Origin of the sequence: Novosphingobium taihuense (genome assembly GCF_007830315.1) — a bacterium.
GTDB classification, from domain to species: domain Bacteria; phylum Pseudomonadota; class Alphaproteobacteria; order Sphingomonadales; family Sphingomonadaceae; genus Novosphingobium; species Novosphingobium taihuense.
In genome coordinates this window covers 736,059-790,262 of record NZ_VLKJ01000001.1, presented here as the reverse complement: position 1 = coordinate 790,262, position 54,204 = coordinate 736,059, and the positions used below count along the sequence as shown (strand labels likewise).

The 54,204-nt window shown below is 63.2% G+C and carries 66 protein-coding genes (2 of these 66 running past the window's edge); 47 read left to right on the top strand and 19 right to left on the bottom strand.

The annotated features are described in order from the left end of the window. From IQ25_RS03800 to IQ25_RS03770, 7 genes are all read left to right on the top strand, one after another. Positions 1-901, top strand: the 3' portion of a protein-coding gene (locus IQ25_RS03800; RefSeq protein ID WP_144903175.1) for a sensor histidine kinase. 632 nt of this gene lie to the left of the window's left edge; 901 of the gene's 1,533 nt are visible here — the last part of the coding sequence; its start codon lies off the left edge, out of view; its stop codon occupies positions 899-901. After that, the gene (locus IQ25_RS03795; protein WP_144902402.1) at positions 898-1,323 is read left to right on the top strand and encodes an HPr kinase/phosphorylase; all 426 of its coding nucleotides are present in this window, start codon (positions 898-900) and stop codon (positions 1,321-1,323) included. The genes IQ25_RS03800 and IQ25_RS03795 overlap by 4 nt, the downstream gene beginning before the upstream one ends. Before the next feature lie 63 nt (positions 1,324-1,386). After that, the gene (gene rapZ / locus IQ25_RS03790; protein WP_144902399.1) at positions 1,387-2,334 is read left to right on the top strand and encodes an RNase adapter RapZ; all 948 of its coding nucleotides are present in this window, start codon (positions 1,387-1,389) and stop codon (positions 2,332-2,334) included. A 151-nt stretch (positions 2,335-2,485) separates the two neighbouring features. Then, positions 2,486-2,890: a PTS sugar transporter subunit IIA gene (locus IQ25_RS03785; protein ID WP_084279901.1), complete on the top strand. Its 405-nt coding sequence runs from the start codon at positions 2,486-2,488 to the stop codon at positions 2,888-2,890. 1 nt (position 2,891) lies between these two features. Further along, positions 2,892-3,188, top strand: coding sequence for an HPr family phosphocarrier protein (locus tag IQ25_RS03780; RefSeq protein WP_144902396.1), 297 nt, complete (start codon positions 2,892-2,894; stop codon positions 3,186-3,188). A 40-nt stretch (positions 3,189-3,228) separates the two neighbouring features. Further along, a complete protein-coding gene (locus tag IQ25_RS03775) occupies positions 3,229-4,035 on the top strand; it encodes a TrmH family RNA methyltransferase (protein WP_144902393.1) in 807 nt (268 codons plus the stop codon). Between the two features lie 78 nt (positions 4,036-4,113). Next, positions 4,114-4,491 (top strand): META domain-containing protein, encoded by a 378-nt coding sequence (locus tag IQ25_RS03770; RefSeq protein WP_158637659.1) that lies wholly within the window; start codon positions 4,114-4,116, stop codon positions 4,489-4,491. On the opposite strand, the gene IQ25_RS03765 is transcribed toward IQ25_RS03770, so the two are convergent. The 5 genes from IQ25_RS03765 to recR all read right to left on the bottom strand — a co-directional run bounded on the left by IQ25_RS03765 (position 4,492) and on the right by recR (position 8,450). After that, complete coding sequence (locus tag IQ25_RS03765; RefSeq protein ID WP_144902387.1) at positions 4,492-5,259, bottom strand: hypothetical protein; 768 nt, start codon at positions 5,257-5,259, stop codon at positions 4,492-4,494. It abuts the gene before it with no gap. Next, a complete protein-coding gene (gene rmuC, locus IQ25_RS03760; protein WP_144902384.1) occupies positions 5,256-6,773 on the bottom strand; it encodes a DNA recombination protein RmuC in 1,518 nt (505 codons plus the stop codon). Before rmuC ends, IQ25_RS03765 begins: the two co-directional genes overlap by 4 nt. 90 nt (positions 6,774-6,863) lie before the next feature. After that, positions 6,864-7,430: a peptide deformylase gene (def, locus tag IQ25_RS03755; protein ID WP_144902381.1), complete on the bottom strand. Its 567-nt coding sequence runs from the start codon at positions 7,428-7,430 to the stop codon at positions 6,864-6,866. 67 nt (positions 7,431-7,497) lie between these two features. Then, entirely contained in the window at positions 7,498-7,830 is a 333-nt protein-coding gene (locus IQ25_RS03750) for a VOC family protein (RefSeq protein WP_144902378.1), read from the bottom strand. A gap of 23 nt (positions 7,831-7,853) precedes the next feature. After that, positions 7,854-8,450, bottom strand: coding sequence for a recombination mediator RecR (recR, locus tag IQ25_RS03745; RefSeq protein ID WP_144902376.1), 597 nt, complete (start codon positions 8,448-8,450; stop codon positions 7,854-7,856). Between the two features lie 51 nt (positions 8,451-8,501). Here recR and fmt point away from each other — a divergent pair, with 51 nt between their 5' ends. The 4 genes from fmt (at position 8,502) to IQ25_RS03725 (ending at position 13,771) form a co-directional block, all read left to right on the top strand. Further along, the gene (gene fmt, locus IQ25_RS03740; RefSeq protein WP_144902373.1) at positions 8,502-9,407 is read left to right on the top strand and encodes a methionyl-tRNA formyltransferase; all 906 of its coding nucleotides are present in this window, start codon (positions 8,502-8,504) and stop codon (positions 9,405-9,407) included. Continuing rightward, complete coding sequence (truA, locus tag IQ25_RS03735; RefSeq protein ID WP_407070580.1) at positions 9,407-10,156, top strand: tRNA pseudouridine(38-40) synthase TruA; 750 nt, start codon at positions 9,407-9,409, stop codon at positions 10,154-10,156. The genes fmt and truA overlap by 1 nt, the downstream gene beginning before the upstream one ends. 3 nt (positions 10,157-10,159) lie before the next feature. Beyond that, positions 10,160-11,269 carry a zinc-binding dehydrogenase gene (locus IQ25_RS03730; protein ID WP_144902367.1) on the top strand — a complete coding sequence of 370 codons (1,110 nt, stop codon included), beginning with the start codon at positions 10,160-10,162 and terminating at the stop codon, positions 11,267-11,269. Positions 11,270-11,350: 81 nt separating this feature from the next. Beyond that, on the top strand, positions 11,351-13,771 hold the full coding sequence (locus tag IQ25_RS03725; protein ID WP_144902364.1) for a putative bifunctional diguanylate cyclase/phosphodiesterase: 2,421 nt from the start codon (positions 11,351-11,353) through the stop codon (positions 13,769-13,771). Between the two features lie 28 nt (positions 13,772-13,799). Here IQ25_RS03725 and cobS read toward each other — a convergent pair whose 3' ends face one another. Next, the gene (cobS, locus tag IQ25_RS03720; protein WP_144902361.1) at positions 13,800-14,780 is read right to left on the bottom strand and encodes a cobaltochelatase subunit CobS; all 981 of its coding nucleotides are present in this window, start codon (positions 14,778-14,780) and stop codon (positions 13,800-13,802) included. 79 nt (positions 14,781-14,859) lie between these two features. On the opposite strand from cobS, the gene IQ25_RS03715 reads away from it, so the two are divergent. From IQ25_RS03715 to IQ25_RS03660, 12 genes are all read left to right on the top strand, one after another. Then, a complete protein-coding gene (locus tag IQ25_RS03715; protein ID WP_144902358.1) occupies positions 14,860-15,507 on the top strand; it encodes a glutathione S-transferase family protein in 648 nt (215 codons plus the stop codon). A 91-nt stretch (positions 15,508-15,598) separates the two neighbouring features. Next, positions 15,599-16,237, top strand: a complete 639-nt coding sequence (locus IQ25_RS03710; protein WP_220094511.1) for a TetR/AcrR family transcriptional regulator — start codon at positions 15,599-15,601, stop codon at positions 16,235-16,237. 5 nt (positions 16,238-16,242) lie between these two features. Continuing rightward, a complete protein-coding gene (locus tag IQ25_RS03705) occupies positions 16,243-16,608 on the top strand; it encodes a DUF1428 domain-containing protein (RefSeq protein WP_144902355.1) in 366 nt (121 codons plus the stop codon). After that, entirely contained in the window at positions 16,605-17,396 is a 792-nt protein-coding gene (locus IQ25_RS03700; RefSeq protein ID WP_258536937.1) for a VOC family protein, read from the top strand. The genes IQ25_RS03705 and IQ25_RS03700 overlap by 4 nt, the downstream gene beginning before the upstream one ends. A gap of 2 nt (positions 17,397-17,398) precedes the next feature. After that, positions 17,399-18,028 (top strand): glutathione S-transferase family protein, encoded by a 630-nt coding sequence (locus IQ25_RS03695; RefSeq protein ID WP_144902352.1) that lies wholly within the window; start codon positions 17,399-17,401, stop codon positions 18,026-18,028. Further along, positions 18,025-18,513: a VOC family protein gene (locus tag IQ25_RS03690; RefSeq protein WP_144902349.1), complete on the top strand. Its 489-nt coding sequence runs from the start codon at positions 18,025-18,027 to the stop codon at positions 18,511-18,513. The genes IQ25_RS03695 and IQ25_RS03690 overlap by 4 nt, the downstream gene beginning before the upstream one ends. Further along, on the top strand, positions 18,513-19,169 hold the full coding sequence (locus IQ25_RS03685; protein ID WP_338112175.1) for a glutathione S-transferase family protein: 657 nt from the start codon (positions 18,513-18,515) through the stop codon (positions 19,167-19,169). The genes IQ25_RS03690 and IQ25_RS03685 overlap by 1 nt, the downstream gene beginning before the upstream one ends. Before the next feature lie 18 nt (positions 19,170-19,187). Continuing rightward, complete coding sequence (locus tag IQ25_RS03680) at positions 19,188-19,628, top strand: SRPBCC family protein (RefSeq protein ID WP_144902346.1); 441 nt, start codon at positions 19,188-19,190, stop codon at positions 19,626-19,628. A gap of 31 nt (positions 19,629-19,659) precedes the next feature. After that, positions 19,660-20,622: a Crp/Fnr family transcriptional regulator gene (locus IQ25_RS03675; RefSeq protein ID WP_144902343.1), complete on the top strand. Its 963-nt coding sequence runs from the start codon at positions 19,660-19,662 to the stop codon at positions 20,620-20,622. After that, positions 20,622-21,536, top strand: a complete 915-nt coding sequence (locus IQ25_RS03670) for a class II glutamine amidotransferase (RefSeq protein ID WP_144902342.1) — start codon at positions 20,622-20,624, stop codon at positions 21,534-21,536. Before IQ25_RS03675 ends, IQ25_RS03670 begins: the two co-directional genes overlap by 1 nt. A gap of 43 nt (positions 21,537-21,579) precedes the next feature. Then, positions 21,580-21,939: a hypothetical protein gene (locus IQ25_RS03665; protein ID WP_144902339.1), complete on the top strand. Its 360-nt coding sequence runs from the start codon at positions 21,580-21,582 to the stop codon at positions 21,937-21,939. Between the two features lie 9 nt (positions 21,940-21,948). Further along, positions 21,949-22,158 (top strand): hypothetical protein, encoded by a 210-nt coding sequence (locus tag IQ25_RS03660; RefSeq protein ID WP_144902337.1) that lies wholly within the window; start codon positions 21,949-21,951, stop codon positions 22,156-22,158. Positions 22,159-22,170: 12 nt separating this feature from the next. Here IQ25_RS03660 and IQ25_RS03655 read toward each other — a convergent pair whose 3' ends face one another. The 3 genes from IQ25_RS03655 to IQ25_RS03645 are packed head-to-tail and all read right to left on the bottom strand — an operon-like array spanning position 22,171 to position 23,771. After that, positions 22,171-22,914 carry an SDR family NAD(P)-dependent oxidoreductase gene (locus tag IQ25_RS03655; protein ID WP_144902334.1) on the bottom strand — a complete coding sequence of 248 codons (744 nt, stop codon included), beginning with the start codon at positions 22,912-22,914 and terminating at the stop codon, positions 22,171-22,173. A 1-nt stretch (position 22,915) separates the two neighbouring features. Further along, a complete protein-coding gene (locus tag IQ25_RS03650) occupies positions 22,916-23,368 on the bottom strand; it encodes a nuclear transport factor 2 family protein (protein WP_220094510.1) in 453 nt (150 codons plus the stop codon). 13 nt (positions 23,369-23,381) lie between these two features. Then, positions 23,382-23,771 carry a nuclear transport factor 2 family protein gene (locus IQ25_RS03645; RefSeq protein WP_144902331.1) on the bottom strand — a complete coding sequence of 130 codons (390 nt, stop codon included), beginning with the start codon at positions 23,769-23,771 and terminating at the stop codon, positions 23,382-23,384. A gap of 89 nt (positions 23,772-23,860) precedes the next feature. Here IQ25_RS03645 and IQ25_RS03640 point away from each other — a divergent pair, with 89 nt between their 5' ends. The 16 genes from IQ25_RS03640 (at position 23,861) to IQ25_RS03565 (ending at position 40,556) form a co-directional block, all read left to right on the top strand. Continuing rightward, positions 23,861-24,718 carry a hypothetical protein gene (locus IQ25_RS03640; protein ID WP_144902329.1) on the top strand — a complete coding sequence of 286 codons (858 nt, stop codon included), beginning with the start codon at positions 23,861-23,863 and terminating at the stop codon, positions 24,716-24,718. After that, positions 24,718-26,898 (top strand): PQQ-dependent dehydrogenase, methanol/ethanol family, encoded by a 2,181-nt coding sequence (locus tag IQ25_RS03635; RefSeq protein WP_144903160.1) that lies wholly within the window; start codon positions 24,718-24,720, stop codon positions 26,896-26,898. The genes IQ25_RS03640 and IQ25_RS03635 overlap by 1 nt, the downstream gene beginning before the upstream one ends. Positions 26,899-26,908: 10 nt before the next feature. Next, complete coding sequence (locus IQ25_RS03630) at positions 26,909-27,406, top strand: DUF3237 domain-containing protein (RefSeq protein ID WP_144902326.1); 498 nt, start codon at positions 26,909-26,911, stop codon at positions 27,404-27,406. Positions 27,407-27,479: 73 nt separating this feature from the next. Beyond that, entirely contained in the window at positions 27,480-29,060 is a 1,581-nt protein-coding gene (locus IQ25_RS03625) for an FAD-binding oxidoreductase (protein ID WP_144902324.1), read from the top strand. Further along, complete coding sequence (locus IQ25_RS03620; protein ID WP_144902321.1) at positions 29,057-29,467, top strand: c-type cytochrome; 411 nt, start codon at positions 29,057-29,059, stop codon at positions 29,465-29,467. Before IQ25_RS03625 ends, IQ25_RS03620 begins: the two co-directional genes overlap by 4 nt. Next, positions 29,467-29,835, top strand: a complete 369-nt coding sequence (locus IQ25_RS03615) for a twin-arginine translocation signal domain-containing protein (protein WP_144902318.1) — start codon at positions 29,467-29,469, stop codon at positions 29,833-29,835. Before IQ25_RS03620 ends, IQ25_RS03615 begins: the two co-directional genes overlap by 1 nt. Positions 29,836-30,099: 264 nt before the next feature. Then, positions 30,100-30,870, top strand: coding sequence for a glutathione S-transferase family protein (locus IQ25_RS03610; RefSeq protein WP_144902316.1), 771 nt, complete (start codon positions 30,100-30,102; stop codon positions 30,868-30,870). Further along, positions 30,867-31,652 (top strand): glutathione S-transferase family protein, encoded by a 786-nt coding sequence (locus IQ25_RS03605; protein WP_144902313.1) that lies wholly within the window; start codon positions 30,867-30,869, stop codon positions 31,650-31,652. The genes IQ25_RS03610 and IQ25_RS03605 overlap by 4 nt, the downstream gene beginning before the upstream one ends. A 3-nt stretch (positions 31,653-31,655) precedes the next feature. After that, positions 31,656-33,221 carry an AMP-binding protein gene (locus IQ25_RS03600; protein WP_144902311.1) on the top strand — a complete coding sequence of 522 codons (1,566 nt, stop codon included), beginning with the start codon at positions 31,656-31,658 and terminating at the stop codon, positions 33,219-33,221. A gap of 32 nt (positions 33,222-33,253) precedes the next feature. After that, positions 33,254-35,371: a PQQ-dependent dehydrogenase, methanol/ethanol family gene (locus IQ25_RS03595; RefSeq protein ID WP_144902308.1), complete on the top strand. Its 2,118-nt coding sequence runs from the start codon at positions 33,254-33,256 to the stop codon at positions 35,369-35,371. 46 nt (positions 35,372-35,417) lie between these two features. Beyond that, entirely contained in the window at positions 35,418-36,842 is a 1,425-nt protein-coding gene (locus IQ25_RS03590) for an aldehyde dehydrogenase family protein (protein ID WP_258536936.1), read from the top strand. An 80-nt stretch (positions 36,843-36,922) separates the two neighbouring features. Further along, a complete protein-coding gene (locus IQ25_RS03585; protein WP_276528572.1) occupies positions 36,923-37,795 on the top strand; it encodes an amidohydrolase family protein in 873 nt (290 codons plus the stop codon). A gap of 35 nt (positions 37,796-37,830) precedes the next feature. After that, positions 37,831-38,292, top strand: coding sequence for a beta-lactamase hydrolase domain-containing protein (locus IQ25_RS03580; RefSeq protein WP_144902303.1), 462 nt, complete (start codon positions 37,831-37,833; stop codon positions 38,290-38,292). Next, a complete protein-coding gene (locus IQ25_RS03575) occupies positions 38,289-39,038 on the top strand; it encodes an SDR family NAD(P)-dependent oxidoreductase (RefSeq protein WP_144902301.1) in 750 nt (249 codons plus the stop codon). Before IQ25_RS03580 ends, IQ25_RS03575 begins: the two co-directional genes overlap by 4 nt. Positions 39,039-39,042: 4 nt before the next feature. Next, entirely contained in the window at positions 39,043-39,819 is a 777-nt protein-coding gene (locus IQ25_RS03570) for a glutathione S-transferase family protein (protein ID WP_144902298.1), read from the top strand. After that, positions 39,819-40,556 (top strand): alpha/beta fold hydrolase, encoded by a 738-nt coding sequence (locus tag IQ25_RS03565; protein WP_144902296.1) that lies wholly within the window; start codon positions 39,819-39,821, stop codon positions 40,554-40,556. Before IQ25_RS03570 ends, IQ25_RS03565 begins: the two co-directional genes overlap by 1 nt. Here IQ25_RS03565 and IQ25_RS03560 read toward each other — a convergent pair. After that, the gene (locus tag IQ25_RS03560) at positions 40,553-40,954 is read right to left on the bottom strand and encodes a VOC family protein (protein WP_144902293.1); all 402 of its coding nucleotides are present in this window, start codon (positions 40,952-40,954) and stop codon (positions 40,553-40,555) included. The two genes, IQ25_RS03565 and IQ25_RS03560, sit on opposite strands and share 4 nt — an antisense overlap. Positions 40,955-41,029: 75 nt before the next feature. After that, positions 41,030-41,884: a formyltetrahydrofolate deformylase gene (purU, locus tag IQ25_RS03555; protein WP_144902291.1), complete on the bottom strand. Its 855-nt coding sequence runs from the start codon at positions 41,882-41,884 to the stop codon at positions 41,030-41,032. Between the two features lie 124 nt (positions 41,885-42,008). Between purU and ligM the strand changes: the two genes are divergently transcribed. The 3 genes from ligM (at position 42,009) to IQ25_RS03540 (ending at position 45,063) form a co-directional block, all read left to right on the top strand. Then, on the top strand, positions 42,009-43,409 hold the full coding sequence (gene ligM, locus IQ25_RS03550) for a vanillate/3-O-methylgallate O-demethylase (RefSeq protein ID WP_144902288.1): 1,401 nt from the start codon (positions 42,009-42,011) through the stop codon (positions 43,407-43,409). 94 nt (positions 43,410-43,503) lie between these two features. Next, positions 43,504-44,391: a methylenetetrahydrofolate reductase gene (locus IQ25_RS03545; RefSeq protein WP_144902285.1), complete on the top strand. Its 888-nt coding sequence runs from the start codon at positions 43,504-43,506 to the stop codon at positions 44,389-44,391. A gap of 3 nt (positions 44,392-44,394) precedes the next feature. Continuing rightward, positions 44,395-45,063 carry an alpha/beta fold hydrolase gene (locus IQ25_RS03540; RefSeq protein WP_144902283.1) on the top strand — a complete coding sequence of 223 codons (669 nt, stop codon included), beginning with the start codon at positions 44,395-44,397 and terminating at the stop codon, positions 45,061-45,063. A 6-nt stretch (positions 45,064-45,069) separates the two neighbouring features. On the opposite strand, the gene IQ25_RS03535 is transcribed toward IQ25_RS03540, so the two are convergent. From IQ25_RS03535 to IQ25_RS03510, 6 genes are read right to left on the bottom strand one after another with little or no spacing between them, the layout of a single operon-like run. Continuing rightward, a complete protein-coding gene (locus IQ25_RS03535) occupies positions 45,070-45,693 on the bottom strand; it encodes a riboflavin synthase (RefSeq protein ID WP_144902280.1) in 624 nt (207 codons plus the stop codon). A 12-nt stretch (positions 45,694-45,705) separates the two neighbouring features. Beyond that, a complete protein-coding gene (gene ribD / locus IQ25_RS03530; RefSeq protein ID WP_144902277.1) occupies positions 45,706-46,677 on the bottom strand; it encodes a bifunctional diaminohydroxyphosphoribosylaminopyrimidine deaminase/5-amino-6-(5-phosphoribosylamino)uracil reductase RibD in 972 nt (323 codons plus the stop codon). Then, positions 46,674-47,165: a hypothetical protein gene (locus IQ25_RS03525; RefSeq protein WP_144902275.1), complete on the bottom strand. Its 492-nt coding sequence runs from the start codon at positions 47,163-47,165 to the stop codon at positions 46,674-46,676. The genes ribD and IQ25_RS03525 overlap by 4 nt, the downstream gene beginning before the upstream one ends. Before the next feature lie 40 nt (positions 47,166-47,205). Then, positions 47,206-47,964, bottom strand: coding sequence for a M48 family metallopeptidase (locus tag IQ25_RS03520; protein ID WP_144902272.1), 759 nt, complete (start codon positions 47,962-47,964; stop codon positions 47,206-47,208). A gap of 4 nt (positions 47,965-47,968) precedes the next feature. Continuing rightward, positions 47,969-48,412 carry a YcgN family cysteine cluster protein gene (locus tag IQ25_RS03515; protein ID WP_144903154.1) on the bottom strand — a complete coding sequence of 148 codons (444 nt, stop codon included), beginning with the start codon at positions 48,410-48,412 and terminating at the stop codon, positions 47,969-47,971. Further along, positions 48,409-49,020, bottom strand: coding sequence for an SCO family protein (locus IQ25_RS03510; RefSeq protein ID WP_144902269.1), 612 nt, complete (start codon positions 49,018-49,020; stop codon positions 48,409-48,411). The genes IQ25_RS03515 and IQ25_RS03510 overlap by 4 nt, the downstream gene beginning before the upstream one ends. A 77-nt stretch (positions 49,021-49,097) precedes the next feature. Between IQ25_RS03510 and IQ25_RS03505 the strand changes: the two genes are divergently transcribed. The 5 genes from IQ25_RS03505 to ssb all read left to right on the top strand — a co-directional run bounded on the left by IQ25_RS03505 (position 49,098) and on the right by ssb (position 53,222). Next, positions 49,098-49,712: an ankyrin repeat domain-containing protein gene (locus tag IQ25_RS03505; RefSeq protein ID WP_144902266.1), complete on the top strand. Its 615-nt coding sequence runs from the start codon at positions 49,098-49,100 to the stop codon at positions 49,710-49,712. 16 nt (positions 49,713-49,728) lie between these two features. Then, positions 49,729-50,382 carry a COQ9 family protein gene (locus tag IQ25_RS03500; RefSeq protein ID WP_144902263.1) on the top strand — a complete coding sequence of 218 codons (654 nt, stop codon included), beginning with the start codon at positions 49,729-49,731 and terminating at the stop codon, positions 50,380-50,382. 68 nt (positions 50,383-50,450) lie between these two features. Beyond that, a complete protein-coding gene (locus IQ25_RS03495) occupies positions 50,451-50,705 on the top strand; it encodes a FeoA family protein (RefSeq protein ID WP_144902260.1) in 255 nt (84 codons plus the stop codon). Next, positions 50,702-52,561 carry a ferrous iron transporter B gene (gene feoB / locus IQ25_RS03490; RefSeq protein WP_144902257.1) on the top strand — a complete coding sequence of 620 codons (1,860 nt, stop codon included), beginning with the start codon at positions 50,702-50,704 and terminating at the stop codon, positions 52,559-52,561. Before IQ25_RS03495 ends, feoB begins: the two co-directional genes overlap by 4 nt. 97 nt (positions 52,562-52,658) lie before the next feature. Then, complete coding sequence (ssb, locus tag IQ25_RS03485) at positions 52,659-53,222, top strand: single-stranded DNA-binding protein (protein ID WP_144902254.1); 564 nt, start codon at positions 52,659-52,661, stop codon at positions 53,220-53,222. Positions 53,223-53,340: 118 nt separating this feature from the next. Here ssb and IQ25_RS03480 read toward each other — a convergent pair whose 3' ends face one another. Next, positions 53,341-54,084: a 7-carboxy-7-deazaguanine synthase QueE gene (locus IQ25_RS03480; RefSeq protein ID WP_246415387.1), complete on the bottom strand. Its 744-nt coding sequence runs from the start codon at positions 54,082-54,084 to the stop codon at positions 53,341-53,343. Position 54,085: 1 nt separating this feature from the next. Next, positions 54,086-54,204, bottom strand: partial view of a valine--tRNA ligase gene (locus tag IQ25_RS03475; RefSeq protein ID WP_144902248.1) — the 3' portion only. 2,584 nt of this gene lie beyond the right edge of the window; the window shows 119 of its 2,703 coding nt (coding positions 2,585-2,703); its start codon lies off the right edge, out of view; it ends in the stop codon at positions 54,086-54,088.

Here is a 54,204-nt window from a genome sequence, read left to right as displayed (position 1 = left end):
CGCGCTGCTGCTCTCGGTGCAGCTTTCGCTGTTTCTGGCCCGAACCATTGTCCAGCCGCTGCGGGCGCTGGTCCGGGCTGCAGTGCGGGTGCGGCTCGGGCGTGAGCGCGAGGTCGTGGTGCCGCGCCTGCCTGACCGAGGCGACGAGATCGGGCTGCTTGCCCGCGCGGTTTCGGACATGACCACCGCGCTGCGCCAGCGCATCGACGCGGTGGAGACTTTTGCAGCAGACGTTGCGCACGAGCTCAAGAATCCGCTGGCATCATTGTCGAGTGCGCTCGAGACGATGGAGAGGGTGGAGGACCCGGCGCTGCGGCGGCAGTTGGCGGATATCGCTGCCCATGATGTGCAACGGATCGACCGGCTGATTACCGAGATCGCCGATGCCAGCCGTATCGACGCGGAACTGAGTCGTGCGACGTTTGTGGATGTCGATCTTGCCGGTCTGGCCTCGCAAGTCGTGGGTGCGCGCGATGTGCGTGCCAGCCCGACGACGCCTATCCACCTGCATCGCCAGGGCGGGCTGACAGTGGTACCTGGAGATGCCGCGCGCCTTGAGCGCGTGCTCGAGAACCTGCTCGACAACGCGGTTTCGTTTTCGCCGCCAGGCGGGGTGGTGGACCTCACCGTGTGGGGCGATGGTGAAAGCGCACATATCGCCGTAGTCGATGAGGGGCCCGGCGTTCCCGTGGTCGAACGCGAGAAAGTGTTCGAGCGGTTCCATTCGGTCCGTCCGGCAGAGGAGGCGTTCGGAGCGCACAGCGGTCTTGGTCTGGCAATTGCCCGCACCATTGCCGAAGCGCATGACGGCACGCTGACCATCCATGATAGGCCTGATGGTAAGCCCGGCGCCTATGTCGTGCTCAGCCTGCCACTGGCGATCGAGGAGGACGAGGAGTGAGTCGCGCCTTGCAGGCTGGCTGCGTGTCGATTGGCGGTCGTGGCGTGCTGATCTTCGGCCCCTCCGGGGTCGGCAAGTCGAGTCTTGCCCTTGCCATGATCGACCGTGGTGCAATGCTGGTCGGCGATGACGGAGTAATGATCGAGGTGCGGGCAGGGCAGGTGTTCGCCGCGCCCCATCCCAACATCATCGGCAAGCTGGAAGTGCGCAATCTGGGGCTGCTCGAATTTCCGGTGTCGGCGTCCGTGCCGGTAGCGCTGGCTGTGCAACTCGACCGTGAGGCACCGCGCTTCATCGAAGCCGCCGAAGCTCTTGAAATCGATGGCGTTGTGCTGCCGCAGGTCCGGCTCTGGCCCGACAGCCCGGTGCTCGCGCTACGGGCGGAATTGGCGCTTTCCCGCTATGGGTTGACGATTTCCTGATTGGGGACAGGGCCTTCGTGCGGACTTCCCAACCGCGCAGCAAAGGCGCAAAGCAACCGGGCAATGGCGCAAGACTCAAGCTCCTCGGATTCTGGCCTCCGGGATTCTGGCCCGCAGCGCATCCTTCTCGTCACCGGCTTGCTGGGGGCGGGCAAGACGACTGCATTGCGGACGCTTGAGGACCTTGGCTGGGAGGCGGTCGACAACTTTCCCATTCGCCTGCTCGACCGTCTGCTCGAGACGGAACCGGGTTCGGCGCGGATGGAGAGTGGCACGCCCATGGCGATCGGCTTCGACACGCGCACGCGCGGCTTCGATCCGGCGCGGACAATCCAGCTCGTCAAGAAGCTCTCGCAGCGCAAAGATCTACAAGTTACGACCCTGTTTCTCGACTGCGCCGGCACAGAGCTCGAGCGGCGATACAATGAGACGCGTCGCCGCCACCCGATGAGCGAAGACAAGCCTGCGGCGACCGGCATTGCCGCCGAGCGCGAACTGCTCGAGCCGCTGCGTCGCTGGGCAGACCTAGTCATCTCCACCACAAGCTTCACCGCGAACGACCTCCAGCAGGCGATTCGCGCGCAGTTCGGCGAGGAAACGCCCGCGCCGACGACGCTGACGATCAGCAGTTTCGGTTTCTCGCGGGGCACGCCGCCGCTGGCAGACCTCGTGTTCGACATGCGCTTCCTTGCCAATCCGCACTGGGTGGACGAGCTGCGTCCACAGACCGGGCAAGACGCTCCGGTGGGGGATTATATCCGCCAGGATCCGGCATTTGCCGAGGCTTTCGGACGGATTCGCGACCTTCTTCTGCTCCTGCTTCCGCGCTATCAGGCGCAGGGCAAGGCCTATGTCCATGTCGCTTTCGGTTGCACCGGAGGGCGGCACCGATCGGTGTTCATGGCCGAGCAGATCGCTTCCGCCTTGCGCGAGGCGGGATTTTCACCCACATTGCTGCATCGCAACCTCGCATCACGCGCGGCTGACCTTCTTGAGGGCCAGAAGCATTGATCAAGCGGGGAAGAACATTATTGGGCGGGGCAGCACTGGAAGCCATGCGTTTTGATTCCCAGTCGTCTTGCGCGCCCTGCAATCCTGCCAATCTCGCGTTCATCGCGGATGGTGCAGATTGCCCGGCCGCACTTCGGAGCCTGCCCCTTTCATGATTGGTCTCATTCTGGTTACCCACGGCGCTCTTGCCGACGAGTTCATCCATGCGATGGAGCATGTCGTCGGCAGACAGAGCGACGTGATCGGTGTTTGCATCGGCCCCAACGATGACATGGAGAAGCGCCGCAAGGAAATTGCCGACGCGATAAAGCGCGTCGACAGCGGGGAAGGCGTGATCATCCTGACCGACCTGTTTGGCGGGACTCCCTCCAACCTCGCAATCTCGTTGATGCAGGCGGGGCGCGTCGAAGTGATTGCCGGGATCAACCTGCCCATGCTGATCCGTCTGGCCAAGGCTCGCAATTGCATGGGTGTAAAGGAAGCGACAGCCGCCGCGCGCGATGCGGGGCGGAACTACATCACGATCGCATCCGAATTCTTAGGGCAGGACGCGTGAGATGGCAGAACAGGGTTACGTCACCCGCGAAACGGTGACGATCGTCAACCAGCGCGGCCTTCATGCGCGGGCAAGTGCGAAGTTCGTGAATGCGGTGGCCAAGCTGCCCGACGGCTTTGACGTGACGGTGGCAAAGGACGGAACTGATGCAGCCGGGGGCTCCATCCTCGGCCTGATGATGCTCGGCGCGGCCAAGGGCGATACGGTGGACGTTGTCGTCGCGGGCCCTGAGGGCGAGGCTGACGCGATCCTGATGAAGTTGACCGGGCTGATCAAGGACGGCTTCGGGGAGGATTGATCCCCTTGCCGCGCGCATCGCTCTGCCCCATGGCGGCGGCATGACGCGCAAGATCATCACTGGTTACTCCAACCCGACGGTAAAGTTCGTCCGCAGTCTGCGCGAGAAGAAGCACAGGCGGCGCGAACGCAAGTTCCTGGCTGAAGGTCTGCGCCTGCTGACCGACGCGCGAGAAGGCGGACGACTGCCGGAAATTCTGCTGATGGCGCAGGGGCGCGAGGGACATCCGCTGCTTGATGAGCTTGAGGCCGATGTGGCGCGCAGCGGTGGCGAGGTCATCGAACTGCCGCTCGACATTCTTGCAAAGGTGACCGGCAAGGAGAACCCGCAGGCCGTGGCCGGAGTCTTTGCCGAATGGGACACCTCGATCCGGTTGATTGACCGCAACACTGCGCCGATCTGGCTGGTCGCCCATGCCATGCGCGATCCCGGCAATCTCGGCACGATGCTGCGCACTGCCGATGCGGTTGGCGCAGGCGGGTTGATCCTGATCGACGATTGCGTCGATCCCTTCTCGGTCGAGGCGGTGCGCGCGAGCATGGGCGCGATCTTTACCGAGAGGCTGGCGCAGGCGCGCTGGGAGGACTTCCTCGGTTGGCTGCGTGAGGGCGAGGGCCAACTTGTAGCAGCCTCCTTGCGCGAAGCAGTGCCTTATCGCGGGGCGCCTTATTCGGCCCCTTGCTTCGTCATGGTCGGCAATGAATCACGCGGACTGCCCGAACATTACGAGATGGCCTGCGACTTGCGCGTGACCATGCCCATGAAGGGGCGCGCGGATAGCCTGAACGCCGCGGTGGCAGGCGCGGTGCTGGCTTACGAAGTGCTTGCAACGCTTGATGAACGATAACGGATCGCCCGGTTAATCCCACGCTCAGTCGCGCGCGCGTATCATCATCGAATGCGCAACTCTCTGGCCTTGATCGCGATGTCCACGGCACTTCTTGCCGGTTGCGCGACTGCGCCGACGGAGAGTGCTGGCCTTGCTGGAACGAGGTGGATCATCACCCGTGTCGACGGTGCAGCGCCTGCGGCACCCAGTCGCGCCAGCCTCAAGTTCGAGGACGAACGGCTGAGCGCCAATGTGGGCTGCAATGGCATTGGCGGCGATTATCGCGTCGAAGGCAACCGGTTGATTGCCGGGCCGCTGATGGCCACGCGGATGTTTTGCGAAGGTCCAGTTTGGCAGCAGGAAGAGGCGGTCAACGCTCTGCTTTCCGCAGCGCCGGAAATGCGCCGCAGCGGATCCACCCTGCGCCTGGTTTCGGGCGGGCACGCGCTTGATCTGGAGCTTTCCGAGGGCTGATCAATCACCTGCGATGAAGGCGGTAATCTGCCATTGTCCATCCTTTGGCTCTGCGATCAGGCGATAGTCGAGAAGGCTGCGCAGCTTGCGTGTTTCGATCCAGCCTTTGCGCCCGTCATGCGTGGTCACGCGCGTGGTCTTGGCACCGGTGTCGAAGTCCATCGGATCGATGCCGACGATGGTCCAGCCCGCATTGGTTACGGGCTTGCCGCCCGCCTTGTCGAGCAACGGCGCAGCATCGCCCAGCACGAGCATGGCACTGTAGCTGTCGATGTCCTCGGGCGCGTTCCAGAACACCCAAGGCATGGCCGCAAGCCCGCCCTGAACTGCGCAGCCGAGCGGGAGGATGGCGTCTAGCTCCTGCCAGAGCTTTGATTGGGGATCGTTGAGGCGCTTGACCAATTCGGCAGTGCCATTGCCGCCGCCGTAGTCGAGTGAAATGTCAGGTGCTGCAAGCTTGGCCATCGCTTGGGCATCGCGGCTCTTGATGGCTCCGGCCAAGGCTTTGCGGAATGTCGGCCATTCCGGTTCCCTGGCACAATCATCCTGCGGGGCGTAACTGCCAGATTCCGAGGTGGCGGATGCGACGGGGGCAGGATCGCTTGGGGCCGGAACCGGTTCGCTGGTTGGCAGAGGTGTATGGAATGGCTTCGCTGCGGCCTTGTCTGGCGCAGGCGAACTGGCAGAGGCATTGGGCTCGCTACCGCAACCCGCAAGCACCGTCATTGCGGCGATTGCGAGCAAGTGCGGGGCGAAGCTGACCGTCATTCCGCTGCGACGTCTCCTTCATCGTTGGCAATTGCTGCCAATGATGGGGTTTCTGCCTCGGCATAACGCGGAGCAGCTTCGACGAGAGGAACTTCTTCCAGCTCGCGCTTGCCGATCTCGATGTGCTTGTCCTTCAGGCGGCGGCCTGCGGAAAGCACATTGCGTTCGAAGCTGCCGACGAATTTATTGTAATTGGAAACGGCACTGTCGAGCCCGTTGCCGACGCGCTTGAGGTGTTCAGCGGCGACGGCAAGGCGGTCGTATAGCTCACCACCCATCTTGCCGATCTCCCGCGCTTCGCGCGCGAGGCCATCCTGCCGCCAGACCTGCGCCACGGTGCGGGCGATGGCGACGAGGTTGGTAGGGCTGGCCAGCAGCACACGACGTTCGAAGGCGAAGTCCCACAGCGTCGGGTCGCGCTCGAGCGCGGCCGCGATGAAGTGTTCGCCGGGGACAAACATCAGCACGTAGTCCGGTGCTTCCTCGAACTGCGACTGGTAGGACTTGGCGCCCAGCGTCTGGATATGGTTGCGCATCGACTGGACGTGGGCGTTGAGCGCGATCTTGCGCGTATCGTCGTCCTCGGCCTCGAACGCATCCTGATAGGCGTTGAGCGAGACCTTTGCGTCGATCACCAGCAGCTTGTTGCCGGGTACACGGACGATCGCATCGGGACGGAGGCGGCCTTCGTCGGTATTGACCGAATGCTCGGTGATGAAATCGGTGTGTTCGGCAAGGCCGCACTGTTCGAGCACGTTGCGCAGTTGCAGTTCGCCCCAGCGGCCGCGTGTCTTGGGGCCGTTGCGCAAGCTGTTGCCAAGCTGAGCAGCGGCGGCGCGGACGGCCTCCTGCCCATCGCGCATCGACTGGATCAGACCTGTCAGCTGGCCGAAGGAATCAACGCGCTGCTTTTCGAGGCTCTGAACCTGTTCTTCATAGCTCTTGAGTCGCTGATCGACCGGAGCAAGCAGCGACTTCAGCCGCTCGGCACTGGTCTTCTCGCTTTCCTCAAACCGTGACTGGGCGCGCGCAAGGAATGTTTCCTGCGCCTTTTCCAGCACCTTGTTGCCCGCATTCTCGAATTCCTTGCGCAGTGCTTCCTGCGCGGCGATCAGCAGGCGCTTCTGTTCGGCAAAGTTTTCGGCATCGGCCTTGAGGCGCTCGAGTTCGCCGCGCAGCGCATCGCGATCATCGCGCACGCGGGAGAGTTCGGCGCGGATGACTTCGGCATCGGCGGCGCTCTGACGGGCGGCAGCGAGCGCAGGCGCCAGCTCGTCGCGCTGGCGGCGGACGTCCTGCAACTCGGCAAGGCTCGCTTCTAGGCCCTTTGCCCGCTCGGCCGTTGCGGCAAGGTCCACCGTCATCGCCTTGACCGTGCCTTCGTGCGCCTTCGCTTCGGCATCGCGCTGGTCATGCCGCGCGCGCCATTCGGCGACGGGCCGCGACCCGAAGAACCAGCCGAGCACGACGCCCACGATAAGGGCCACGAAAACGAGAATCAGCGACAGGTCCACGGTTGCTCCGCACAAGAACGAAGCAAGAACCTAGCTTCACTATGCCAATCTGGCAATTGCCCTTCGCGGTTTATCCGCAAAGGGCGACCATCACGCCACCTTGCGCAGCTTTTCCAGCTTCTTGAGCGCCATGTTGCGCTTCAGCCGTGAGAGGTGGTCGATGAAGAGAATGCCTTCGAGGTGGTCCATCTCGTGCTGGAGGCAGGTGGCCATCAGGCCGCCCATGTTTTCCTCGTGGACCTTGCCGTCGAGGTCCTGCCAGCGCGCGCGGATGCGGGCGGGGCGTTCGACTTCGGCGTAGATCTCGGGCACCGAGAGGCAGCCTTCCTGATAGAGGCTGTGCTCTTCCGATGGATCAAGAATCTCGGGATTGATGAAGACCCGCGGTTCCTTCTTGGTCGGCTGGTGGTGATGGTGGTGGCCATCGTGATCGCAGGCGACGGGTTCAGCGTCCGGATCATCGGGCTGCAGGTCAATCACCAGAACGCGCAGGGGCACACCTACCTGGATCGCGGCGAGGCCGATGCCGGGGGCATCGTACATCGTCTCGAACATGTCCTCGACAAGCGTCTTGAGCTCGTCGTCGAACTTTTCGACGGGGACGGAGACCTGCTTCAGACGCGGGTCGGGGACTTCGATGATTTCGCGGATGGCCATGGGGGGCAGATAAGGAATGTAGGTGGGAGTCGCAAGGTATGCCGAACATTCGTTTCTGGCCGTGCGATCAGGGCTCCCACAACTCGATAGGATTGCCTTCGGGATCGTGGATCCGCGCAAAACGGCCGTATTCGCCGTCCCATTCCGCTTTGCGGATCACGTCGATTCCGGACTGTTCCAGTTCGGCCACCATGGCGTCGAGGCCTTCTACCCGCAAGTTGAGCATGGCCTGTCGATCTGCCGAAAAGTAATCGCTGTCGGCGGGGAAGGGCTGGAACACTGTCGGTCCGGCCTTCTGTTCCCACCATGCACCGATGCCGAGATGCTCTTCGTACCACTTGCCCAGAGCCTCCGGATTCTTTGCCCGGAAGAAGAAACCGCCAATTCCCTGAATAGCCATGTCAGGACCTCCTCGGTGCCGGATCAGCCGACCGGACGCCGAGCCCTGAGTGCTTGAGCCAAGGTGCCCTCGTCAAGATAGTCCAGCTCGCCGCCGACCGGCAGGCCGTGCGCAAGCTGAGTCACGCGGACCGGCGCGTCTTCGAGGCGTTCGGCGATATAGTGTGCGGTGGTCTGGCCTTCGAGCGTGGCGTTCATGGCAAGGACAACCTCGTCGATGCCGCCCTGGTTTACGCGGTCGAGCAACTGGCCGATGGTCAGGTCCTCGGGCCGCACGCCTTCGAGCGCTGAAAGCCTGCCGCCGAGCACATGGTACTTGCCGGTGAACAGTCGGGCGCGGTCAAGCGCCCACAGGTCGGCCACTTCCTCGACAACGCAGATCGAGCGCTGATCGCGGCGGGAATCGGTGCAGATGCCGCAGGGGTTGGTGGTATCGACGTTGCCGCAGGTGTCGCATTCGACCAGCAGTTCCTGCACCTGGGTCAGGGCGTTGAGCAACTGGGGCAGCGCCGTCTCGCGCCGCTTGATCAGCCACAGCACGGCGCGGCGGGCGGAGCGGGGGCCGAGCCCGGGAAGACGCGCCAATGCGCCGGAAAGTGCCTCGATCTCTTGCGATGCCATGGCAGCACAGATAGGGCCGGGGACGACAAACGGAAGGCCCTGTTACAGCTTATGCGCATCATCTTCATGGGGACGCCCGATTTCGCGGTGCCGACACTGGAAGCGCTGGTCGCTGCGGGGCACGAGGTGGTTGCCGCCTATAGCCAGCCGCCGCGCCCGGCGGGGCGGGGCAAGAAGCTGCAACCTTCGCCGGTGCATCTGGCGGCCGAGGCGCACGGGATCGAAGTGCGCACGCCGGTTTCATTGAAGGGGGCAGATGACCAGGCTGCGCTCGCCGCGCTGGGGGCCGATGTGGCGGTGGTGGCAGCTTATGGCCTGATCCTGCCGCAGGCGGTGCTAGATGCACCGAAGTTGGGTTGCCTCAACGTCCACGGCTCGATCCTGCCGCGATGGCGCGGTGCGGCGCCGGTGCAGCGGGCAATCCTTGCAGGTGACGAGAGCACCGGCGTGACGATCATGCAGATGGAGCGCGGGCTGGATACAGGGCCGATGCTGGCGAAGGTGGAGACGCCGGTCGATGGCAAGACGGCGGGGGAACTCACAGCGGAACTGGCAGGCAAGGGCGCTGCGCTAATGGTGCAGGTGCTGTCGGACCTTTCGGCTTTTCCAGTTGAGGTGCAGCCAGAAGAGGGTGTGACTTATGCCCACAAGATCGACAAGGCCGAGAGCCGGCTGGATTTCTCGCGCGATGCCCTGAACGTGGAGCGGCAGGTGCGAGCTTTCGCGCCTGCGCCCGGGGCGTTCTTTGAGCTGGAGGGGGAGCGCTATCGGGTGCTGGCGGCTGACGTGGTGGACGCGGCAGGCGAGGCCGGCGTCACGCAGGACGATGCGCTGACCATCGCCTGTGGTTCCGGCGCGATCCGTCCCACGCTCATCCAGCGAGCGGGGCGTCCGGCCATGGACACGGCATCCCTGCTGCGCGGGCGATCAATCCCGGCGGGTACGCGGCTCGGCTGATGCGCCTTGCAATCAAACTCGAATGGAACGGTGGGCCCTATATGGGCTATCAGCGCCAGGGGCATGGGCCGAGCGTGCAGCAGGCGGTGGAAGAGGCGATCGAGTCCGTCATCGGGGAGGCGGTCGTCGTCAATGCTGCGGGCAGGACGGATACCGGCGTTCATGCGCTGGGGATGCGGGCGCATTTCGATTTGTCGCGCTCGTTCGATCCATTCCGCATGATGGAGGCGGTCAACGCGAGGCTGCGGCTGGCGGAGCATCCAATTGCAGTGCTGGACTGCATCGAGGCGCCAGAGGATTGGCACGCCCGATTTTCGTGCACCGGCAGGGCCTATGAATATCGGATCATAAATCGCCGGGCACCGCTGACGGTCGAGCTGGGCAAGGCCTGGCGGATCGCAAAGCCGCTCGACGAGGTGGCGATGCACGAAGCGGCGCAACTCCTCGTCGGGCATCACGACTTCACAACCTTTCGTTCGGTGCATTGCCAGTCGGCCAGCCCAATCAAGACGCTGGACCGTCTGGATGTGCGCCGAGAAGGCGACCGAGTCTTTATCGAGGCAGCCGCGCGCAGCTTCTTGCACCATCAGGTTCGCTCGATGGTTGGCTGCCTTGCGCTTGTGGGCCAAGGGATGTGGAGCGTGGCGCAGGTGGGGGAAGCCCTTGCCGCAAAAGACCGTGGCAAATTAGGACTTAACGCGCCGTCGGAAGGTCTATACTTCGTCCGGGCAACATATCCCGGAGAGTAGAAAATGACCGACCTTCAAGGCCAGCGCATCGTCTCGCAGCTCGATCCGGACGGGACCTTGACCGTCGCCCTTGAAGACTACACCCTGCCCAAGCCTGAAGGTCGTCAGGTGGTGATCCGGGTCGAAGCGACACCGATCAACCCGTCCGACCTCGGCCTGCTGTTTGGCCCCGCCGACGTTGCCAACGCGGAGTTCTCGCCCGGCAAGATCGTGGCGCGGATGCCCGAGCCTGCCGTGCGCGCGATGGTGGCACGTCATGGGGCAGCGATGCCGGTGGGCAACGAAGGCGCAGGCAAGGTGGTAGCGGCAGGAGACGCCCCCGAGGCTCAGGTCCTGCTCGGCAAGCGCGTCACCTGCTTTCCTGGCGGCATGTATGCGACGCTAGCCGTGGCAGACGCAGCCATGTGCCTGGAGCTGCCCGAAGGCGTGACGGCAGAGCAGGGCGCTTCGGCTTTCGTAAATCCGCTAACGGCGCTGAGCTTTACCGAAACAATGCGCCATCTTGGGCACAGTGCACTGGTGCACACGGCGGCGGCATCGAACCTTGGGCAGATGCTGGTGAAAATCTGCCAGGCCGATGGCATTCCGCTGGTCAACATCGTGCGCAACGAGGCGCAGGTGGCGATTCTCAAGGGGATCGGCGCGGAGCATGTCGTCGACAGTTCGAAGGACTCGTTCCTCGAAGACCTCGCCACGGCTATCGGCGCGACGAAGGCGACCATGGCTTTCGACGCCATCGGCGGCGGGAAGCTCGTCAGCCAGATCATGACGGTGATGGAACAGGTTGCCAATTCGGGCGCGGCCTACAGCCGGTATGGCTCGAACAGCCCCAAGCACGCCTTCATCTATGGCGCACTCGATCTCTCGCCGACGGTTCTGACGCGCAACTTCGGCTTCAGCTGGGACGTTTCGGGCTGGCTGCTCACGCCTTGGATGGGCAAGCTTGGTGCCGAAGCCGTCGAAAAGATGCGCCGCCGGGTGATGGCGGAACTGACCACCACCTTTGCCAGCAACTACAAGGCGCGCGTCACGCTGGACCAGGCGCTGACCCGCGAGGCGGCGCTGGACTACAACGCGCGACGTACGGGTGAGAAGTACCTGATCACACCCTGAGAGCAGCGGGGACTTACACTCGTAAGTTTACATAGTCCGCGCTGGGACAATCTTGAACGACTCGAGCCCTATCCGGCATTCATGGATGGGATTCGCGCGAGGCTGGCACCTGAAGGGCTGAGGCAGTGGCTGCTGAGGCAGCCCGGCTCGTTGCTGCATCTGCTGCGCTATGACCTGGAGCCGGGCGAGGAGGACTGGTTTGCCCGGCGCAAGCTTGAATACATCAATTCGCTAAGCGGCAACCTTTTCGAAGCCCTGCGCATGGGCCTGATGCTGGCTATCTGTGCGCCGGGGCTGACCTGGCATTTCTATGTCTGCGCGGTGCTGCTGCTTGCACAGATGCGCGTTGGACTGACCGAGCTCCGGCGCAAGGAATCCTGCGGCCGCTATTCACCCCCGGAGATGGTGGACATCTGGGCAAAAGGCATCTGGCTGCGTGCCATATTCCTGTCTGCCTTTACCGCTGCCTGCATCTTTGTCGTGCCGCCAGAGCGCATCGCGGCGATGATCATCTACGTCCTCGTGTTGGCACAGCTGGAACTGCTGCTGCAATTCACCATGCCCGTTGCCGGGATCATCTCGCAAAGCATCTCGTTGGGACTTGCGGCTTTGGCGCTGCTGCTTCGGTCAGACATGCAAGCGGAACTTGTGCTTCCGGTCATCGCGCTACAGTTGCTCGCGCTTCACGTCATGCTGTTCAACCTGCATTACATGTTTGCCACTCGCATACTCCGAACGCGCAGGTTGAAACACGCGAACCAGACCATCCAGACCCTGCTCAGCGAGTATGAAACCCATGCCAGCGACTGGATGCTGGAAACTGACCCGCATGGCCGGGTGGTTTCGCCCTCTGAACGATTCTGTACCGCATTGGGCCGACCGGCGAACGAAATCGAAGGTCTCAAGTTCGTCACCATCTTTATCGAAGGCTCCGAGACGGAAGCCGTGCGCAAGGCCGCTCGAAGCCTGAAGCCATTCCGTGACATGGTAGTGCCGCTGGTCATCGACGGCGAGCTGCAGTGGTGGTCGTTGACCGGAAATGCGGTGTTTGAGGGTCTGGAGCACACCGGATTCAGGATATTCGTTCGCGACGTAACGGACCGCCACGCGGCCGAGAGTCAGGTCCGCTTCCTTGCGGACCATGACAGTCTCACCGTGCTCCCCAATCGCCACAATTTCCAGAGTCGGCTTGAGGCGACGCTTGACCGGTCGAGCGCTGCCGCGCCGTTTGCAGTCCTTTACGTCGATCTAGATCACTTCAAGGCGGTCAATGACACGCTTGGCCATCAATTCGGCGACAGCGTGCTGGTGGAAGCGGCGTGGCGGATACGTTCCTCGCTGGGCGAAGGTGGCTTTGTCGCTCGCCTTGGCGGAGACGAGTTTGCCTGCGTAGTCGAAGACTTCGCTACGCCTGCCGATCTGCGGCAGATTGGGGCGCAGATTGTCGAGGTGATAAGCCAGCCGATGGAGATCGAGCGTCGGACCGTTCGCATCGGCGCAAGTGTGGGGATTGCGATCGCGCCCGATCATGGCGAGACTTCCGAGATCCTCCTGCGCAGTGCAGACCTTGCGCTATACGAGGCGAAATCGCGCGGTCGCGGTTCGGCAATTATCTACGACCCTGCCATGGAAGAGCTAAAGCAGGAGCGCGGCAGGATCGAACTCGACTTGCGCAGCGCTCTCGCCAATGGCGAATTCGAACTGCACTACCAACCACTGCATGAGTTGGCGACAGACCGGATTGCAGGGTTCGAGGCTTTGTTGCGTTGGCGGCATCCCGAGCGCGGATTGATTCCGCCGGATGTGTTCATTCCGATTGCCGAACAGACCGGGCTCATTGTGACCTTGGGGGAATGGGTTCTACGCGAGGCATTGTCGGAAGCTGCGACATGGCCGGAGGACATGACTGTTGCAGTGAACGTCTCGCCTGCGCAGATGACAGACTTCACACTGCTCAAACAGGTCATCTCCGCGCTTTCAGCCAGCGGGTTCGACGCACATCGTCTGGAACTGGAAATCACCGAAACCATGCTGATGCAGGAGTGCGACGAGCATCTCAGGCAGCTTGAACGGCTCCATGCACTGGGCGTCCGCATTGCGCTCGACGATTTCGGAACGGGCTATTCCTCGCTCAATTACCTGCGCAGCTTCCCGTTCGACAAGATCAAGATCGACCGCTGCTTCATCACAGAAATCAGTGCCGGCAGCGAGAGCAGTGCGATCATCGAGGCCGTGCTGGATCTTGCCAACAAGCTGAACATGCAGACCATCGCAGAGGGCGTGGAATCCGAAGAGCAACTCGCAAGCCTGCGCACATTGGGATGTGAGCAGGTGCAAGGTTACCTGATCAGCAAGGCGGTCCCGGCGGACATGCTGCCAATTGAGCGCTCCGGCGCTCGCAAGATCGAAGCAACCTCGCAGTTCAGGCCGGTACTGGCTGAACCGCGGAAGAAAGAGCCGGAAGACCGCCCTTCCGGGCGACAGGAAGCGCGGCGAGCCTGAGACCCGCCGATGCTCCAGCCAGAAACGGTCAGCCCCGGTGGGCGACGCTTTCAGGAAGATCCTTGCCGAACACCCGCTGATAGTATTCCGCCACCAGCACGCGTTCGGTCTCGTCGCACTTGTTGAGGAACGAGAGGCGGAACGAGAAGCCGACATCGTTGAAGATCTGGCTGTTCTGCGCCCAGCTGATCACCGTACGCGGACTCATCACGGTCGAGATGTCGCCGTTGATGAAGCCCTGACGGGTCAGGTTGGCCACGCGGACCATGTCGGTCACGATCTTAGGGGCAAGCGTCGGCACCTTCTTGGTGACGATCTCGACTTCGGTCGCTTCGCCCAGATAGTTCAGCGCGACGACGAGGTTCCAGCGATCCATCTGGCCCTGGTTGATCGCCTGCGTACCGTGATAGAGACCTGAAGTATCGCCAAGGCCCACCGTGTTCGCCGTAGCAAACAGGCGGAAATAGGGGTTCGGCCGGATCACGCGGTTCTGGTCGAGCAGCGTCAGCTTGCCTTCGGTTTCCAGCACGCGCTGGATCACGAACATCACGTCAGGGCGGCCGGCATCGTATTCGTCGAAGACCAGTGCAGTCGGAGTCTGCAGCGCCCAGGGCAGCAGGCCCTCGCGGAACTCGGTGACCTGCAGGCCATCGCGCAGTACGATCGCATCACGGCCAACCAGATCGATACGGCTGATGTGGGCATCGAGGTTGATGCGGATGCACGGCCAGTTGAGGCGCGCGGCAACCTGTTCGATGTGGGTCGACTTGCCGGTGCCGTGATAGCCCTGGACCATCACGCGGCGGTTGTAGGCAAAGCCCGCAAGGATCGCCAGCGTGGTGTCCGGATCGAACACGTAGGTGTCGTCGCGATCAGGCACGCGCTCATCAGCGCGGCTGAACGCAGGAACCTTCATGTCGATGTCGATGCCGAAGGTCTCACGGACATCGATTTCGGTATCGGGCGCGGCGAGCAGCGTCGTCGCGTGGCTGTTCGGAAGTTCGCTCATCGCTGCTTCGCCTATACGCGCGGGCGCGGTGCTGCAATATGGTTTCACGGAACCTGTCCGATAGAATGGGAGAATTTCGATGAAGCTCTATGGCGCGATGCTTTCGCCTTTCGTGCGCAAGGTGGCGGTTGTCCTTACGGAAAAGGGCATTTCATTCGATCTGGCACGCGGAGGCCCCGGCAGCAGCGATCCGGACTTTCTCGCCTGCAGCCCGCTGGGCAAGATTCCGGCCATCGATGACGATGGCTTCCAGCTTGCTGATTCGACGGCCATCGCAACCTATATCGACGCGCAGTATCCTGATCCTCGCCTGATCCCGGATGACCCGAGGCTGAAGGGCAAGGCGGTGTTCTGGGACGAGTTTGCCGATACCGTGCTGGGAGCCTCGGGCCTCAAGATCCTGTTCAACAGGTTGGTTGGCCCCAAGCTGTTGAAGGTCGGCGGTGACGAGGTTGTGGCGCTGCAGGGAGAAGCGGAACTGCCGCGCTGGGTGGATTGGCTTGAAACAGCAGTACCTGACGAGGGCTGGCTGCTGGGCGAGACCTTCAGTCTGGGCGACATCGCCGTAGCCTCGACCTTCCGGACGCTCGCCTACGTCGGTCATGGCGTTGACGCTGCGGTCCGGCCGAAGACGGCAGCCTGGTACGCACGCGTTGCCGCGCGTCCGGCATGGGCGGCGGTTGCGGCGCAGGAGGAACCCATCGCGCAGCGGATCATGTCCATGTAATTGGCAGGCCGGGAGGGCGGCGGCGCCCTTCCGGAAACGCTTTATCGCTTTACCCATTGCGACATACCAACCAGTCGGTATGTTCGCTTGAGTGATACCGAATCGACCCTTCCGTCCTCCGGCACTGACCGCGAAGGACAAGCTGCTCGAAGCTGCGGTAAAGCTTATCCGCGCTAACGGGTTTGCGGCCACTTCCGTTGATCAGCTTTGCGCGGAAGCAGGTGTCACCAAAGGCGCGTTCTTCCACCATTTTGCTTCGAAGGAAGCGCTTGGCGTCGCCGCAGCCGACTACTGGTCTGCAAGCACCGGCGGCTTCTTTGCCGAAGCCCCGTTTCACGCTCTTGCCGATCCGGTCGATCGCGTGCTCGGCTATATTGATCTGCGCATCGCCTTGATCGGTGGGCCGCCGGAAGCCTTTTCCTGCGTCGCCGGAACGCTGGTGCAGGAAGCCTTCCGGTCAAGCGCCGCCATTCGCGTCGCTGCGCAGTCCAGCATCATGGGCAACGCCCGGGCGCTGGAGGCCGATCTTGACGCGGCAGTGGCACAGTGCGGCGTTACTGGCACGACAGGCGCCAGTCTTTCGCGCCATGTCCAGGCAGTGATTCAGGGTGCCTTCGTGCTGGCGAAGACCCAGCCAGAGGAAACCGCCGCCGATCTGGCGCGAGATCAGCTTGCGCACCTGAGACGGTATTTCGCGATGTTGTTCGGGAGAGAAACCGAAGAGGAGTAAAGGCCATGACCTATATCGACGGATTTGTGCTGGCGGTGCCTGCTGCCAACCGGGAAAGATACGAGGAAGTTGCCCGCAAGTTCGACGCGGTCATGGTCGAACATGGCGCCCTGCGCGTGGTCGAAGCATGGGGTGACGACGTCAAGCACGGCAAGCGCACCGATTTCTATCGTGCCACCGAGGCAACCGCCGAGGAGATCATCGTCTTCTCCTGGGCTGAATGGCCAGACAAGGAAAGCCGAGATGCGGCGCATGCCTCCATGAACCAGATCATGGCCGACATGGCCGAGCCGATGGACATGCCCTTCGATGGTGCCCGGATGATCGTGGGCGGATTCAGCACCTTCCTCTCGCTTGGTGCAAATCTGTGAGCCGGCCCGTCCCCTTCTGCTGGTACGACCTGATGACCAGCGATGCCGATGGCGCGGCAGACTTCTATGGCAAAGTCATCGGTTGGAAGCTGTCTGCGCCCGATCCGCAATCTCCGATGGATTACCGTATGATCCTGCGCAGCGATGGCGGCGCCAATGGCGGGGTGCTGCAGTTGACCGAAGCCATGCGTCAAGGTGGTGCGCGCCCCGCGTGGGTACCGTACCTTGCCGTTCCCGATATCGACACGGGACTGGCTGCCATCGAGGCCGATGGGGGCCGCGCGCTGATGCCGCGGACGGATATCGCCGAGGGCAGCTTCGCGATGATGACCGACCCGCAAGGTGCGCTATTTTACGTCATGCAGCCACGCCCACCGGCGGATCGGCCCGATGCACAGAGCGATGCCTTCAAGGCCGATGGCGTACAGCATGTGCGCTGGCATGATCTGGCAACGCCCGATCCGGCGGGTGCCAAGGCTTTCTACGCGCGGCACTTCGGCTTTGAGTTCAACAATGCGATGCCGATGGGCGAACTGGGCGAATACGCCTTCATCGACTTCGAAGGTCAGGCGCTCGGCGGCATCATGCCTTTGTTCGGAGAAGCGCGAGGGCCCGGCTGGCAGGTCTATTTCGGAGTCGCTTCGGTCACGCAGGCTCGCGCTGCCATTGCCAATTCTGGCGGCAAGATCCTTGCCGAACCGCATCAGGTGCCGGGCGGCGACTGGGTCGTTATCGCGCAGGACCCGCAGGGTGCGCAATTTGGCGTGGTCGGCCCGAAGGGAGAATGAAAATGAGCAGGTTCACCTTCTACACGAACCCCATGTCGCGCGGCCAGATTGCGCGCTGGGCGCTGCACGAAGTGGGCGCCAGCTACGAGACCGTGCTGGTCGACTGGCAGGCCAAGCCGGAGGGCTTCCTTGCCGCCAACCCGATGGGCAAGGTGCCCACGATCGTCCACCACGCGGACGATGGCGATCATGTGGTCACCGAATGCGCGGCGATCTGCCTCTATCTTGCCGAGGTCTTTCCCGAATCCGGGCTGGGGCCGCAGGACCAGGAACGTGCGGCCTATCTGCGCTGGACGTTCTTTGCGGCAGGACCCGTGGAGCAGGCCGTGACCGCCCGCAGTCTGGGCTTTGAACCCAAGGATTCGCGCCAGCAAGGCATGGCAGGGTTCGGCAGTTACGAGCGAACCGTCGAGGCACTGGCCGGTCACCTTTCGCAGAACGCCTATGTCTGTGGCGACCGTTTTACCATGGCCGACGTCTATGTCGGCAGCCATGTCGATTGGGGCGTGGGCTTCAAGTCATTGCCGGAACGGCCAGAGTTCACCGCCTATCTCGAGCGAGTGCGAGCGCGCCCGGCTTATAGCGAAGCCAAGGCTATCGACATGAGGCTGATCGCGGAGATGCAGTCATGACTGCCGCGCCGGTTACCCTTTGCCTGTGGTACAACGGCGATGCCGAAGAGGCGGCGACGTTCTACGCGCAGACTTTCCCCGACAGCCACGTGAACGCGGTGCATCGCGCGCCGACCGACTTTCCCGGCGGTTCGGCGGGCACGGTGCTCACGGTCGACTTCACCGTTCTTGGCATTCCGTGCATCGGCCTCAACGGTGGGCCGTTGTTCCCGCACAGCGAGGCGTTCTCGTTCCAGGTGGCGACCGACACGCAGGAGGAGACCGACCGCTACTGGAATGCCATCGTCGGCAATGGCGGCGCGGAAAGCGCTTGCGGCTGGTGCAAGGACAGGTGGGGGCTCAGCTGGCAGATCACCCCGCGCGCACTTTCCGAGGGCATGACCGATCCCGACGCAGCAGTTCGTGCCCGCGTGTTCACCGCGATGATGACGATGCGAAAGATCGACCATGCAGCGATCGAAGCTGCCGCAAGAGGGGATGCCTGATGCTTGAACTATATGGGCATCCGTTTTCGTCCTACACTTGGAAGGCGCTGATCGCGCTTTATGCGAACGGGACGCCATTCGTGTTCCACAGTCTCGATGGCGAGAACCCCAATCAGGCTGCTGCCTATGCCCGTGTCCAGGAGGCGAGCCCGATGGGCAAGTTTCCGCTGCTGGTGGATGGATCGCGTGAGGTGTTCGAGGCGACTTCGATCATCGAGTATCTCGCGCTCCACCATCCGGGGCCGGCACCGCTGATTCCTGCCGACCCGGACGAAGCGATCACCACGCGCATGATGGACCGGGTGTTCGACAATTACGTGATGAACGCGATGCAGGAGAGCGTGGACGATGCGATACGCCACGGGCAGGTGTCGGACGAGGTGCGGTCTCGCGTTGAAGAGCGGGTGACCCGGGCCTATCGCTGGATCGACGGTTGGCTTGCAGACTATACTAGGCCGGACACGGTCAGCCTGATTGAATGCGCTGCCGTGCCTGCCCTGTTCTACGCCGATTGGGTCACGCGGATTCCCGAGGATTGTGCCCGGCTGCGCCAGTGGCGCGCCCATCTCCTCGCGCTGCCGCCGGTGTCGCGCTGCGTGGAGGATGCGCGGCGGTTCCGGCACTATTTCCCACTTGGCGCGCCCGACCGCGATTGAAGATGAAAGGACTGAACCATGCACGAACTCTCGATCAGCCGTTATATCGCCGCGAGCCCTGAGAAGGTCTGGGACGTACTTGCCAACCGGCAGGAGGAATGGTGGTGCCCCAAGCCCTGGTACATCACGATGATCGCCCAGGAACGCCGCGCCGGTGGCCGTTCGGCCATGGTCATGCATGGCCCCGAGGGAGAGGAGATGCCGCAGGAAGGCATATTCCTCAGTTGGGAGGAAGGCCGTCGCTTCGTGTCGACTGATGCCGTGACGGTGGATTTTCAACCCGCAGGCCCGTTCATGATCGGGATATGGCAGATCGAACCCGAGGGCGAGGGAACGCGCTACACCGCCAGTGCCCGCCACTGGACCGAAGAGGCCATGAAAAATCACGCCGAAATGGGGTTCGAAGCCGGCTGGGGGGCCTGCGCCGATCAGCTCAAGGCTCTTGCTGAAGCCGATTGACCAAAAACGGGAGCAGGCGCAATCTGGCTTCATGGGAGAGCAGGCGCAGGTACCGGCGCAACTGGCCGGCTTCGAACGCGATGAATGGAAGGCCCTGCTCGGCAATGCCGCGCCTTTTGCCGTCGCTGCGGGAGACGTGCTGTTCCGTCAGGGCGATCATGCCGACACGCTCTATCTCGTCGACAGTGGCCTGCTCGAGATTGCCGCGCGCATTCCCGGTGATGACAACGCGGTTATTTCCGCCATCCGCCCCGGCGAAGTCGTGGGCGAGTTCGCTTTGCTCGATGACGGACCTCGGTCTGCCAGAGTACGCGCGATCGAGGATACGCATGGCCTTGCCATTTCCGGCCGCCGTTTCCGCGCGCTCCTGCATGATGGTTCGGCCTGGGCGGTCAGGTTGGGCGTCGCCCTTCGCCGTCTTGTCGCATCGCGGACCCGAGCAACGCTTCAGCGGATCGTTGCGGAGGGGCATTTCGATCCCCATGCCCTGCGCCAGCTGCACGCAGGCCCGGCGCCCGTGGCGGCGAAGGCAGGAGCATCCGATCTGGCCAATGGGCTCGCCCGGTTGCGCGGCTTCGAGGCGATTGCCACCCATGGCACCCTGCTCGACGCGCCACGCGGCAGCACGCTGGTCGGGCCGGGTGAGGGGCAGGAGGGGCTTCATCTCGTCCTGCGGGGTGCGGTCAGGGCAGCGGTCCCGCGCGGTGCCATGGCCGAGCAGGTGTTCGTTTTCGGCCCCGGCTGCTTCGTTGGGCTGACCGGCCACAGTGATGGCGGACCGCAGCCCTTGCTGGTAACGGCGGTGGAGGATGCCAAGCTTGTGCATCTCCCGGCCGAAACATTGTCCGCGCTCGAAAACGAAATGCCGTCCTGGCTGCCCCTGCTTCACACGGCTTTCGGGCGACAGCTGGTGCAGGACCAGCGCAAGGCCAATCGCCACCTTGGCCGCTCGCTTTCCCTCGCGCGGTTCAACCATGCCGGGGAACTCGGCTAATGTGCCGCATCCTGAGCTACCTTGGCACGCCGGTCCCGCTCGACGACCTGCTCTATGCGCCCGATTCCTCGCTGCTCAACCAGACCATCGGCGCGCAGATGCTGCAGATGCTGAACCTTGCAGGGTTCGGCATGGCCGCGTGGGACGAGACGAGCCACGCGCCCAACGTGCCCTTCCGCTATCGCACCACGCAAGTCGCGCTGTTCGACCGCAATCTCAAGGCGTTGGCGGGCAAATTGCGGTCATCCGCGTTGCTCGCCCACATTCGCGGCGTGCCTTACAACTCGACCGTTCAGATCAACGAACAGAACTGCCACCCCTTCCGCTTCGATGGCGTGCCGCTTTCCATGGCGCATAACGGCGATCTGGCGGGTTTCCGCGACATGCGCTTCGATCTTGCGCCGCACATCCGGCCCGAGTTTGCCAAGCAGATCCAGGGATCGACCGACAGCGAATGGATATATGCGCTTGTCGTATCGGCGCTGCCTGAGCCGGGCGAGATCAACGAGCCGGACGCGATCCTTGCAGCGATCCGCCATGCCCTGAGCGTTCTGCGTGAGGCGCGGGCGCGGCATGGCATTACCCGGTCAAGTTCGACTAACCTGATGTTCTGCGATGGCACCAACCTTGCCGCCGTACGCTTCACTTTCGATTTCGGTCACTTCGACGCTGGCGCGCTGCAGGGCAGCTCCGAATATCTGTCGATGTGGTACACCTGCGGGCGCGACTATGGCCTTCACGAGGGCGAGTGGAAGTTGACGGGCGGAGCAATCGATGCCGACAGCGTGATCGTGGCATCCGAACCGCTCACTCGCGATTTTGCCACATGGATCGAGGTGCCCGAATATTCGGCACTGCTTGTCCGGCGCGACGGTGAGCGGCGGCGGGCGGAAATCCACGCGCTGGAAGTCTGAACCCCACCTGTTACTCTGGCAATCTCTATCGAGAGGAAGTGCAATGAGCCTGTTTGATTCGATCCTTGGCCAGGTGGCTGGCAATGTCGATGTGAAGAACCTTGCGGCAAAGGTCGGCATCGATCCGGACATGGCCGAAAACGCCATCGCTGCCCTTGCCGCCGGGCACCAGTCGAAGGGTGACACGATCGAGACGGCCGCCGCCAACTCAGGCATTGATGCGTCGAAGCTGCAGGAAATCGTCAGTCACATTGGTGGCGAGGGCTCGCTCGCGAGCTTTGCTTCAGCGCTAGGGCAGAACCCCGATGCGCTGAGCAAGGTGTCGGCCTTCCTTGACAAGGATGGTGACGGCAATCCGCTCGACGATCTTGCCGGTATGGCCAAGGGTCTGTTCAGCCGCTAACGGCGCTGAATGCTCGACGCTGCGCTATCCCTGATGATGCTTGCCGCCATCGCCCTCGTCGGCGGGGGGGTGTTCCTGCTCCGTCGGGGCGAGCGCAAGCGGCCGGTGCTGATGCTGACACTGGCCGGGATCATGGTTGTGAACCTGATCATCTGGACCTTGCCCGATCGCAGCGGCAGCACGCTTGCCGGTGCGGCGCAGGCAGGGCCGACGCAGTAATCAGCCCGGGCCTCAGCCCAGTTCGATGCAACCGCCATCGACGCACAAGTCCACACCATTGATGAAGCTTGCCTCCGCGCTGGCGAGAAACAACACTGTGCGGGCCACTTCCTCAGACGTCCCCATGCGTCCGATCGGGACGACCGAGGAGAGCATGTCGCGCATGCCCTGGATCTCCTCGGGTGAGGCATCGCGCTTGAAGATTTCCGTATCGGTCGGGCCAGGACTGACCATGTTGACGCGGATGCGGCGCGGGAGAAGCTCCTTGCCGACGATACGCGCCATGGCCCTGAGGCCCGCCTTCGCTGCGGCGTAGGCAACGTTGCCCGGAACGGCTGCGGTCGATCCGATCGAGCCGGTGATGACGATCGAACCGCCATCGCCCATCAGCGGCAGGGCCTTCTGGATCGCGAAGAAGGCGCCGCGCAGGTTTACGCTGTGGATCTGATCCCAGAATTCGGGCGTAACATCGGGCACCATGGCAAAACCGCCGACGCCCGCGTTGACGAACAGCACGTCGATTCCGCCCAGCGTGTCCTCGATCTGACTCAGTGCCGCCTCGGTTTGCGCAAGGTCGCTGATGTCCGAGCGGATGCACAATGCGTCCAATTCCTCGGCCACAGCCCGCAACTTCTCGGAATTGCGGCCAGTGATGGCAAGCTTCGCTCCCTCGGCCGCGAACATCCGCGCGGCGGCAAGGCCGATCCCGGCGTTGCCACCAAGGATCGCCACGCACTTGTTGTCGAACCGCTTCATCTCAGAACATGGTGTTGGTGTTGGCCGCAGTCTCCGGCACGGGTGAAAGCACGTCCCAATGCTCCATTACCCGGCAGCCCTCGACGCGAAAGATGTCGACCACCGCGAACCCGCGCTTGGCTGCGGCATCGCCATTTTCCATCCAGCCGTGGCTGTGAACTGCCACCAGATTGCTATCGCCAATGATGCGGTGGATCGTCGTGCGCTGTCCGGGGTTCTGCTCGACGAATTTCTCGAGGAAGCCGATTGCCGCCTCGCGTCCGGTAGCGGCATAGGGGTTATGCTGGATATAGCCGGGATCGACCCAGCGTTCGAATGAAGAGCGGACCTTTTTCTGGATGTAGAACTCATCCATGAAATTGCTGACGACCTGCTTTGGGGTCAGCTTGCATTCTTCTGCCTGCGCGGCAGTAGGAGTCAGCGCTAGAGCGATAGCTGTGGCAAGAAGGCGCAACGTTTCTCTCCCTTCAAAACATGCTGTTGGGGTTTACCGGCTGGGCCGGAACGTCCTGTATCACGTCCCAGTGCTCGACGATCAGGCCATCCTCCACGCGGAAGATGTCAACCACGGCAAGGCCCGGATCGTCCGGCCAGCGCACGACATGGGTATGCGTGATGACATGATCGCCATCGACGAAGCTGCGGTGAATGGTCTGCGTGGCATCGGGCGATTCGGTGCGGACGCGATCGAGAAAGCCCTTCAGCGCCTCCACGGTCGGTTCGGCCAGCGAGGAATGCTGCACATACCCCGGCGCAATGTAACGGTCCACGGCGCTGCTATCCATCGCGATCAGGACCTTGTGGTACATCTCCAGAACGAGGTCATGGTTGGCCTGTTCCGCCTCTGTCCGGGCCATGCGTCTCTCCCCTTTATTTATAACATTTGGTAGAGTATGCCTTGGCATGAGAAGGCCGTCAAAGCCTCAATTGCACCTTGGGAGAATCGATGACCCGCGCCGAGCTTTATGCCGTCCTTGACCGGTTCCTTGCCGCCCTGGACGCGCGCGATCCACACGCGCTCGACTGGGCGCCCGGTGCGCATCACAGCGAGAACAACGTGATGCTGGAGATCGGCGATGGGGTCTGGGGCACGATCGACCGGCTTGGCGATTACCAGCTCCGCTTTGCCGACGTGAAGACGGGTCAGGTTGGCTATTTCGGTACGGTCATCGAACCTATCGAGGAATCGGCTTTCACATTGCGCCTAGCCGTCAATGAAGCTGGCCAGATTGCCGAGTGCGAAATGCTTATCGTCCGTCAGTCCGACAGCGGCATCAAGTTCGAGAACTGCCGATACTGGGACAAGCCGATCCTCCACCGCGAGCCTGAGGCCCCGGTCGCGCGCGAGGAGATGGTGCGCCTGTCGAACGGCTACTTCGACACCCTGCAGCGCAATGACGGCACGATTCACACGAAGTTCCACCCCGATTGCAACCGCGTGGAAAACGGCGTCCAGACCACGCGCAACCCTGAATTCGCCAAGATCGTGCCAGTCTCTGCCCTCGGTTGCGAAGAGCAGTTTCGCATGGGCAACTACCGTTATGACGACGACCTGCGCGCGCGTCGCTTCCCCTTGGTGGATGAGGAGCGTGGACTGGTGCTGGCCTTCGGGTTCATCGACCATTCGGGCCGGTTGCGTGAGTATCAGCTGACCGACGGACGCACCGTGAAGAGCCCCGTCTTGCGCCCGCACAGCTTCTACATCTCCGAACTGTTCAAGATCGACCATGGCATGATCGAACAGATCGAGGCGAACTTCATCACCGTGCCTTACCGCATGCCATCCCCTTGGGATGCGCTATGATGCGGCAGCTCCTTGCCAGTCTTTTTCTCGGTCTTGCGGCCTGCTTGCTCGGCGGCGCGACGGCATTGACCGAAGGTGCAGGCCGCGACTGGCGCAGCCCCGGCGGTGATTCCGGCAAGACCCACCATTCGCGGCTGACTGCGATCAACGCCGAAAATGTCAGCCATCTCGGCCTCGCCTGGGCTGCGGAACTCGACACATTCCGCGGGCAGGAGGCGACGCCGGTCGTGGTTGACGGCGTGCTCTATACGTCCGGCACCGCAGGACGCGCCTATGCCTTCGATGCTGCCACCGGCAAGCAGCTCTGGCGGTTCGAGCCCGAGGTCGACATGCAGGTCAATCGCACGGTCTGCTGCGATATGGTCAATCGCGGCGTTGCGGTGGCGCGAGGCAAGGTCTTCGTCGCCAGTCTCGACGGATGGATGTACGCGCTCGATGCGCGGACCGGCGCGGTCGAGTGGAAGAGCGACTTCATCGAGAACCGCAAGCGTGGCGACAACTCGACCGGCGCCCCCGAAGTCGCTGGCGATGTCGTGGTCATCGGCATGGGCGGCGCGGAATACGATGTGCGCGGCTATGTCACCGCGCTCGATCTCGATACCGGCAAGCTGCGCTGGCGCTGGCATGTGGTGCCGCGCGATCCGAAGCTGGGCCCGCAGGAATCGCCTGAGCTCGAAGCCGCGCTCAAGACCTGGGATCCGAACAGCCGGTGGGACATCGGCGGCGGCGGCTCCCCGTGGGATGCGATCAACTACGACCCCGAGACCGGGCTGGTCCTCGTCGGCACCGGAAACGGCGGGCCTTACGCCACGTCTAAGCGCTCACCCACAGGCGGCGACAACCTCTATCTCGCCAGCCTCGTCGCGCTTGATCCGAAGACCGGGTGGATGAAGTGGCACTATCAGGAAACGCCCGGTGATAACTGGGACTTCACCGCCACGCAGCCGATGATCTTCACGCGCATGGACGTCGATGGTGAGATCCGCCCAGTCGTGCTCCACGCGCCGAAAAACGGCTACCTCTATATTCTCGACAGGCGTGACGGAAAGCTGCTGCGCGCCAATCCCATCGTCCGCACCAACTGGGCCAAGGGGATCGACCCCAGGACCGGCCGTCCGATCCTCGATCCGGAAGCGGCGGACTATACCACCGGCCCCAAGATCGTGTTTCCGGCCACCACCGGTGCGCGCAACTGGCATCCCGCCAGTTATGATCCCGCGACCGGACTCTACATCGGCGCGGTGCTCGACATGGGCAACCTGATCTTCATGACGCCGGGGGCCAAGCCGCTGAAAGCGCGCGGGCTGAACAATGATGCTGCGCTGATCTTCACCCCCGACGTCAAGGAGGCGCTGGCTGGGTTCCCGCCAGAGTTCGGTGATGCCGTGCGCAAGCTGCCTGCCTATCAGGAGGCACTGAAGCAGCCTGCCACCGCGCAGATCCGCGCGATTGACCCGCTGACGGGCAAGACCGTCTGGTCTGCCGACACCGCTGGTTGGCAGGATCGCGGCGGTGTGCTGACCACGGCCTCGAGCCTCACCGTCTACGGCGGCGTCACCGGCAAGCTCTTCGTTCGCGAGACGAAGACCGGCAGGCTGCTCAAGGAGATCGACACCGGCACCCCGATCATGGCCGCGCCGATGACCTACGAGGTAGGCGGCGTACAGTATATCGCAGTCATGGCCGGGTGGGGTGGGGGCGGCTATCCGTTTGTACCGCGCTATTCGGCCGCCTACACGCGCGGCAACATGAACCGGTTGCTGGTGTTCAAGCTGGGCGGCGGCAAGGTGCCGATGCCCGATCTGCTGCCGCCGCTCGAAGTGGCACCGGAGGCTCCTGCGCAGGCTCCGGGCGTCACGGCAGCGACGATCGCCAAGGGGCAGGGCCTGTTCTTCGGCAACTGCGCCATCTGTCACGCCAACCAGCCGCGCTCGATCACGCCGGACTTGCGGCGGATGCAGCCCGGCACGCATGAGGCATTCCGCCAGATCGTGCTCGAAGGCCTGCTGACACCCAACGGCATGCCGCGCTGGGACGACATCCTCTCCCCCGGCGATGCCGATGCGATCCATGCCTACCTGATCGACCTGCAAGGCAAGACCCGCGCTGACGAACTGGCCAAGCAGAAGTCCGGCAAGCCGCTCGACGGGCCGAGTCTGACCATTCTTTCGAACTATTGAGGCGACTCTCATGGACTTCTCCACGCTCGACAATCCTCGCCTCGAATTTGCCTTTGCCTGCCGCCTGCGCTTCACTCGCGTGCAAATGGTGCCAGATTTGCCGTCCGGCGGCATGCGCAGCGCGGTCTATGTTGACGAGGGCGAGTTTGAGGGGCCGCGTCTCAAAGGCAAGGCCGTCCCCAATTCGGGTGGCGACTACGCCTTCTTCCGGCCCGATGATACCGCCGTGTTCGATGCGCGCTATGTCCTCGAGGTTGATGACGGCACGCTGATCTACATGCAGAACAAGGGCTTCCTGTGGGGGCGCGAGCCCGGCACGATGGACCGCCTGCGCGCATGGGCCTTCGCCGGGGGCGAGCCTGTGCCCCACGCCGAATACTACCTCCGTGCCCAGCCGACGTTTGAGACCAGCAAGGGCAAGCACGACTGGCTGACCCGGCACGTCTTTATCGGCGTGGGCGAGCGCAGGCCGGATGGGAATTACGTGAAGTACTATGCGCTGACGTGACCCTTGACGAAAAATCGTAAGTGCTGCAAACAATAACAATTGTTAGAATAAACAGGACGGGAGAGACCACGCCTTGAAGCTGCACCTGCCTCCGCGCGTCAGTCCCAAACAGTTCCAGACGGCGATGACCGCCTTCGCCGGCGTAGTCGGCAGGGAATGGGTCATGGATTCCGACGCCGACCGTGACGCCTATTCCGACACTTATGCTCCAGGCAGCACCGAGGAATGGCCCGCGTCGGCCGCTGTCGCCCCTGCTTCGGTCGAGGAAGTGCGCGCGATCGTGCGCCTTGCCAACGAGCACAAGACGCCGCTCTGGCCGGTCGCGCGCGGCAAGAACCTTGGCTATGGCACGGCAGCACCGCGCCTGCCCGGCACTGTCGTGCTCGACCTTGGCCGCATGAACAAGGTGCTCGAACTCGATAGCAAGCTGGCCTATTGCGTGGTCGAACCGGGCGTCGGCTTCTTCGATCTTTACGAACATATCCAGCGCCAAAAGGCGCCGCTGTGGATGTCGGTCCCCGGCAACGCCTGGGGCTCGGTGCTGGGCAACGCGCTCGAGCACGGGATCGGCTATACCTCCTACGGCCTCCACGCCCGCAACCTCTGCGGGATCGAGGCTGTGCTGCCCGATGGCGATCTTGTCCGCACAGGCATGGGGGCGATGAGCAACAACCCGGCCTGGCACCTCTTTCCGATGAGCTACGGGCCGACGTTCGACCTGGCTTTCACGCAATCCAACCTCGGCGTGGTGACCAAGGCGGGCATCTGGCTGCAGCCCGCCCCGGAAAGTTCGCTCGAGATCGTGTGGGATATTCCCAAGGTCGAGGATATCGGGTGGGTCGTCGATACGATCGCACCGCTCAAGATATCCGGCCTGATCGACCAGAACGTGTTCATCCCTTCGTGGCTCGGCAAGATGGTGCTGAAAGGGCAGCGGCAGGACTTCTGGGACAAGCCCTCGGCAATCCCCGAATGGCGCGTCGAGGAACTGCTGAGGGAGCACAAGCTGGGCTACTGGCAGGTTGCGCTCAGGCTTTATGGCGAGGAGAGCGTGGTCAAGGCGAAGGCCGAAGTGGTCAAGGCGGCGATGAAGCGCAATCTGGCTGCCGCTCCGGAAGAACATTGGTGGCATCCCGGCGACTATATCCATGGCGTCGACACCACGATGGGCATTCCCTCGGCCGTGCCGCTGCAGATGTCGGACTGGATCGGCGGACGCGGCGCGCACATGGGCTTCTCGCCCGTGGTCCCGGCTACCGGAAAGCATGTGCTCGACCAGATGGCTCGTAGCCGCAAGATCATCGCCGACTTCGACGTCGATTTCTATGCCAGCTTCACCATCGGCGGGCGCTTTGCCAACAACGTCAACATGCTGATGTATGACCGCGACAACGCGGCCGAAGTCGCGAAGATGCGAAAGCTTTTCGATGCGCTGATCGTCGAGACGGCAAAGGCCGGCTACGCTGAGTACCGCACCCACCTTGGCTGGATGGATCCGGTCATGGAAACGTTCGATTTCAACAACCATGCGCTGCGTCGCTTTGGCGAGAAGGTGAAGAACGCGCTCGATCCCAATGGCATCATTGCTCCGGGCAAGCAGGGCATCTGGCCTGCTGCCTATGCTGAGGCTCGCGGCAGGAGCAATAAGGCATGAGCCGCGCATCGCTTGCCCTGGTTGCCGCAATCGGCCTTGTCGCGACCGCAGTCTTCGCCGCTCCTCCGGGACCGCCACCCGGCCCGCCGCCACCCTACCAGATGCGCCCCGTTGTACCTGCCGGCGACCGGCTCAAGCCCGGCGGCGATGGCAAGGTGCTGTTCGAGGTTCACTGCGGCTACTGCCATCTGACTGGCGGCATGGGCACCAACCTCCTGACCAAGCAGCAGGTCATGGCTGGCAACACGCCCGACAAGGGTCTGCTCGCCAACCGCACCGATCTGACCGCCGACTACGTCAAGACCGTGGTCCGCATGGGCAAGGGCGCCATGCCGCAGCAGACCAAGGTCGACCTGACCGATGCCGAACTCGATGCGGTGGCCAGGTATCTCGGGAAGGCGGGCTGATGCGCGTTTCCCGCCGTTCCATTCTCAAGGGTAGTGCACTTGCCGGAGCCGTTGCCGCGACACCTGCGATGGCGGCCATGGCGAGGTCTGCACCGGTCGTCGTGTTCGACAGTCGCATCCCTGAATCCGTTGCCTTTGCGGCCTCGCAATCGGCACACATGCGGTTTGATCTAGCTCACGGCACTGAAGAGGCCGCGCGTGCGATCAAAGACTTGCGTGCCGTGACGGGGCTCACACGCTGGAGTGACTGGACCGCGCTAAGAGGAGTCATGGAGGCGCAAGGCTTGCGTCTCTCGGAAGAGATTCGTGCTGCCGCCCCCCTCTCCGGTCGCACGCACCTCTTCCGCTGGACGATAACGGCGCGCTAAACAGTCCCGGTGCGACGTCTGCGTCTCGGAAAAAGGGGGCATGTTCCTATGGGACGTGCCCCTTTTTCTGTCTTTGCGAGTTCCGTCAGGTGAAATTTCCTAAATGGAGCCGTGCCGCTTTGTTGAACAACCGGTTAGCCCGTCGCCAAGAAATTCTAGGCATGCGGGCTTGACCCGCACTCCCGCTGATTTAGTATGTGTTACTAACAAATTCCGGCGCGACTCCTGTCGCTGACCGGAATCGGGAGAGAGACAAGGCTGCAGATGGACGAGGTAACCCTCTATCACTGGGAACCCAACGCGAACTCGGGCAAGCCGATGCTCGCGTTGATGGAGAAGGGTGTGCCCTTTTCCAGCCATTACATCGACATGCTGCAGTTCGATCAGCACAAGCCGGAATACCTCGCAATCAATCCGCAAGGCACGATCCCGGCGATGACGCACGATGGTCTGGTGCTGACCGAAAGCACCGCGATCATGGAATACGTCAACGACCGGTTTGACGGGCCCGACCTGATGCCTTCGGATGCGCAGGATCGCTGGCGCGTGCGATGGTGGATGAAGTTCATGGACCAGTGGCTCGGGCCCAGCTTCTCGATGATCGGCTGGAGCGTGTTCGTGGGGCCGATGGTTCGCCAGCGCGATCCCGCCGAACTGGACGCCGCAATCGAGCGTATTCCGCTGCCCGAACGCCGCGTCGCGTGGCGCAAGGCAATCAACGGCGATTTCTCGACAAGCGAAATGGCCGAGAGCCGCCGTCGCGTGGGGCTGGGCATCGCCAAGCTGGAAGAGGAACTTGGCAAACGGCCCTATGTCGGTTCGCACCAGTATAGCCTTGCCGATATCAACATCTTCAACAGCACCTATTCACTCCCCCTGTCGCAGCCCGATCTGGCGGGCAAGGACAAGACGCCGAACATCATGCGCTGGCTCAAGCGGGTCTACACCCGTGAGGCGGTGCGCAAGACCTGGGCGATGGGCAAGACGGACCTTGCCCATCGCTATGGCCTGATCATGGCGGAGATCGAAGCATGAGCGCCGTGCTCTATCATGGCGAGCCGAATGGCGCCTCGCTCACCGTCCTTGCCGCGCTGGCCCAGTCCGGTCTCGACATTGAATGTCGCCCTATCGACCTCCTTTCGGGTGAACGCCACGCTCTGCCCGGGATTTCCGATCCGATCGCCCTTGACCTGTGCATCGAAGGCGAAGGCCCCGTCCTTGTCATAGACGGCGAGGCGATGACCGAGTCCGTGTTCCTCGCCCAGTACCTTGACGAGGCCGCTGGCGGGGCAGGGTTGCAGCCGGCTGACGCCTATGCACGCTGGGAAATGATGATGTGGTGCCGCCAGATCACCGAGCGCCTTTCGCCCGCCGCTGCGCTGCTCGGAAACCTTGCGACCTCGCAGCACGCGATTGCCTGCATTCCGGATATCGACTTTGCCAACCTGACCGCGTGCATCGTCTCGGATGACCTGCGCCAGCGCTGGCAGGCATTGAAAGACGACGTCGTCGACTCTGCCCAGATCGCCGACAGCGAGACCAAGGTCGCGTCTGCCGTCGAACGCTGCGAGAAGCAGCTCGCAGATGGCCGCGAATGGCTGATGGGCACGTTCTCGATTGCCGATCTCGTCACCTGTTCCTGGCTTGCCGGAATGCAGCTTCTGCGCCCCTGTGCCTTCGCCCAAGCGCCTCTTGCGAATGCATGGTTGGCCCGCACCCTCGCGCAACCCTGCGTGGCGGCGGCACTTGCCAGATCGACCGTTTCCGAACCGCTCCGTGCATGGGCACCGGGGCCTGAAATCAACCGTTGGGGATAACCAATGCGCGCCATCGACTACTTTGACCGCGGCCATGATCGCGATCCGCAGCGTCTCGCCATCGTCGATACGGAGACGGGCCTGAAGCTGACCTTCGCCGAGACCAAGGCGCTGTCCGAACGCATTGCGGCCGCGTTGCAAAAGGGCGGTTTCGAAAATCAGGACTGTCTTGGCCTCTATGGCCCGAACGATGGCATGCTGCTCGTTGTGCTGCTGGCGATGTGGCGTGCCAACGGCAAGTGGATCCCGGTCAATACCCGGAACGCGATCGACGCCAACGCCGCCTACATCAACTACGTCCGTCTCAAGTGGCTGGTCTATCACTCGTCCAAGGCCGACGAGGTGCAGCAGCTCAAGGATCTTTGCCCGACGCTCCAGCACTTTGTATGCCTCGACAAGCGGATGGGCGATGACCCGAGCCTCGACGAATTCATGGCCGGTGTGAGCGAAGCCGATTTTATCGAGCCCGACATCGACGCCTTCGGCAACCTGATGGACATGGTCGGCATCTTTCCCACCGGCGGTACCACCGGTCCTTCAAAGGGCGCGAACGTCACCAATCTCGGCTGGGGCACGATGATCGAGACCGCAGCCGATGGTATGGGTGGACGTACCGACGATCCGATCGCGCTGGTATCCGCCCCGATCACCCACGCGGCAGGACCTATTTCGCTCTCGACCTTGAGCCTTGGCGCCACGCAGGTCATCCTTCCCGGGTTCGATGCCGAGGCAGTGCTCAGGACCATCGAAGACTACAAGGTCACGCACATGTACCTGCCGCCTACGGCGATGTACCAGCTCATGGCCTCGCCCGAGATCGGCAACCACGATTACTCCTCGCTAAGGATTTTCATCCTCGTCGGCTCACCCTGCAGCCCCGAGAAGCTCCGCCAAGCCGTGTCGATCTTCGGCCCGGCAATGTGCCAGGCCTATGGCCAGGTGGAGTGCCCGATGATCGTTGCTTGGTTCCCGCCGGAGGACGTGGCGAAGTTCGCGACGTCCGCGCCGGAAAAGCTCGCCTCCTGCGGCAAGCCGACGCGTTCGATCAAGGTTGCGCTTCTCGACGACGACGGCCATCAGGTGCCACTCGGCGAAGCAGGCGAGATCTGCGTGCGCGGGGCGCTCGTCACCCATTCCTATTTCGAGAAGCCCGAGGAAACCGCCGAAATCCGCAAGTTCGGCTGGCACCACACGGGCGACGTCGGCAAGTTCGACAAGGATGGTTATCTATACATCGTCGACCGCAAGAAGGACATGGTGGTCTCGGGCGGTTTCAACGTCTTCACAGCCGAGGTCGAAGCTGCGGTGACAGAACTGGCGCAGGTCAAGGAAGCCTGTGTGTTCGGCATCCCGCACGAGAAGTGGGGGGAACAGGTCCACGCCGTGGTCGTTGCCGAAGGTATCACAGAGGCTGAAATCATCGCCTACACCAAGGATCGCCTAGGCGGTGTCAAGGCGCCGAAATCTGTCACGTTTATCGACTCGATTCCGCGGACAGCAGCGGGCAAGATGGACAAGAAGGCGCTGCGGGTTCCCTATTGGGGCAACGCCGATCGTATGGTCAACTGATCCGAAATGCGGACAGTGGGAGAGAGCTGGATATGCGTTTGAAGGTCCTGGGCCTGATGGCCGCACTGCTGCCGCTGGCAGCGTGCAACATCAAGAGCGATGGTGGCAGTGCAGGCGGCGGAACCGTCGCCTCTACCGGCGTTACCGACGCGATGATCGCACAGGCGCCGGAGGGCGAATGGTTGAGCTACGGCCGTGACTATGGCGAGCAGCGCTTCTCCCCGCTGACGCAGGTGAACGATGGCAACGTGGGCCAGCTTGGCCTGGCGTGGTTTCACGATTTTGAAACCGCGCGTGGGCAGGAGTCCACCCCGTTGATGCACGATGGCACGCTCTACATCTCGACCGCGTGGTCGATGGTGAAGGCGTTCGACGCCAAGACCGGCGCGCTCAAGTGGTCCTACGATCCCGAAGTCCCGCGTGAAACGCTGGTCCGCGCTTGTTGCGATGCGGTCAACCGTGGCGTCGCTCTTTACGGCGACAAGGTCTTTGTCGGTACGCTGGATGGCCGCCTTGTCGCGCTTGACCAGAAGACCGGCAAACCCGTGTGGTCCAAGGTCGTGGTGCCGAACCAGCAGGACTACACGATCACCGGCGCGCCGCGTGTGGTGAAGGGCAAGGTCCTGATCGGCAGCGGCGGCGCGGAGTACAAGGCGCGTGGCTACATCGCAGCCTATGACGTCAACACCGGCAACGAAGTGTGGAAGTTCCACACCGTCCCCGGCAACCCCGCCGATGGCTTCGAGAACAAGGCCATGGAAAACGCCGCCCGCACGTGGGCCGGCGAATGGTGGAAGCTGGGCGGTGGCGGAACCGTCTGGGATTCGATCACCTACGATCCCACCACAAACCTAGTCCTGTTCGGCACAGGCAATGCAGAACCGTGGAACCCCGCGGCTGCAGGCCGCGAGGGCGATAGCCTTTACACCTCCTCGATCGTAGCGGTGAATGCCGATACCGGCGAATATGCCTGGCACTTCCAGGAAACCCCGGAAGACCGCTGGGACTTTGACTCCGCGCAGCAGATCACGCTGGCTGACCTGATGATCGGAGGTCAATCGCGCCATGTCGTGCTGCATGCGCCGAAGAACGGCCATGTCTATGTGCTGGACGCCAAGACCGGCCAATTCATATCAGCCACGCCCTTCGTGATGGTAAACTGGGCAACCGGCATCGATCCCAAGACCGGCAAGGCCACGGTCAATCCTGCTGCCCGATATGAAAAGGGCGCGCCGTTCGTCAGCCTTCCGGGCGCTGTCGGTGCGCACTCGTGGCAGCCGCAAAGCTTCAGCCCGAAAACGGGACTTCTCTATCTGCCAGTCAACAATGCGGCGTTCCCATACGCCGCTGCCAAGGACTGGAAGGCCACCGACATCGGCTTCCAGACCGGCCTCGATGGCTACGTGACCTCGATGCCCGCCGATGCCAAGGTTCAGGCCGAAGCGATGAAGGCCACTACGGGAACTCTCGTTGCGTGGGATCCCGTGGCGAAAAAGGCGGCGTGGAAGGTCGAATTGCCAAGCCCGTCCAACGGCGGCATTCTTTCGACTGCGGGCAACCTCGTGTTCCAGGGCACCGCCGGCGGCGATTTCGTGGCCTACAGCGCCGACAAGGGCAAGCAGCTCTGGTCGTTCCCGGCGCAGAGCGGCATCCTGGCTGCGCCGATGACTTATGCGATCGATGGCGAGCAGTACGTCGCTGTGATGGTCGGCTGGGGTGGTGTGTGGGACGTGGCCACCGGCGTTCTTGCCCACAAGGCGAAGAAGCAACGCAACATCAGCCGTCTCGTGGTGTTCAAGCTTGGCGGGAAGGCGACGCTGCCCGCTGCGCCGCCGATGGCCAAGATGGTGCTCGATCCGCCACCGTTCACCGGAACGCCCGAGCAGGCGAAGGCCGGTGGTGAGCTTTATGGCCGTTACTGCAACGTCTGCCACGGCGATGCGGCGGTTGCTGGCGGCCTGAACCCTGACCTGCGCCACTCTGCTGCGCTTAACGCCCCCGAAGCCATCCGTTCAGTCGTGATCGACGGAGCGCTGCAACATAACGGCATGGTTTCGTTCAAGTCGGCCCTCAAGCCAGAGGATGCTGACAACATCCGCCATTATCTGATCAAGCGTGCGAACGAAGACAAGGAACTGGAAGCGCGCTGACTAGAATGCTATGAGAAATAGCAATCACAACCGAGTGGAGAGAGTCGTGACGCATCTTTACCCCAATCTCATCAACGGCGAACTGGTCACCACCGCGTCTTCGCTGGACGTCGTCAACCCTGCCAACGAGCAGGTGATCGGGTCAGTCCCCGCGTGCGGTGCGGCCGAACTTGATCGTGCCGTTGCCGCAGCGCGCGCTGCATTCAAGACTTGGTCGAAGACACCCGTCGATGACCGTCGGGCCGTCATCCGCGCCATGGCTTCGGCCATCGAGGCGAACTTCGAGGAACTCTACCGCCTACTCACCAGCGAGCAGGGCAAGCCGCACCATCAGGCGCAGAACGAGATCGGCGCCTGCGCTGCCATTATGAACGCGCAGTCCACGCTGACACTTGAAGAGACGATCAACGAAGATAGCGACACGCGCCTTAGCCGCACCCGGCGAGTTCCAGTAGGCGTCGTTGCGGGCATCGTACCTTGGAACTTTCCAGTGCTAATGGCTGTCCAGAAGATCGCGCCTGCCATCCTCTCGGGCTGCACCATCGTGCTGAAGCCCTCGCCGTTCACGCCGCTGACCACGCTGAAGTTTGCCGAACTGATCAAGGACGTCGTGCCCGCAGGCGTAGTCAACATCATCACCGGCGAGGACGCGCTGGGCCCGATGATGACCTCGCACCCGGACATCGACAAGATCACCTTCACCGGCTCCACCGCCACCGGAAAGCGTATCATGGAAGGCGCCTCGAAGGACCTTAAGCGCATCACGCTGGAACTGGGCGGCAACGACGCCTCTATCGTCCTGCCCGATGCTGATGTTGAGAAGGTCGCCGAGCAGCTGTTCTGGTCGAGCTTTACCAACGCAGGCCAGATCTGCGTGGCTGCCAAGCGTGTCTATATTCACGAGGACATCTACGACGATCTGTCGAGGGCGATCGCGGAATACGCCAAGACGGTTAAGGTTGGTGACGGGTCCGAACAGGGCACAGGCGTCGGTCCGATCCAGAACAAGAAGCAGTTCGAGCGCGTCTGCGAACTGATCCAGGATGCCAAGGACAACGGTTACAAATTCCTCGTTGGCGGCGATGTCGATCCGTCAGGCTCGGGCTACTACGTGCCGATCACGATCCTCGACAATCCGCCCGAGGATGCGCGCATCGTCGCTGAGGAGCAGTTCGGCCCGGTCATGCCGCTTATGAAGTTCTCGAGCGACGATGAAGTCATCGCCCGCGCGAACAACTCGGAATACGGCCTTGCAGGCGCCGTCTGGACCAAGGACACCGAGCGCGGCGTGAAGATTGCCGAACAGCTTGAAACCGGCACGGTGTGGATCAACGAGTTCCTCCACTTGTCGCCCTTTGCGCCGTTCGGCGGGCACAAGCAGTCGGGCTTCGGTGCCGAATATGGCATCGAAGGCCTCAAGGAGTTCACCTACAGCCAGGTGATCACCGTCAAGAAGGATGCGCTGGTCTGATCCGCGCCTGAATGTCGAAGCCGGTCCTGCCGCACGTTGGCAGGACCGGCACGGCTCTGCAAAATTGAAGGAAAAGAACGGTGCCCATCGACCTTTCGAAGATCAAGGCGATCGACGTCCACGTGCACGCCGAGGTCTCGTGCCATGATCCCGAAGACCCGGTCATGGGCAAGTTCTTCGATGCGGCGTCGGCCTATTTCAAGGCCCCGCGCGAGCGGCCCAAGATGCCCGAGATCATCGAGATTTATCGCGAACAGCAGATCGCCTTTTGCATGTTCACGGTCGATTGCGAGAGCGGGATCGGCGCCAAGCGCGTCTCGAACTACGAGATCGCCGAACTGGCGAACAAGAACGACGACATCTGCATTCCCTTTGCCTCGATCGATCCGCACAAGGGCAAGATGGGCGCCCGCGAGGCACGTGACCTGATCGAGAACTATGGGGTCAAGGGCTTCAAGTTTCATCACATCATGCAGAACATCGAGCCGGCCAGCCAGGTCGGCTACCCGATTTACGAAGTGATCAACGAATACAAGCTGCCCGCCATCTTCCACACCGGCCATTCAGGCATGGGTACGGGGATGCGCGGCGGCGGCGGCGTTCGCCTGAAGTACGGCCAGCCAATGCTGGTCGACGATGTCGCGGTCGATTTCCCCGACATGAAGATCATCCTCGCCCACCCCTCGTGGCCATGGGTGGATGAAAGCCTGTCGATGGCGCTGCACAAGGACAACGTGTTCATCGACCTGTCGGGATGGTCGCCGAAGTACTTCCAGCCGCAGATCATCCAGTACGCCAACACGCAGCTGCGCAAGAAGATGCTGTTCGGTTCCGACTTCCCCCTGATCCACCCGCAGAAGTGGCTTGATGCCGCACGGCAGGTGGGTTTCAAGGACGAGGTTCTGCCCGGCATCATGAAGGACAACGCGGCCCGCGTGCTCGGCCTCGCCTGAGCGCAAGCAACGGACCTGACCCGAAGGAGCAGGCTATGCCCGATCCCGACGATATCCGCGCCTGGCAAAGGCTGGACGCGCTGACCACCACGTCGGGCCGGATCGAGGACAAGGACGTCATGCGCCTCGCCGATCTTGGCGTCGCACATGTCGTCAACCTTGCTCTCGAAACCCACCCTGAGGCTTTGGCCGGGGAAGGGGAGAAGCTGGCGGCACAGGGCATCGCCTATACCCACATTCCGGTGCCTTTCGACGCGCCGGGTGAGGATCACTTCACCGCCTTCGTGGACGCGGTGGAACAGGGGCCGAAGCCCGTCCACGTCCATTGCATCATGAACTGGCGCGTCTCTGCATTCTTTTACCGCTACAACCGCGACCGTCGTGGCTTGCCCGAATCCGAAGCGCGTCAGCTGATGGAACGACAGTGGTCGCCCGAGGGCCATGACAGCAACGAGGCCCGCATCTGGGCCGAGTTCATCGCAACGAGGCCTGCGTGACCGACCTTTCGGGGAAGCACGTCGTCATCACCGGCGCCTCGACCGGGATTGGCCGCGCCACCGCCACCGCCTGCGCCACGGCCGGTGCCCGCCTAACGCTCATCGCCCGCCGTGCCGACCTGCTCGAACAGGCCGCGCGCGACATTGGGGGCGCCACTGCCTTCGCCGCCGCCGATGTGGCGGACAAGTCCGCGCTCCACGCTGCGCTGGATCACGCCATTGCGGCCAATGGCCCGGTCGATGGCCTGTTCCTCAATGCGGGCATCGGCGGCATGTTCTCACTCGTCGAGGACTATGGCGACGAAGCCTTCGACGCAGTCATGACGGTCAACCTCAAGTCGGTGTTCTGGGCGATCCAACACGTGCTTCCGTCCATGAAACAGCGCGGGCAGGGCGCAATTCTCGTCACAGGCAGCCTTGCCAGCGAGAGGGGGCTGCCGATGAACGCGGCCTATGTCGCCAGCAAGCACGCCGTACTCGGCCTGTCGCGCGCTGTGGCCAATGAGGTTGCCAAGTTCGGCGTGCGCTGCAACTGCATCCTGCCCGGCCTGGTCGAAACGCCGATGCTCGATGGCCTGCCGCCCGAAGCTGCCTCGCAGATGGCCAAGGCCGTGCCGCAAGGTCGCACCGGCTCCTCCGACGAAGTGGCGCAAGTCGCCGCATTCCTCCTTTCTGACGCCGCGAGCCACGTCACTGCTCAGAGCTGGGCGGTGGACGGCGGCATGCTCGGCACCATGCGAGTGTGAAACGATGGCCCTGAAGTACTATCACGCCGAACCGCTGGCGAATTCGCTCAAATCGATGGTCCCGCTCAAGGAGAAGGGCCTCGCCTACGAGAGCATCTACGTCGATCTGCACAAGTTCGAGCAGCACCAGCCGTGGTTCACTGCGATCAATCCCGAGGGCCAGGTGCCGGTGCTTGATCATGATGGCACGATCATCACCCACACCACGGTTATCAACGAATACCTCGAGGATGCCTTCCCTGATGCCCAGCCTGCCGACGCCCCACTGCGCCCGCGCGAACCCGTGGGCGCGGCGCGGATGCGCTATTGGAACAAGTTCATCGACGAGCACGTGATGAACTTCGTCTCGATGCACGGCTGGCACCGCATGGTCGGCGTCATTGCCCGCAATATCGAGAGCGGCGAATTCGAGAAGCTGCTGGAAAGCATCCCGCTGCCCGATCAGCGCAAGAAGTGGGCAACGGCACGCTCAGGATTCTCCGAGGCAGACCTCGCGAACGCCACGGCCAAGATCGAATATGCCCTCTCCAAGGTTGAAACGCAGCTGGGGCAAACAAAGTGGTTGGCAGGGGCCACATACACCCTTGCAGACATCAACTTTTATTCGCACTGCGGCATGATGATCGAGCGTATGTTTCCCGAAATGGAAGTGGCGAGCCGCTTCCCACGCCTGTGCGAATGGCGCGATCGCGTCACCGCACGTCCCGCTGTCGCTGAAGCTTTGAAGAGCGAAGACCGCACCGCACCGGGCCTTCGTACGTGGTCGGGGCACGCGCGCTGATGGCGGGTTTTGTTCTGATTCACGGATCCTGGCATGGCGGCTGGTGCTTTGATCCTGTTGCCGAGATCCTGCGCGCGCGGGGGCATACTGTCGTCGCACCCACGCTACCCGGCATGGGCGGCACGGCCGAGGAAGTGGCCGCTGTCACACTCGATGGCTGGGGTGATTTTGCTGCGCAGCATTGCCGTGAGCTGAAGGCGCAAGGCGTGGGCCCGGTTGTTCTGGGCGGACACTCGCGCGGTGGCCTTGTCGTCTCCACGGCGGCAGAAAGCGATCCGACGGCGATGGATGCCATTGTCTATATCTGTGCGATGATGCTTCCCGCTGGCATGAGCCGTGCCGAGTTCAAGGAAACCGAAGGTCCGAACCCGGCCTTCGACGCAATCATCTCCAAGGTCCATGGCGGAGTGGCCACGGTGATTGACGCTGCAAATGCTGCGCCGGTCTTCGCACAAATCTCGCCGCCTGATCTGGTTGAAGCCGCGATGGCAAGGCTCATGGCCGAACCGCACTCGCCGCGTTCGCAGAAGATCGCGGTCACGCCTGAGCGCTGGGGCAGCCTGCCGCGTACGTATGTCGAATGCACGCTCGATCGTACGATTCCGATCGAAAGCCAGCGCCGCATGATCGCGATGTCGCCGGGCGCGAAGGTGGTTACGCTCGAGGCGGACCACAGCCCCTACCTGTCAAGGCCGCAGGACCTTGCTGATGCGCTGGAAGCGGCAATCCCGGCCTAATCGCCGAAGAAGTTCAGCTCCAGCAGGACGTTGTTCGGGTCTGCGGTAAAGATCTGCCGCAGACCGATCGCGTCGACGACGTTGGTCTGGCATTCGAGCCCCATCGCGCCAATTCGTGCGAGCACCTCGTCATAGCCCGAACAGTTAAGCGCGACGTGATGGATCGCCCCGGTGAGCGATCCGGGCTGCACCTCCCGATCAAAGGCGCGCGGACAATCGACTGCGTTGATGTGGACGATTGCCTTACCGCCTGCATCGTACATCCACTGCGCGTTTTGCGGGGTAAGCGGAGGCGGGCCATCGCGGCGCTCCAATCCCAGCAGTGCCTTGTAGAACTCCGCTGTTTCGTTGAGCCGGTCTGTGATGATGTTGACGTGGTCCAGCGCGTTGACGTGCATTTTTTCTCTCCCACACCAAAACGGCGGCGGAAGCATGGTGCTCCCGCCGCCGCCTGAATTCAACGCATCAAAGCGTCAGCTCTTGAACACGACGGTCTTGTTGCCGTTGACCAGCGCGCGGTCCTCAAGGTGCAAACGCACCGCCTCGGCTAGCACGCGGCGTTCCACGTCGCGGCCCTTGCGCACGAGGTCTTCCGGGCTGTCGGCGTGGGTCACCGTCTCCACATCCTGATGGATGATCGGACCCTCGTCGAGGTCGGCCGTCACATAGTGGCCGGTCGCACCGATCATCTTCACGCCGCGGGCATGCGCCTGATGATAGGGCTTGGCGCCCTTGAAGCTCGGCAGGAAGGAGTGGTGGATGTTGATGCAGCGGCCTGCAAGGAACGCGGTCAGGTCGTCCGAGAGGATCTGCATGTAGCGCGCCAGCACCACCAGTTCCGCACCCGTCTCGGTGACGATGCGCTTCACTTCGGCTTCCTGCTGAGGCTTGGTGTCCTTGGTGATCGGCAGGTGGTAATAGGGCACGTCACCGATCAACGAGATCGACAGCGCTTCCTTGGGGTGATTGCCAAGAATCGCCACGACTTCCATCGGCAACTCGCCGATACGCGTGCGGTAAAGCAGGTCGCCCAGGCAGTGGTCGAACTTGCTGACCATCAGCACGACCTTACGCTTCACTGCCGTGTCGCGCATGTTCCAGTCCATGGCGTAATGTTCGGCCACAGGAGCAAAAGCCGCGCGGAAATGTTCGACCGAGCCTTCGCCCGGATCGAACACCACGCGCATGAAGAAGTTGCCGCTCAGCGAATCATCGAACTGCTGCGCTTCGCTGATATTGCCACCGGCCTCGTAGAGATTGCCGGTGACCCGGGCCACGATTCCCGGCTTGTCTTCGCACGATAGCGTCAGAATCAGCGATGCACTCATCAAAATCTCTCCCGTCGATGTCGCGCTCATAGGGCGCAACATTTCCCATTGCGAATCTCCGGTGAGATTGTATGTGTTGCATACAAGTTTTTCAACCAGCCATTTTCACGTCGGGAGAGATATGATGGCAGCAAAGAACCTCGATGAGGTAATCCAGCAGAACGGCAACGTCGTCGAAATGCTGCGCAACTCGCAGCTTGGTGCGTACGTGTATCCGGTTGTCGCACCGGAATTCTCGAACTGGCGTTCGGAGCAGTGGGCATGGCAGCACAGCGCCGTCCTGTTCGACCAGTCGCACCACATGGTGAACCTCTATATCCGTGGCAAGGACGCGCTGAAGCTGCTGTCCGACACCATGATCAACAGCCCCAAGGGCTGGACGGTCAACAAGGCCAAGCAATACGTCCCGACCACGCCTTATGGCCACGTCATCGGCGACGGCATCATCTTCTGGGAAGAAGAGGAATCGTTCACCTACGTCGGCCGCGCGCCCGCTTCGAACTGGCTGCGCTACCACGGCGCGACCGGCGGCTACGATTGCGAGATCGAGCTGGACGACCGCTCGCCGATGCGCCCGATGGGCAAGCCCGTCACCCGCAAGGAATGGCGCTTCCAGATCCAGGGTCCGCAGGCGTGGAACGTGATCGAGAAGCTGCATGGCGGCCCACTCGAACAGCTCAAGTTCTTCAACATGAGCACCATGAACATCGCCGGGAAGACCGTGCGCACGCTGCGCCACGGCATGTCGGGCGCACCGGGCCTTGAAATCTGGGGTCCCTATGCTGAACAGGAAGAAATTCGCGCCGCCATTCTGGAAGCCGGCAAGGAATTCGGCCTGATCGCCTGCGGCAGCCGCGCCTATCCGTCGAACACTCTGGAATCGGGCTGGATCCCGTCGCCGCTGCCCGCGATCTACACCGGCGAAAAGCTCAAGGGCTTCCGTGAGTGGCTGGCAGCTGACAGCTACGAAGCAACCGGTTCGATCGGCGGCTCGTTCGTTTCGGACAACATCGAGGATTACTACCTCAATCCGTGGGAACTGGGTTACGGCAACTTCGTCAAGTTCGACCATGATTTCCATGGCCGTGAAGCGCTCGAAGCCCTGAATCCGGCTGAGCAGCGCAAGAAGGTGACTCTCGCCTGGAACCCCGAGGACATGGCCAAGATCATGGCCTCGCTGTTCAACCCTGATGGCGACCAGTACAAGTTCTTCGACACCCCGCTCGCGAACTATGCTTCGTCGAACTACGACCGCGTCGTCGATGCCGGCGGCAAGACCGTCGGCTTCTCGATGTTCACCGGCTACTCGTACAACGAGAAGCAGGCGCTTTCGCTCGCCACCATCGATCCGGAAATCCCGGTCGGCACCGAACTGCGCGTGGTGTGGGGCGAAGAGAACGGCGGTACCCGCAAGACCACGGTCGAACCGCACAAGCAGATCGAGGTTCGCGCGATCGTTTCGCCGGTCCCCTACAGCCGCGTCGCTCGTGAAAACTATGCCGAAGGCTGGCGTACAGCGCGCTGATAGGCCGCTCGCCAAGGCAAAACAGACTGGCACCGCCCGGATTGCAGCAAAGGCAACCGGGCGGACTGCCTCCAACGATTGAGAGGATCCCGCGATGGCAACACCCCTTATCCATCCCAACTGGGACAAGGCGCCCGACGGGATCACGGACGGCTTCAGCCTCGAGATGACCGCGAAGGACGAGGCCTCGCTGCGCGAAGCCGCGCCGCTCATCCCGGCTGACACTCCCGTCGCCGTCACCTTCCTCCCCGGTGAGGACGTTTCCGCCCGCGTCGCCGCCACGGTCGCGGTGCGCCAGCTCGGCTTCGAGCCGATGCCCCATTTTTCCGCTCGCCGGATCACCTCCGAGGACGACTTCGAGGGCTACCTCAAGGCCGTGGTCGAACAGGCCGGGGTTGAGCGCTGCTTCATCGTGGCGGGCGATCCGCCCGAACCGGTCGGCCCCTATTTCGATACATCGGCCCTTATCGCGACCGGCGCATTCGAACGAAGCGGGATCAAGGCCATCGGTATCGGGGGCCACCCCGAAGGCCATCCGAACATGACCGAGGCCGAGTGCTGGGCAGTGCTCGAGAAGAAGGTCGCCGAGATCACCGCCCGCGGCATGGCGCCGCTGATCGTCACCCAGTTCGGTTTCGATCCCGACGCGTTCCTGGCCTGGCTGCTCGAACTGCGCGCCCGTGGCATCGATGCCCCGGTGCGTATCGGCGTGCCTGGCCCTGCCGGAATCAAGCGCCTGCTTGCCTTTGCCGCGCGCTGCGGCGTCGGCGCGTCGACTTCGGTTCTCAAGAAGTACGGTATCTCGGTGACGAACCTGCTCGGCACCGCAGGGCCCGACAAGCTGGTCGATGCCTTCGCCAAGGGCCTCGGCCCCCAGCACGGCAAGGTGCGCCTCCACTTCTATCCCTTCGGCGGCCTCACCAAGACGCTGGAATGGATACACGGTTACAACAAGAAGCACGGCATCGGCCAGGGGGCCTGAGCCATGGCTGACTTCGTCCTCGTGCACGGCGCGTGGGGCGGCAGCTTCGCGTGGGATCGCCTCAAGGCTGATCTCACCGCCGCCGGCCACCGTGTGCTCGCCGCCGACCTGGCTGGCCTCGGCCGACGCAAGGCCGAGTTCCATCCCGGCATCACGCTGACGACCCATGTCGACGACGTCTGCGCACAGATTGCAGAAGCGGATTTTGGCCGCTTCGTACTGGTCGGACATTCATGGGGAGGCATGGTCATCACCGGCGTTGCCACGCGGCTCGGAGGCAGGATCGACGCTATCGTCTATGTCGATGCCTTCCTGCCGCAGGACGGCCAATCGTTGTGGGACCTGACGGGCGAGTGGGAGCACAACCACTACATCGGCAGCCAGAAGCACAAGCCCGGCGCCGTCTCACCGCTCCCTGGCCTTGAAAGCCCGGTGCTATCCGATCACCCGCTGCTGACGCTGGTAGAAGCCGTGCGCTTCACCGGCGAGGAAGCGAAGATTCCCCGCCGTATCTATGTTTTCGCCAATGGTTGGAGCCCGTCACCATTCCCGCAGTTTCGCGATCGGGTGCAGGACGATCCGGCATGGGAATACCACGAGGCCGAAGCCAGCCACGATGTGATGAGCGATCAGCCCGAACAGCTGCTGCAGATCGTTCTTGGCTGCGCCTGAACCGCGTTACCCTTGAATGGCGAGGCTCTGCATCCGCTTGAGATAGCGCGCCAGCACGTCGATCTCCAGGTTCACCTTGCGCCCGGCGACGAGCGTGCCGAGCGTGGTGACTTCAGCGGTGTGCGGAATGATGTTGAGCATGAAGTGGCAGGCACCATCGGTCTGGTCGGCCACTTCGTTCACCGTCAGCGAAACGCCGTCCACGGTGATCGAGCCTTTGGGTGCAATGAAGGGGGCAAGCTCTTTGGGCGCGGCGACGATGTACTGCCACGAAGCGCCGACCTGCGTCACCTTCACGACTTCGCCCACCGCGTCGACATGTCCGGTAACGATGTGCCCGCCAAGTTCGTCACCCAGCTTGAGCGCCGGTTCAAGGTTCAAGGGGGCGCCAACCGTCCACTGTTCAGGCGCGGTGCGCTTGACCGTCTCGCCCGAGACGTCCACCGCGAACCAGCCTTCACCCGCAACCCCGCCCTTGTCGACCACGGTCAAGCATACGCCGGAACAGGCAATCGAGGCGCCGATGGCTATCTTCGCCGGGTCCATCGCGCACGAGATCGTGATATGGCGGTCGCCCTTGTCCTCGATGGCGAGGATGTTGCCGATTTCGGTGACGATCCCGGTGAACATAACAAATCTCCTTCAGCGCAAGCGCTCGTAGACGTCGAGCGCATCGCTGCCAAGCGTCCGACGGTCCACATGCCGCCACCGTTCATGCGCCCCGGCCAGCGAACCGAGGCCGATGTCGCCGATGCACGGCAACCCGTCACCCACGATGATCGGCGCGCGATAGATCAGCAGCCGGTCGACCATGTCGGCAGCAAGGAAGGTTGCCGCCGCCTGTGCGCCACCCTCTACGAAGAGACACTGCGCATCGCCGAAGGCACCGTGCGCCGTGATGTCGGCAACGCCCGTCCAACCCTCGGGGGCCGGCCCGCTGGTCAGCACCATGCGCTGCGGGCTGCGCGGTTCGAGCCCCGGCAGGCGCACGTCAAGCCGGGGCGAATCGGCGCGCAAGGTTCCACCGCCGACCAGAATCGCATCGGTCCGTGCTCGTTCGACATGGCAATGCGCGCGGGCTTCGGGTCCGGTAATCCACTGGCTCGATCCGTCAGGTATAGCGATCTTCCCGTCGAGAGAAGTTGCCAGCTTCAACGTTACATGAGGCCGCCCGAGCGTCGTCCGCGTCAGGTATCCGGCCAGTGAAGCCCGCGCCGCAGGAGAACCCGAAAGCTCCACCGCGATTCCTGCCGCACGCAGGGCCGCAATGCCGCTTCCCGCCGTGCGTGGGTCGGGATCCTCGACGCCGATCACCACGCGGGCAAGGCCGCTTGCCAGCACCAGCGAAGTGCACGATGGCCCGCGCTGGCTTGCATGGGCGCAGGGCTCGAGCGTCACGTAAAGCGTGCCCCCGCGCGCAGCGTCGTTCGCCTGCGCCAGTGCGCCTGCCTCCGCATGGGGCCGTCCACCAGCTTGTGTCCATCCGCGCCCGACGACCACGCCGTCCTTGACGACGACCGCGCCGACCGCCGGATTGGGCCTGCTCAGCGGACGCCCGCGCGCGGCCAGCGCTGCTGCCGCGTCAAGCCAGCGCAAGTCGTCCGCGCTGCTCATTGCGCGCCGTTCTGCGCCTTCTTCATTTCCGCGTCGAACACGGGATTGTCGACCATGTGCTTGTCGAGCACTTCCTTGCGCGCGGCTTCCACTTTCTTGCGGTAGGCCTCGCGCTCGGCCTTGCCTTCCTCGTAGGCGCGCTTGGTCTCGACTCCGGTAGCATCGCCCACTGCCTTGTACATCTGGCGGACGCGCTCCTGCCGGGCTTCTTCCTCGGCTGCTTCGGCGCGTGCCTTGGCAGATGCCACCTTGTTCTCAGCAAGAATTTCGGCGTCGCTGCGGTTTTCCACAAAGCTCGGGAAGTAGATGATCTCAGGCGGGCGGGGCAGGGCGGTGCCGCCCTCCATGGCCATCGCGGTGAACAGCGTGCCGGTCACCGCGGCCGCCATCAACAGCCCGACCCGGCGATAATCGCTCGGCGCAGTGAACACCTGCCAGAAATCGACGACAGCCCGGCGCGGGGAGACATTGCGGAAGAAAGCTCTCATGTCCGCCTAGATAGGGCCAGCCGCCCCGTTTCGCTACCCGTCAACCGAACGGCGCATAGAGACTGCGCCCGTGCCGCTTGAGCCAGCGGTTGGCGGCTCCGATGTCACCCTCGAACAGTGTGCCGAGATGGGCGTGGAAGGCCGGGCTGTGATCGAAGTGGCGCATGTGCGCAACCTCGTGCGCCACCACCGAACGCCGCACGAAATCAGGTGCCATGATCAGCCGCCAGTTCATCCGGATCGATCCATCCGCAGCACAGCTGCCCCAGCGGCGCTGTGCGCGCGAGAGCGTGAGGCGCGGCAAGGTTTCACCGGCCTGCGCGCAATAGTGCGCCAGATCTTGTCCGCACAAGGCAAGAGCCTCGGCCTCCAGCCAGCGCTGCAGCCGCGTGCTCAGACCCTCGACCGGCCCGCCCACGATCAGCCGCCCGTCCTCGATCACCGGCTTGCGCCGGGCCTTCTCGGACCAGGCGATCTGCAGGACTTCGCCCCGAAAGGGCAGCGTCGCGTCGGGCGCGATGGTCCGTGGTTCGGGCAGGCGGGCAAGCTGTCCCGCCAGCCAGTCCGCCCGGTCGCGGGCGAAGGCCTCGGCATCGCCTACGCGGCCCCACGCAGGAATCGAAACCCGCGCCTCGCTGCCGTCGGGTGCCAGCCGCAGCGTCATCCGCCGCGCATGGCCAAGCTTGCGGATCACCAGCGGCAATTCGCGCCCTTCGACCACCAGCGTCCGGCGCGAGATCGCGCGCGGGGCAGGGGTCTCCTTGGCTCGTGTATCGGCGCGCCGCAGCCAGTCGAGCATGCCTCTAGTCATCGAAGTGGTCGGAAGGAACGATGTGGTCTTCCAGCGGCCCTGCCAACGTCTCGCTCACTGCCTTGCCCACCACCGATTGCCCCGCCCGATGCACCGTCTCGCGATCGCCAGAGATCAGGTAATGCCAGTCCGGCAGGGGCTTGTTCTCGGCGCGCAGGCGGTAGGCGCAAGTATCCGGAAGCCACGGTAGTTCGCGCGCCAGCTTGGGCGTCAGCCGCAGGCAATCGGGCACATAGGCGCGGCGGTGCTTGTAGTCGCTGCAGCGCGCGGTGCGCAGGTCGAGCAGCTTGCACGCCACGTTGGTGTGGATCACCTCGCCGGTGTCCTCGTCCTCCAGCTTGTGCAGGCAGCACTTGCCGCAGCCGTCGCACAGCGCTTCCCACTGCTCGCGGCTGAGTGTCGCCACCGGCCGCTCCCAGAAGCGGTCCTGCGTCAATTCACCCACTTGGCCAGTTCGGCGGCAACGGCCTTGCCGTCCTGCTCGGCGGGCAGCAGCGCGATGGCCGCGCCGTCCGGACCCATCAGATAGGCCGCGCGGCTGTGGTCCATCAAATAGGCATCGGGCTTGCCCTCGTCGCGCCGCTGGTAGAATACCGCCCACTTCTTGGCGACATCGGCGATCTGCGCGGGCGAACCCGTCAGCCCGACCACGTCATTGCCGAAGTTGGATGCATACTTGCCGACGACCTGCGCAGTGTCGCGCTCGGGATCGATGGTGATGAAAATCGGCACGATCGGCTTGGCATCGGCGTGCTCCTTGCGGAACAGGCGCAGCCCTTGCGCGATGTTCTGCATGTCGAGCGGGCAGACGTCGGGGCAGAAGGTGTATCCGAAATAGACGACGCGGTACTTTCCGGAAAAGTCGCTCCACTTCACCGCTTGGCCGTCCTTGCCGGTCAAGGCGAAGTCTCCGCCGATCGACGCACCTTCGAGCGGCGGCTTTTCGGCAGGCGCGAAGTTGCACCCACCAAGCGCGAAAGTGCAGGTTGCGGCAAGCGCGGCGAGGAATGATCTGGAAGTCAGGGCCATGGCGCGGCGGTTCATGCTCTGCTAACCGTGTCCTTGCAAGAGGCGAGTCCTTGAGCCGCATAGGCTTACGGGGCACGCAACAGGAGGATCGAATGCTGTCGAACAAGCGCAGGCCGCTCATCGCAATGGCCATGCTGCTCGCCACGGCCTTGGCCGTCCCGGCCCACGCCCAGTTTTCCGACAGCTACAAGTTCCTCGAAGCCGTCCGCAAGAAGGAGGGCGACAAGGTGACCGAGGCCCTGAACGAGCCCGGCACCCAGATCATCAACACCAAGGACTACACCACCGGTCAGACCGCGCTGCACATCGTTGTGACGCGCCGCGATCTCGTCTGGGTGCAGTTCCTCATTGCGAAGGGCGCCAACGTCAATGCTCGCGACAATCGCGGCGTGACGCCTCTCGTGGCCGCTTCCGAGATGGGCTTCCTCGAAGGTGTTGATGAACTGATCAAGTCCGGCGCACGTGTCGATGAAGCCAACAACACTGGCGAAACACCGCTGATCAGCGCCGTCCATCGCAAGGACCTTGCGTTGGTGCGCATGCTGATCAAGGCCGGGGCCAGCGCCGATCGTCCCGACAACTCTGGCCGCTCCGCGCGCGATTACGCCGCGCTCGACAAGGGCAGCCCAGTGTTAGGCGAACTGGAAAAGGCCTCGAAGGAAGCCAAGGCCGCAGGCCCCAAGAAGACTTACGGCCCCTCATTCTGATAGCGGCGTGCCAGCAATGACCGAAGACACCAGCCTTGAAGCCCTGCGCCTCCGCCTCGCCCCGGCCATTGCCGAGGCTGCCGCGTTTGACGGGTGGAAACCTGCTGCGGTCTCAGCCGCTGCCGCTATGGAAGGCGTAGACCCGGCCCTTGCCGCTTTCGCGTTTCAGGATGGCGCAATGCAGATGATCTCGGCCTGGATCGCGCGCATCGATGCCGATATGGCCGCGGCCCTTCCGATGGAGCAGCTCGGCAATCTGCCGATCCGCGAACGCATCCGCCGCCTCGTCCAGTTCCGCCTCGACGCGCTCGACGGCAAGGAGGAGGCGCTGCGCCGCGCGCTCGCGATCATGGCCATGCCGCAAAACCTGCGCGCCGCCACCCGCCTCGGCTGGTCGAGCGCCGATGCCATGTGGCGTCTCGCAGGCGATGTCGCGACCGACTACAACCATTATACCAAGCGCGTGACGCTCGGCTCGATCTATGCCGCCACCCTCGCCTATTTCGCGCAGGACACCAGCGACGGTCATGAAGATACCCGCACCTTCCTCGACCGCAGCATCGAGAACGTGATGCAGTTCGAGAAAGCCAAGGCCAAGCTGACCAGGCCTCGCGAGGAAACCTTCTCGCTCACCCGGATGCTCGGACGGTTGCGCTACCCTGCGACCTGATTTTTGATCCAGCGCAATTCTATTGCGAATGACTTGCAAATGCTTCGCCGCTATGGCAGCGGGAAGTGGTGACCCTCGATCAGCTCCCTATCGGCACGCCCGCCCGAATCGCTTCGGTCGATTGGTCCGCGCTCGTCGCGGAAGAGGCGCAGCGCTTGCGTGCGCTCGGCCTTGATGAAGGTGCGCGGGTGACGCTCGCCTATCGCGGCGTCTTCGCCGGGCGCGATCCGCTGGCGGTGGAAATCGGCCGGATGACCGTCGCCATCCGTCGCGTCCATGCCATGGCGATGACCGTCGAACCCGTTGCCCAAGCCGTAGCATGAGCAGGATGCCCACCGTCGCCGCGCTGGTCGGCAACCCCAATGCGGGCAAGAGCGCGCTGTTCAATGCGCTCACCGGCGCGCGCCAGAAGATCGCAAACTATCCCGGCGTCACGGTCGAGCGCAAGGCTGGCCGCCTGCTGCTGCCTTCGGGCGAGCCGGTCGAACTGGTCGACCTGCCCGGCTCCTACGGACTCGATTCCACCAGCCCGGACGAGGAAGTCACCCGCAAGGTCATCATGGGCGAGCAGGCGGGGCAGGCCAAACCCGACGTCATCGTCCTCGTGCTCGACAGTTCGAACCTCGAACAGCACCTGGTCTTCGCGCAGGAAGTGCTCGAACTCGGGCGCCCCACCGTGGTTGCGCTCAACATGGTCGATCTGGCCGAGCGCGATGGCCTCGTCCTCGATCCCGCGGCACTGCAGACCGCATTGGGCGTGCCGGTCATCCCCACCGTCGCCGTGCGCCGCCGCGGCCTGACAGAGCTCGCCGCCGCCATCGCCGAAGCGCGTGATCGTTCGGAATCCGCACAGCCGGTGTCGCGCCCGCATGTGACGCTGCCCGAACGCCGCATGCTCGCCCACCAGATGGCGAGCGGCGCAATTCTGTCAGAGACAGCAAAGCACCGCATCCACGCGCGCATGGACAAGGTCCTGCTCCACCCATGGGCCGGACCTCCGATCCTTTTCGCGTTCCTGTTCATCGTCTTCCAGGCCGTTTTCAGCTGGGCCACACCCTTCGCCGACGCGATTGACGGTGGCGTTTCGGCCCTCGGCGATCTGGCCAAGGCGACGATCCCTCCCAGCTTGCTGCGCGATCTGCTCACCGATGGCGTGATCGCGGGCGTCGGCTCGGTGCTGGTGTTCCTGCCGCAGATCATCATCCTGTTCTTCTTCATCCTGACGATGGAGGCGACCGGCTACATGGCCCGCGCAGCCTTCCTGATGGACCGCATGATGGCAGGCGTCGGCCTCTCGGGCCGCAGCTTCATCCCGCTGCTGTCGAGCTTCGCTTGCGCGATCCCCGGCATCATGGCCACCCGCTCGATCACCGATCCCAAGGACCGCCTGACCACGATCCTGATTGCCCCGATGATGACCTGTTCGGCCCGCCTGCCGGTCTATGCGGTGATCATCGCCGCGTTCATCCCGAACAATCGCGTCGGCCCCGGCATCGGGCTGCAAGGCCTCGTCCTGTTCTGCCTCTACGTTGCCGGAATCGTCGGTGCGATGCTTGTGGCGCTCGTCCTGCGCCGTTCGGTGACCAAGGGCGCGGCCTCGGGCTTCATCATGGAATTGCCAAAGTACCAGCTGCCCACGGTCAAGGACCTAGCCCTCGGTCTGTGGCAGCGTGCGTGGATCTTCCTGCGCCGCGCAGGCACCATGATCTTCACCGTGACCATAGCGCTGTGGATCCTGCTCAACTTCCCGCGTGCTGAGCCGGGGCAGGACCAGATCAACGCCTCGGTCGCAGGCACGCTCGCCAATGGCTTGTCGGTCGTGCTCGAACCCATCGGCTTCAACCGTGACATGAGCCTTGCGATCATCCCGGCCATGGCCGCGCGCGAAGTCGCGGTCAGCTCGCTCGCCACGACATATGCCGTCAGTGCCAGCGACGACGAGGATCAGGCTGCCGTGGCATTGGGGGACCAGCTCAAATCGCGCTGGACCCTGCCGATGGCGCTCGCTTTCCTTGCCTGGTTCGTCTTCGCCCCGCAGTGCCTCTCGACCATAGCGGTCGCCCGGCGCGAGACCAACGGATGGAAGTGGCCATCCTTCATGCTCGCCTACCTCTTCGCGCTGGCCTACGCGGCAGCGGGAATCACCTACTGGACGGCAATCGCGGCCGGTTTGGGCTGATCTGACGCGCTCGGCTGTGGAAACGGTGACGCGGTGACTCGCGCGCCTGAGCCCCCATGCGCTAGGCAAGACGCCAAATCTGAAGGAACGTGATTCGATGGCAGGCAGCGTCAACAAGGTCATTCTCGTCGGCAATCTCGGCGCGGACCCGGAGGTGAAGAGCTTCCAGAACGGCGGGCGCATCGCCAACCTGCGCATCGCGACCTCGGAAAGCTGGAAGGACAAGGCTTCCGGTGAGAAGAAGGAGCGCACGGAATGGCACTCGGTCGTGCTCAACTCTGACGGCCTCGTCGGCGTTGCCGAACGCTTCCTGCGCAAGGGCTCGAAGGTCTACATCGAAGGCCAGCTGCGCACCCGCAAGTGGCAGGACCAGTCCGGCAATGACCGTTACACCACCGAAATCTCGGTCGGCGGCATGGGTGGCGTGCTGACCATGCTCGATGGCCCCTCGGGTGGCTCGGGCGGAGGCGGCATGGGTGGCGGCGGTGGTCGCTCGTCCGGCGGTGGCTGGAACGAAGGCGGCTCCGGTGGCGGCGGCAGCTACGGCGGTGGTTCGCGCGGCGGGGCATCGGGTGGCGGCTCGTCGGGCGGCGGCTGGAACCAGGGCGGCGGCAGCGCCGGCGGCTTCGGCGACGATCTCGACGACGATATCCCGTTCTGATCGTTCCGCACTCCTTGCGTCCCCGCGAAGGCGGGGACCTCGGTGTTGTTACGGAATCCAGGTGTAAAACGACTGAGGCCCCCGCCTGCGCGGGGGCACTGTCATTTTGGAGGCAGGCTCAGGTCCCCCGCGTATCCCCATAGAGGTGGATATGCAGCCGGTCCGTGAACCGCCAGCCGCGCTCGAGCGCTTCCTCGGCGAGCCAGCGCGAACGGTCGCGCAGCACCGCGCTGCTGGTGCCTTCGGGCATCACGAACAGGTGATCGCTGGCAATTGCATGGCGCGCCTGCAGCGCTGAAATCTCGGCAAGGTCCGAGGCCGTCGCCACCACGAACTTGAACCACGCACGCGGATCCCGCGCCCAGGCATCGAGCCGCTCGGGCACCAGCGCCAGTTCTGCCGCATTGCCTGAATGCGCTAGCTTCGGGCTGACGTTGAACTGGTTGATCAACGGATCAAGTTCGGCATGGGCCGCAACCGTGCCGTTGGTTTCGATCTCGACGTGCAGGGCAGGGCGCTCTGCCTTTACCAAGGCCACCACCCGCGCCAGTGCTGCCCCCTGCAACAGCGGCTCGCCCCCGGTGATCACCAGTCGGTCCTCTGGGTGCGACAGGATCAGCGCGGCAGCATCGGCCTCGCTCATCGCCACCTGATTCTCACCCCGCTCGAAGGCCACTTCGTCGCGGTGCGGGCGGTTGTCGCCGGTGAAGCGCCAGGTATAAGCCGTGTCGCACCACCGGCAGGCAAGGTTGCAGCGGGAAAGCCGCATGAACACCGAAGGTCGCCCCATGCCGGGGCCTTCACCCTGCAACGAGGAGAACACCTCCGGCTCGCCGGGTGAGGTGGTAGCGAGAGTGAGCAAGTTACCCCAGCCGCTGCAGCGCCGCTGCGAGCCGCTCGGCCTCGGCAGCGTGCATCGCATGATCGGCGCGCGCCTTCTCGACCGCCTCGGGTTTGGCCTTCTCGACGAACGACGGATTGC

Coding starts and splice junctions, on each gene's coding strand:
- def (WP_144902381.1), bottom strand. CDS start 7,430: ATGGCCATCCGCGAAATCATCGAAGTCCCCGACCCGCGTCTGAAGCAG.
- IQ25_RS03750 (WP_144902378.1), bottom strand. CDS start 7,830: ATGGCTATTCAGGGAATTGGCGGTTTCTTCTTCCGGGCAAAGAATCCG.
- purU (WP_144902291.1), bottom strand. CDS start 41,884: ATGAGTGCATCGCTGATTCTGACGCTATCGTGCGAAGACAAGCCGGGA.
- IQ25_RS03510 (WP_144902269.1), bottom strand. CDS start 49,020: ATGAACCGCCGCGCCATGGCCCTGACTTCCAGATCATTCCTCGCCGCG.
- IQ25_RS03600 (WP_144902311.1), top strand. CDS start 31,656: ATGCGCGCCATCGACTACTTTGACCGCGGCCATGATCGCGATCCGCAG.
- IQ25_RS03595 (WP_144902308.1), top strand. CDS start 33,254: ATGCGTTTGAAGGTCCTGGGCCTGATGGCCGCACTGCTGCCGCTGGCA.
- IQ25_RS03525 (WP_144902275.1), bottom strand. CDS start 47,165: ATGAGAGCTTTCTTCCGCAATGTCTCCCCGCGCCGGGCTGTCGTCGAT.
- IQ25_RS03640 (WP_144902329.1), top strand. CDS start 23,861: ATGACCCGCGCCGAGCTTTATGCCGTCCTTGACCGGTTCCTTGCCGCC.
- IQ25_RS03680 (WP_144902346.1), top strand. CDS start 19,188: ATGCACGAACTCTCGATCAGCCGTTATATCGCCGCGAGCCCTGAGAAG.
- IQ25_RS03675 (WP_144902343.1), top strand. CDS start 19,660: ATGGGAGAGCAGGCGCAGGTACCGGCGCAACTGGCCGGCTTCGAACGC.
- IQ25_RS03685 (WP_338112175.1), top strand. CDS start 18,513: ATGCTTGAACTATATGGGCATCCGTTTTCGTCCTACACTTGGAAGGCG.
- rapZ (WP_144902399.1), top strand. CDS start 1,387: ATGGCGCAAGACTCAAGCTCCTCGGATTCTGGCCTCCGGGATTCTGGC.
- IQ25_RS03660 (WP_144902337.1), top strand. CDS start 21,949: ATGCTCGACGCTGCGCTATCCCTGATGATGCTTGCCGCCATCGCCCTC.
- IQ25_RS03610 (WP_144902316.1), top strand. CDS start 30,100: ATGGACGAGGTAACCCTCTATCACTGGGAACCCAACGCGAACTCGGGC.
- IQ25_RS03580 (WP_144902303.1), top strand. CDS start 37,831: ATGCCCGATCCCGACGATATCCGCGCCTGGCAAAGGCTGGACGCGCTG.
- IQ25_RS03535 (WP_144902280.1), bottom strand. CDS start 45,693: ATGTTCACCGGGATCGTCACCGAAATCGGCAACATCCTCGCCATCGAG.
- truA (WP_407070580.1), top strand. CDS start 9,407: ATGCGCCTTGCAATCAAACTCGAATGGAACGGTGGGCCCTATATGGGC.
- IQ25_RS03620 (WP_144902321.1), top strand. CDS start 29,057: ATGAGCCGCGCATCGCTTGCCCTGGTTGCCGCAATCGGCCTTGTCGCG.
- IQ25_RS03565 (WP_144902296.1), top strand. CDS start 39,819: ATGGCGGGTTTTGTTCTGATTCACGGATCCTGGCATGGCGGCTGGTGC.
- IQ25_RS03715 (WP_144902358.1), top strand. CDS start 14,860: ATGAAGCTCTATGGCGCGATGCTTTCGCCTTTCGTGCGCAAGGTGGCG.
- IQ25_RS03635 (WP_144903160.1), top strand. CDS start 24,718: ATGCGGCAGCTCCTTGCCAGTCTTTTTCTCGGTCTTGCGGCCTGCTTG.
- ribD (WP_144902277.1), bottom strand. CDS start 46,677: ATGAGCAGCGCGGACGACTTGCGCTGGCTTGACGCGGCAGCAGCGCTG.
- IQ25_RS03670 (WP_144902342.1), top strand. CDS start 20,622: ATGTGCCGCATCCTGAGCTACCTTGGCACGCCGGTCCCGCTCGACGAC.
- IQ25_RS03775 (WP_144902393.1), top strand. CDS start 3,229: ATGACGCGCAAGATCATCACTGGTTACTCCAACCCGACGGTAAAGTTC.
- IQ25_RS03770 (WP_158637659.1), top strand. CDS start 4,114: ATGTCCACGGCACTTCTTGCCGGTTGCGCGACTGCGCCGACGGAGAGT.
- IQ25_RS03520 (WP_144902272.1), bottom strand. CDS start 47,964: ATGCTCGACTGGCTGCGGCGCGCCGATACACGAGCCAAGGAGACCCCT.
- ssb (WP_144902254.1), top strand. CDS start 52,659: ATGGCAGGCAGCGTCAACAAGGTCATTCTCGTCGGCAATCTCGGCGCG.
- IQ25_RS03725 (WP_144902364.1), top strand. CDS start 11,351: ATGGATGGGATTCGCGCGAGGCTGGCACCTGAAGGGCTGAGGCAGTGG.
- IQ25_RS03785 (WP_084279901.1), top strand. CDS start 2,486: ATGATTGGTCTCATTCTGGTTACCCACGGCGCTCTTGCCGACGAGTTC.
- ligM (WP_144902288.1), top strand. CDS start 42,009: ATGGCAGCAAAGAACCTCGATGAGGTAATCCAGCAGAACGGCAACGTC.
- IQ25_RS03630 (WP_144902326.1), top strand. CDS start 26,909: ATGGACTTCTCCACGCTCGACAATCCTCGCCTCGAATTTGCCTTTGCC.
- IQ25_RS03505 (WP_144902266.1), top strand. CDS start 49,098: ATGCTGTCGAACAAGCGCAGGCCGCTCATCGCAATGGCCATGCTGCTC.
- IQ25_RS03690 (WP_144902349.1), top strand. CDS start 18,025: ATGACTGCCGCGCCGGTTACCCTTTGCCTGTGGTACAACGGCGATGCC.
- IQ25_RS03645 (WP_144902331.1), bottom strand. CDS start 23,771: ATGGCCCGGACAGAGGCGGAACAGGCCAACCATGACCTCGTTCTGGAG.
- IQ25_RS03540 (WP_144902283.1), top strand. CDS start 44,395: ATGGCTGACTTCGTCCTCGTGCACGGCGCGTGGGGCGGCAGCTTCGCG.
- cobS (WP_144902361.1), bottom strand. CDS start 14,780: ATGAGCGAACTTCCGAACAGCCACGCGACGACGCTGCTCGCCGCGCCC.
- IQ25_RS03570 (WP_144902298.1), top strand. CDS start 39,043: ATGGCCCTGAAGTACTATCACGCCGAACCGCTGGCGAATTCGCTCAAA.
- feoB (WP_144902257.1), top strand. CDS start 50,702: ATGAGCAGGATGCCCACCGTCGCCGCGCTGGTCGGCAACCCCAATGCG.
- IQ25_RS03780 (WP_144902396.1), top strand. CDS start 2,892: ATGGCAGAACAGGGTTACGTCACCCGCGAAACGGTGACGATCGTCAAC.
- IQ25_RS03730 (WP_144902367.1), top strand. CDS start 10,160: ATGACCGACCTTCAAGGCCAGCGCATCGTCTCGCAGCTCGATCCGGAC.
- recR (WP_144902376.1), bottom strand. CDS start 8,450: ATGGCATCGCAAGAGATCGAGGCACTTTCCGGCGCATTGGCGCGTCTT.
- IQ25_RS03765 (WP_144902387.1), bottom strand. CDS start 5,259: ATGACGGTCAGCTTCGCCCCGCACTTGCTCGCAATCGCCGCAATGACG.
- IQ25_RS03695 (WP_144902352.1), top strand. CDS start 17,399: ATGAGCAGGTTCACCTTCTACACGAACCCCATGTCGCGCGGCCAGATT.
- IQ25_RS03500 (WP_144902263.1), top strand. CDS start 49,729: ATGACCGAAGACACCAGCCTTGAAGCCCTGCGCCTCCGCCTCGCCCCG.
- IQ25_RS03560 (WP_144902293.1), bottom strand. CDS start 40,954: ATGCACGTCAACGCGCTGGACCACGTCAACATCATCACAGACCGGCTC.
- IQ25_RS03605 (WP_144902313.1), top strand. CDS start 30,867: ATGAGCGCCGTGCTCTATCATGGCGAGCCGAATGGCGCCTCGCTCACC.
- IQ25_RS03545 (WP_144902285.1), top strand. CDS start 43,504: ATGGCAACACCCCTTATCCATCCCAACTGGGACAAGGCGCCCGACGGG.
- fmt (WP_144902373.1), top strand. CDS start 8,502: ATGCGCATCATCTTCATGGGGACGCCCGATTTCGCGGTGCCGACACTG.
- IQ25_RS03655 (WP_144902334.1), bottom strand. CDS start 22,914: ATGAAGCGGTTCGACAACAAGTGCGTGGCGATCCTTGGTGGCAACGCC.
- IQ25_RS03615 (WP_144902318.1), top strand. CDS start 29,467: ATGCGCGTTTCCCGCCGTTCCATTCTCAAGGGTAGTGCACTTGCCGGA.
- IQ25_RS03665 (WP_144902339.1), top strand. CDS start 21,580: ATGAGCCTGTTTGATTCGATCCTTGGCCAGGTGGCTGGCAATGTCGAT.
- IQ25_RS03705 (WP_144902355.1), top strand. CDS start 16,243: ATGACCTATATCGACGGATTTGTGCTGGCGGTGCCTGCTGCCAACCGG.